Source organism: Bradyrhizobium sp. UFLA01-814, assembly GCF_046718885.1.
Lineage (GTDB): Bacteria > Pseudomonadota > Alphaproteobacteria > Rhizobiales > Xanthobacteraceae > Bradyrhizobium > Bradyrhizobium elkanii.
The window spans coordinates 1-54415 of sequence record NZ_JAQOSR010000043.1; the positions used below are offsets into that span (position 1 = coordinate 1).

53 protein-coding genes, 1 tRNA gene and 9 pseudogenes are annotated in these 54415 nt (G+C 61.6%); 32 read left to right on the forward strand and 31 right to left on the reverse strand.

Annotated features, from left to right (window positions below; all coding sequences use genetic code 11):
- Positions 1-256: 256 nt before the first annotated feature.
- A complete protein-coding gene (locus PMN64_RS15385) occupies positions 257-412 on the forward strand; it encodes a hypothetical protein (protein ID WP_304497121.1) in 156 nt (51 codons plus the stop codon).
- A gap of 577 nt (positions 413-989) precedes the next feature.
- On the opposite strand, the gene PMN64_RS15390 is transcribed toward PMN64_RS15385, so the two are convergent.
- The 10 genes from PMN64_RS15390 to PMN64_RS15435 form a co-directional block, all read right to left on the reverse strand.
- Complete coding sequence (locus tag PMN64_RS15390; protein WP_304497120.1) at positions 990-1166, reverse strand: hypothetical protein; 177 nt, start codon at positions 1164-1166, stop codon at positions 990-992.
- A gap of 33 nt (positions 1167-1199) precedes the next feature.
- Positions 1200-1781, reverse strand: coding sequence for a hypothetical protein (locus PMN64_RS15395; RefSeq protein WP_411781234.1), 582 nt, complete (start codon positions 1779-1781; stop codon positions 1200-1202).
- Positions 1782-1885: 104 nt separating this feature from the next.
- Entirely contained in the window at positions 1886-2125 is a 240-nt protein-coding gene (locus PMN64_RS15400) for a cupin domain-containing protein (RefSeq protein ID WP_304497119.1), read from the reverse strand.
- A gap of 54 nt (positions 2126-2179) precedes the next feature.
- The gene (locus tag PMN64_RS15405; protein WP_411781235.1) at positions 2180-3565 is read right to left on the reverse strand and encodes a sigma-54 interaction domain-containing protein; all 1386 of its coding nucleotides are present in this window, start codon (positions 3563-3565) and stop codon (positions 2180-2182) included.
- Between the two features lie 54 nt (positions 3566-3619).
- Positions 3620-3970, reverse strand: a complete 351-nt coding sequence (gene fliN / locus PMN64_RS15410; protein ID WP_016844340.1) for a flagellar motor switch protein FliN — start codon at positions 3968-3970, stop codon at positions 3620-3622.
- A 20-nt stretch (positions 3971-3990) separates the two neighbouring features.
- Positions 3991-4614 (reverse strand): FliH/SctL family protein, encoded by a 624-nt coding sequence (locus PMN64_RS15415; RefSeq protein ID WP_018273553.1) that lies wholly within the window; start codon positions 4612-4614, stop codon positions 3991-3993.
- A complete protein-coding gene (gene fliG, locus PMN64_RS15420) occupies positions 4614-5699 on the reverse strand; it encodes a flagellar motor switch protein FliG (protein WP_018273552.1) in 1086 nt (361 codons plus the stop codon). Before fliG ends, PMN64_RS15415 begins: the two co-directional genes overlap by 1 nt.
- 1 nt (position 5700) lies before the next feature.
- On the reverse strand, positions 5701-7329 hold the full coding sequence (gene fliF, locus PMN64_RS15425) for a flagellar basal-body MS-ring/collar protein FliF (protein ID WP_411781237.1): 1629 nt from the start codon (positions 7327-7329) through the stop codon (positions 5701-5703).
- Positions 7330-7503: 174 nt separating this feature from the next.
- Complete coding sequence (locus PMN64_RS15430) at positions 7504-7779, reverse strand: DUF1153 domain-containing protein (RefSeq protein WP_002714638.1); 276 nt, start codon at positions 7777-7779, stop codon at positions 7504-7506.
- Between the two features lie 174 nt (positions 7780-7953).
- A complete protein-coding gene (locus tag PMN64_RS15435; RefSeq protein WP_411781238.1) occupies positions 7954-8814 on the reverse strand; it encodes a LysR substrate-binding domain-containing protein in 861 nt (286 codons plus the stop codon).
- An 80-nt stretch (positions 8815-8894) separates the two neighbouring features.
- Between PMN64_RS15435 and mdcA the strand changes: the two genes are divergently transcribed.
- The 3 genes from mdcA to PMN64_RS15450 are packed head-to-tail and all read left to right on the forward strand — an operon-like array spanning position 8895 to position 12637.
- Complete coding sequence (gene mdcA, locus PMN64_RS15440; protein ID WP_411781239.1) at positions 8895-10550, forward strand: malonate decarboxylase subunit alpha; 1656 nt, start codon at positions 8895-8897, stop codon at positions 10548-10550.
- 12 nt (positions 10551-10562) lie between these two features.
- Positions 10563-11822, forward strand: a complete 1260-nt coding sequence (locus PMN64_RS15445) for a malonyl-CoA decarboxylase (protein ID WP_411781240.1) — start codon at positions 10563-10565, stop codon at positions 11820-11822.
- Positions 11823-11857: 35 nt separating this feature from the next.
- Entirely contained in the window at positions 11858-12637 is a 780-nt protein-coding gene (locus PMN64_RS15450; RefSeq protein WP_411781241.1) for an alpha/beta fold hydrolase, read from the forward strand.
- 118 nt (positions 12638-12755) lie between these two features.
- Here the strand turns inward: PMN64_RS15450 and PMN64_RS15455 are convergent, their stop codons facing one another.
- Positions 12756-13976 (reverse strand): OpgC domain-containing protein, encoded by a 1221-nt coding sequence (locus PMN64_RS15455; RefSeq protein ID WP_411781242.1) that lies wholly within the window; start codon positions 13974-13976, stop codon positions 12756-12758.
- Positions 13977-14100: 124 nt separating this feature from the next.
- Entirely contained in the window at positions 14101-14280 is a 180-nt protein-coding gene (locus PMN64_RS15460; RefSeq protein WP_100213586.1) for a hypothetical protein, read from the reverse strand.
- Between the two features lie 513 nt (positions 14281-14793).
- Between PMN64_RS15460 and PMN64_RS15465 the strand changes: the two genes are divergently transcribed.
- Positions 14794-15771 (forward strand): helix-turn-helix domain-containing protein, encoded by a 978-nt coding sequence (locus PMN64_RS15465; RefSeq protein ID WP_411781243.1) that lies wholly within the window; start codon positions 14794-14796, stop codon positions 15769-15771.
- Positions 15772-15975: 204 nt separating this feature from the next.
- Here PMN64_RS15465 and PMN64_RS15470 read toward each other — a convergent pair whose 3' ends face one another.
- Genes PMN64_RS15470 through PMN64_RS15480 form a run of 3 tightly spaced genes read right to left on the reverse strand, consistent with a single transcriptional unit; the run spans position 15976 to position 16703 of the window.
- Complete coding sequence (locus PMN64_RS15470; RefSeq protein ID WP_369525541.1) at positions 15976-16320, reverse strand: hypothetical protein; 345 nt, start codon at positions 16318-16320, stop codon at positions 15976-15978.
- Between the two features lie 2 nt (positions 16321-16322).
- Entirely contained in the window at positions 16323-16544 is a 222-nt protein-coding gene (locus tag PMN64_RS15475; RefSeq protein ID WP_411781244.1) for a DUF6894 family protein, read from the reverse strand.
- On the reverse strand, positions 16545-16703 hold the full coding sequence (locus tag PMN64_RS15480) for a hypothetical protein (protein WP_196238219.1): 159 nt from the start codon (positions 16701-16703) through the stop codon (positions 16545-16547).
- Positions 16704-16867: 164 nt separating this feature from the next.
- Here PMN64_RS15480 and PMN64_RS15485 point away from each other — a divergent pair, with 164 nt between their 5' ends.
- The 3 genes from PMN64_RS15485 (at position 16868) to PMN64_RS15495 (ending at position 17690) form a co-directional block, all read left to right on the forward strand.
- A complete protein-coding gene (locus tag PMN64_RS15485; protein ID WP_028343468.1) occupies positions 16868-17053 on the forward strand; it encodes a DUF3606 domain-containing protein in 186 nt (61 codons plus the stop codon).
- A gap of 1 nt (position 17054) precedes the next feature.
- Positions 17055-17231, forward strand: a complete 177-nt coding sequence (locus PMN64_RS15490; RefSeq protein WP_155258709.1) for a DUF2934 domain-containing protein — start codon at positions 17055-17057, stop codon at positions 17229-17231.
- 114 nt (positions 17232-17345) lie between these two features.
- Positions 17346-17690 (forward strand): DUF1236 domain-containing protein, encoded by a 345-nt coding sequence (locus PMN64_RS15495; protein ID WP_028333446.1) that lies wholly within the window; start codon positions 17346-17348, stop codon positions 17688-17690.
- 113 nt (positions 17691-17803) lie between these two features.
- On the opposite strand, the gene PMN64_RS15500 is transcribed toward PMN64_RS15495, so the two are convergent.
- The 3 genes from PMN64_RS15500 to PMN64_RS15510 form a co-directional block, all read right to left on the reverse strand.
- Positions 17804-18022: a hypothetical protein gene (locus tag PMN64_RS15500; protein ID WP_137483592.1), complete on the reverse strand. Its 219-nt coding sequence runs from the start codon at positions 18020-18022 to the stop codon at positions 17804-17806.
- Between the two features lie 363 nt (positions 18023-18385).
- Positions 18386-19099, reverse strand: coding sequence for a flagellar hook assembly protein FlgD (locus PMN64_RS15505; RefSeq protein WP_069276532.1), 714 nt, complete (start codon positions 19097-19099; stop codon positions 18386-18388).
- Between the two features lie 10 nt (positions 19100-19109).
- The gene (locus PMN64_RS15510) at positions 19110-20693 is read right to left on the reverse strand and encodes a flagellar hook-length control protein FliK (protein WP_411781245.1); all 1584 of its coding nucleotides are present in this window, start codon (positions 20691-20693) and stop codon (positions 19110-19112) included.
- A 358-nt stretch (positions 20694-21051) separates the two neighbouring features.
- On the opposite strand from PMN64_RS15510, the gene mnmA reads away from it, so the two are divergent.
- The 4 genes from mnmA to PMN64_RS15530 all read left to right on the forward strand — a co-directional run bounded on the left by mnmA (position 21052) and on the right by PMN64_RS15530 (position 23574).
- Positions 21052-22248 (forward strand): tRNA 2-thiouridine(34) synthase MnmA, encoded by a 1197-nt coding sequence (gene mnmA / locus PMN64_RS15515; RefSeq protein WP_304497105.1) that lies wholly within the window; start codon positions 21052-21054, stop codon positions 22246-22248.
- 75 nt (positions 22249-22323) lie between these two features.
- Positions 22324-22962, forward strand: a complete 639-nt coding sequence (locus tag PMN64_RS15520; RefSeq protein WP_028333443.1) for a class I SAM-dependent methyltransferase — start codon at positions 22324-22326, stop codon at positions 22960-22962.
- Positions 22963-23015: 53 nt separating this feature from the next.
- Positions 23016-23381 carry a hypothetical protein gene (locus tag PMN64_RS15525; protein WP_038382296.1) on the forward strand — a complete coding sequence of 122 codons (366 nt, stop codon included), beginning with the start codon at positions 23016-23018 and terminating at the stop codon, positions 23379-23381.
- 116 nt (positions 23382-23497) lie between these two features.
- Positions 23498-23574 (forward strand) — tRNA-Met (locus PMN64_RS15530).
- On the opposite strand, the gene PMN64_RS15535 is transcribed toward PMN64_RS15530, so the two are convergent.
- Positions 23531-25162 (reverse strand): recombinase family protein, encoded by a 1632-nt coding sequence (locus tag PMN64_RS15535; RefSeq protein WP_411781267.1) that lies wholly within the window; start codon positions 25160-25162, stop codon positions 23531-23533. The two genes, PMN64_RS15530 and PMN64_RS15535, sit on opposite strands and share 44 nt — an antisense overlap.
- A 1-nt stretch (position 25163) precedes the next feature.
- Here PMN64_RS15535 and PMN64_RS15540 point away from each other — a divergent pair, with 1 nt between their 5' ends.
- From PMN64_RS15540 to PMN64_RS15550, 3 genes and pseudogenes are all read left to right on the forward strand, one after another.
- The gene (locus PMN64_RS15540) at positions 25164-25310 is read left to right on the forward strand and encodes a hypothetical protein (protein WP_411781246.1); all 147 of its coding nucleotides are present in this window, start codon (positions 25164-25166) and stop codon (positions 25308-25310) included.
- Positions 25311-27262: 1952 nt separating this feature from the next.
- Positions 27263-29505: pseudogene (locus PMN64_RS15545) on the forward strand (hypothetical protein).
- A 666-nt stretch (positions 29506-30171) separates the two neighbouring features.
- Positions 30172-30333, forward strand: coding sequence for an EscU/YscU/HrcU family type III secretion system export apparatus switch protein (locus PMN64_RS15550; RefSeq protein WP_411781268.1), 162 nt, complete (start codon positions 30172-30174; stop codon positions 30331-30333).
- A gap of 285 nt (positions 30334-30618) precedes the next feature.
- On the opposite strand, the gene PMN64_RS15555 is transcribed toward PMN64_RS15550, so the two are convergent.
- The 4 genes and pseudogenes from PMN64_RS15555 to PMN64_RS15570 all read right to left on the reverse strand — a co-directional run.
- Positions 30619-31281, reverse strand: a complete 663-nt coding sequence (locus PMN64_RS15555) for a CpaD family pilus assembly lipoprotein (protein ID WP_411781247.1) — start codon at positions 31279-31281, stop codon at positions 30619-30621.
- 9 nt (positions 31282-31290) lie between these two features.
- Complete coding sequence (locus PMN64_RS15560) at positions 31291-32781, reverse strand: type II and III secretion system protein family protein (protein ID WP_411781248.1); 1491 nt, start codon at positions 32779-32781, stop codon at positions 31291-31293.
- A gap of 4 nt (positions 32782-32785) precedes the next feature.
- On the reverse strand, positions 32786-33475 hold the full coding sequence (locus PMN64_RS15565) for a response regulator (RefSeq protein ID WP_411781249.1): 690 nt from the start codon (positions 33473-33475) through the stop codon (positions 32786-32788).
- Positions 33476-34868: 1393 nt separating this feature from the next.
- Positions 34869-35078, reverse strand: a pseudogene (locus PMN64_RS15570) (Ku protein); the annotation flags it as partial.
- A 757-nt stretch (positions 35079-35835) separates the two neighbouring features.
- Between PMN64_RS15570 and PMN64_RS15575 the strand changes: the two are divergent.
- From PMN64_RS15575 to PMN64_RS15585, 3 genes are read left to right on the forward strand one after another with little or no spacing between them, the layout of a single operon-like run.
- Complete coding sequence (locus PMN64_RS15575; protein ID WP_411781250.1) at positions 35836-36276, forward strand: hypothetical protein; 441 nt, start codon at positions 35836-35838, stop codon at positions 36274-36276.
- A 17-nt stretch (positions 36277-36293) separates the two neighbouring features.
- The gene (locus PMN64_RS15580) at positions 36294-36740 is read left to right on the forward strand and encodes a helix-turn-helix domain-containing protein (RefSeq protein ID WP_411781251.1); all 447 of its coding nucleotides are present in this window, start codon (positions 36294-36296) and stop codon (positions 36738-36740) included.
- A gap of 1 nt (position 36741) precedes the next feature.
- Positions 36742-37248, forward strand: a complete 507-nt coding sequence (locus PMN64_RS15585; RefSeq protein WP_411781252.1) for a hypothetical protein — start codon at positions 36742-36744, stop codon at positions 37246-37248.
- Between the two features lie 240 nt (positions 37249-37488).
- Here PMN64_RS15585 and PMN64_RS15590 read toward each other — a convergent pair.
- Positions 37489-38675, reverse strand: a protein-coding gene (locus PMN64_RS15590; protein ID WP_411781253.1) for an IS3 family transposase whose coding sequence is annotated in 2 segments (ribosomal slippage) — positions 37489-38423 and positions 38423-38675 — 1188 coding nt in all. Because the reading frame shifts where the segments join, the coding sequence is not laid out codon by codon here.
- Between the two features lie 428 nt (positions 38676-39103).
- Positions 39104-39982, reverse strand: coding sequence for a WYL domain-containing protein (locus PMN64_RS15595; RefSeq protein ID WP_411781254.1), 879 nt, complete (start codon positions 39980-39982; stop codon positions 39104-39106).
- 130 nt (positions 39983-40112) lie between these two features.
- On the opposite strand from PMN64_RS15595, the gene PMN64_RS15600 reads away from it, so the two are divergent.
- From PMN64_RS15600 to PMN64_RS15625, 6 genes and pseudogenes are all read left to right on the forward strand, one after another.
- Positions 40113-41372 carry a nucleotidyltransferase gene (locus PMN64_RS15600; protein ID WP_411781255.1) on the forward strand — a complete coding sequence of 420 codons (1260 nt, stop codon included), beginning with the start codon at positions 40113-40115 and terminating at the stop codon, positions 41370-41372.
- Positions 41356-41832: a hypothetical protein gene (locus PMN64_RS15605; RefSeq protein ID WP_411781256.1), complete on the forward strand. Its 477-nt coding sequence runs from the start codon at positions 41356-41358 to the stop codon at positions 41830-41832. The genes PMN64_RS15600 and PMN64_RS15605 overlap by 17 nt, the downstream gene beginning before the upstream one ends.
- 7 nt (positions 41833-41839) lie before the next feature.
- On the forward strand, positions 41840-42877 hold the full coding sequence (locus PMN64_RS15610) for a CBASS cGAMP-activated phospholipase (protein WP_411781257.1): 1038 nt from the start codon (positions 41840-41842) through the stop codon (positions 42875-42877).
- Between the two features lie 234 nt (positions 42878-43111).
- Positions 43112-43660, forward strand: a complete 549-nt coding sequence (locus PMN64_RS15615; protein ID WP_411781258.1) for an HAD hydrolase-like protein — start codon at positions 43112-43114, stop codon at positions 43658-43660.
- Between the two features lie 202 nt (positions 43661-43862).
- Positions 43863-44365 (forward strand): annotated as a pseudogene (locus PMN64_RS15620) (NUDIX domain-containing protein).
- Positions 44362-44804, forward strand: a pseudogene (locus PMN64_RS15625) (metallophosphoesterase family protein). Before PMN64_RS15620 ends, PMN64_RS15625 begins: the two co-directional pseudogenes overlap by 4 nt.
- An 82-nt stretch (positions 44805-44886) precedes the next feature.
- Here PMN64_RS15625 and ligD (PMN64_RS15630) read toward each other — a convergent pair.
- Positions 44887-45833, reverse strand: a pseudogene (ligD, locus tag PMN64_RS15630) (non-homologous end-joining DNA ligase).
- Between the two features lie 151 nt (positions 45834-45984).
- Between ligD (PMN64_RS15630) and PMN64_RS15635 the strand changes: the two are divergent.
- A pseudogene (locus PMN64_RS15635) lies at positions 45985-46601 on the forward strand (cell envelope biogenesis protein TolA).
- A 221-nt stretch (positions 46602-46822) separates the two neighbouring features.
- Here PMN64_RS15635 and PMN64_RS15640 read toward each other — a convergent pair.
- From PMN64_RS15640 to ligD (PMN64_RS15650), 3 genes are all read right to left on the reverse strand, one after another.
- Entirely contained in the window at positions 46823-48241 is a 1419-nt protein-coding gene (locus PMN64_RS15640) for an FAD-binding oxidoreductase (RefSeq protein ID WP_411781259.1), read from the reverse strand.
- A 262-nt stretch (positions 48242-48503) separates the two neighbouring features.
- Positions 48504-48743, reverse strand: coding sequence for a hypothetical protein (locus tag PMN64_RS15645; protein ID WP_411781260.1), 240 nt, complete (start codon positions 48741-48743; stop codon positions 48504-48506).
- Entirely contained in the window at positions 48743-49663 is a 921-nt protein-coding gene (ligD, locus tag PMN64_RS15650) for a non-homologous end-joining DNA ligase (protein ID WP_411781261.1), read from the reverse strand. Before ligD (PMN64_RS15650) ends, PMN64_RS15645 begins: the two co-directional genes overlap by 1 nt.
- 99 nt (positions 49664-49762) lie before the next feature.
- On the opposite strand from ligD (PMN64_RS15650), the gene PMN64_RS15655 reads away from it, so the two are divergent.
- Entirely contained in the window at positions 49763-49975 is a 213-nt protein-coding gene (locus PMN64_RS15655) for a DUF3606 domain-containing protein (RefSeq protein ID WP_411781262.1), read from the forward strand.
- Positions 49976-49993: 18 nt separating this feature from the next.
- On the opposite strand, the gene PMN64_RS15660 is transcribed toward PMN64_RS15655, so the two are convergent.
- Together PMN64_RS15660 and PMN64_RS15665 are read right to left on the reverse strand one after the other, a co-directional pair.
- Positions 49994-50257 carry a hypothetical protein gene (locus tag PMN64_RS15660; protein WP_411781263.1) on the reverse strand — a complete coding sequence of 88 codons (264 nt, stop codon included), beginning with the start codon at positions 50255-50257 and terminating at the stop codon, positions 49994-49996.
- Between the two features lie 1216 nt (positions 50258-51473).
- Positions 51474-51773: a hypothetical protein gene (locus PMN64_RS15665; protein ID WP_411781264.1), complete on the reverse strand. Its 300-nt coding sequence runs from the start codon at positions 51771-51773 to the stop codon at positions 51474-51476.
- Between the two features lie 137 nt (positions 51774-51910).
- Here PMN64_RS15665 and PMN64_RS15670 point away from each other — a divergent pair, with 137 nt between their 5' ends.
- From PMN64_RS15670 to PMN64_RS15695, 6 genes and pseudogenes are all read left to right on the forward strand, one after another.
- Positions 51911-52099, forward strand: a complete 189-nt coding sequence (locus PMN64_RS15670; RefSeq protein ID WP_411781265.1) for a hypothetical protein — start codon at positions 51911-51913, stop codon at positions 52097-52099.
- Between the two features lie 128 nt (positions 52100-52227).
- Positions 52228-52872 carry a thermonuclease family protein gene (locus PMN64_RS15675; protein WP_411781269.1) on the forward strand — a complete coding sequence of 215 codons (645 nt, stop codon included), beginning with the start codon at positions 52228-52230 and terminating at the stop codon, positions 52870-52872.
- A complete protein-coding gene (locus PMN64_RS15680; RefSeq protein ID WP_411781266.1) occupies positions 52809-53000 on the forward strand; it encodes a hypothetical protein in 192 nt (63 codons plus the stop codon). Before PMN64_RS15675 ends, PMN64_RS15680 begins: the two co-directional genes overlap by 64 nt.
- 565 nt (positions 53001-53565) lie before the next feature.
- Positions 53566-53751, forward strand: a pseudogene (locus tag PMN64_RS15685) (ArdC-like ssDNA-binding domain-containing protein); the annotation flags it as partial.
- Positions 53751-54188: pseudogene (locus PMN64_RS15690) on the forward strand (TrbI/VirB10 family protein); the annotation flags it as partial. The pseudogenes PMN64_RS15685 and PMN64_RS15690, both read left to right, overlap by 1 nt.
- A 4-nt stretch (positions 54189-54192) precedes the next feature.
- Positions 54193-54339: pseudogene (locus tag PMN64_RS15695) on the forward strand (DUF2274 domain-containing protein); the annotation flags it as partial.
- Positions 54340-54415: the final 76 nt, after the last annotated feature.

Sequence of the window (54415 nt, forward strand, 5' to 3'; positions counted from 1 at the left end):
CGGAATCGTCAGGCTGAGGCCTTGCATCGGCGTTAAAGTCGCGGAAGTCGTGGACAGGGTGCCGCTGGTCTGCGCGTAAAGGGCCATATCACTCTCCAGTTGTCTAACAATGTAAACGCAATAAGAGATTGAATAAGGCAACCTGCCGCAAGATTCAAGGGATGAACGGCGCCGAGGCCGGCGCGGCATGTTGGCCGTGGCGCTTTCCCAATCGGCGCATTAAATGGCGCGGATGTTTCGGAGAGGTGACCGTTCGATGAAGCGCGTGGGAACCTGGTTGTTCTATCTCGTCGGTGCGATCGCCGTCGCCTATCTCGCGCTCTATGCCTATGTGACGTTCACCGGTCGCGACGTCACGCCCGGCGATCCGATCCGGATCTTCCGCAAGCCCGACGCCCCAAGCTATTCGTGAGGCGCGGCAGGCCATGTACTCATAAATCGGTAGGGTAAGGGGACGACTGATGTCCGCTTGCCCGCCCATAGCAGCGGAATAGCGGACGTCGCCGGAGGTCGCAGACATGGCTCTAGCACATGGCCGGGCTAGATAACGGGCATCGCCTGAGACATTCGTCCAACTCAGACGGCAGCTCCTGCTAGCAAGAAAGCGCCGCCAAGCGCGACCATCACAAGTCCAGGCCAATTCGATTTGATGCCGAAACCGCTACCCGGTCTTTCAGGTTCCAGCGTGTCACGCCCCGAGCGAAGCCACCTTCCACCGCTGAATCGGCCTCGCCAGATTGGCTGATACGCCATCTGGAGCACGCCGCCGAAAACAAGGAGCACACCAAGCCATATGAGGGTCATGCTCTCCTCCTGCACCAGTGAACGCCAACAGGTTGCTCCGCCGGGAACCGCGGTCCGTTCAACGTCTGCCCGCTGCTCTCGGAATTAGAACGACCTTGAAAGCCGCCGGACGCGCCAGCGCGCTGCACGTAGGCTGGGGATCACGTTCTCCGAAGCTCAGGCTACGACAATCATAAGCATCCTGCTCAGTCTTCGTCCGGCTCGCGCACGACCGGCGGTTCGTCGGTTCGGTTCTCTTCGTCGTCTTGCTCTTCGCCCTCTTCGTCGTCATCAGGATCTCGGGGTGGCATCGTGTTGCCCATGATCGCGAAGACACGCCGGTCGAACCTGGTGGGAATTACCTCGGCGATTTGTAGGGTCATGTTGTTGCTCCTCGGATGTGACCCTGGGGCACTTTACCCCTTTTTCGGAGGGGCAGACACGGAATTGGCGGCCGGCGCGGTCGAGGTCCGGTTTATCCCTGTCAGACGACCCTGAGATAAGTCTTCGAGTTCGTCGGATTCGGGCCAAAACCGGACTAAGCCGTCCTCGACCGTCGACCATAGGCCGGCCTCACTTACCGCAGACCTTCGCAGTCCCCACAGCACCGTGACTGAAGCCAATACAATGGTCAGCCCGACAGAGATGAACCCAAGCGTCACAAGCGCTTCTCGCCATGGCCGACCGCTGTGACCGGCAGCGGTAATCGGCGAAAGCGCGGCCGTCCCAAAGATCGCCGCCAGGGTCGTGAAGGCCCGATTGCCATACGTGCCGTACAGCACTGTCCAATAAGTTATCGCTTTCTGGCGCGTCTGCAATTTCACTTCGGACCATATGGCGCCCAGCGCAATAACAAACGTGCCGTTCATGACACTTTCAAGATGTGCCGCAAGTCCCATGCGTTGGTTTTGAAAGCTCGCTTCAACGAAGCCGGTCAGCAAGCCAAGCAGAAAAAGGAACATCCCGCGCCAAAGCAGACGCCGCTTGCCATCTTCCATAAGGGGATCTCGCCGAAATTGAGAATACGCAGCAAAACTCGGTCAGCTGCGCAAGCACGGAGCATCGCGATCAAGAACGGAAGCTTCTAACTGTTTGCGGCGCCCTATTTGGATGGCTCCGCCTTGACGATGTCGGCGGTGACAAGGACGATGTCGTCCTTTCCATCATTCTTATGCCAATGCAACGTGGTCCCGGGCTCACCGGTCGTGTCCCCCGGGTGGAAGGTCTGCGAACTGCCATCATCGCGGGTAACTGTGTCCGCGCCCTGCAGGAAATAAACAACCGATGGTCGGTCCTTGTGGCTGTGCATGCCGATATGCCTGCCGGGCTCAATGGTGAGCACTCGCAGGCGCAATTGCCTTTAGTCGCGGCAGGAGCACCCTGCCGCTCGCGGTCCTCAGCCGGCGTTCGCGATCCGTTGATAGTCGGGCGCGCCATTGCCGGCCGGGGTAATCGGGATGCCGCCGTCGGCATATTCGTTCAGCTTGTTGCGCAGCGTGCGGATCGAGATGCCGAGGATGTTGGCCGCATGGGTGCGGTTGCCGAGGCAGTGCTTCAGCGTCTCCAGGATCAGGTCGCGCTCGACATCGGCGACGGTGCGGCCGACCAGCGCGCGGGTGACCTGCTCGGCGGCAAGCGTCGCGTGCGCGACCGCGGGGGCGGTCTTGGCGAGGTCAAGCCGGTCGCCGTCGGGGGTCAGGATCGCGTCCGCACCAATCTCGTCGCCCTGCGCCATCAGGACCGAGCGATGGATGGTGTTCTCGAGCTCGCGGACGTTGCCCTGCCAACGGTTCGCGGTCAGGACGCGGCGGGCATCAGTCGAGATCGGACGGACCGGCATGCCGTTGGCCTCGGCATATTTCCTGGCGAAATGCTGCGCCAGCTCGAGGATGTCGGCCGGGCGGTCGCGCAGCGGCGGAATCTTCAGGTTGACGACGTTGAGGCGGAACAGCAGGTCCTCGCGGAAGGTGCCTTCGCGCACCGCCTCCGAGAGGTTGCGGTTCGAGGTCGCGATGATGCGGATGTCGACCGGGACCGGCCTGGTGCCGCCGACGCGATCGATCACGCGCTCCTGGATTGCGCGCAGCAGCTTGGACTGCAGCCGAACGTCCATCTCGGAGATTTCGTCGAGCAGCAGCGTGCCGCCGGTCGCTTCCTCGAACTTGCCGATGCGGCGCGCCACCGCGCCGGTGAAGGCGCCCTTCTCATGGCCGAACAGCTCGGATTCCAGGAGGTGCTCGGGGATCGCGGCGCAGTTGATCGAGATGAACGGCCGCTTGGCGCGGGCCGAGCGGGAATGGACGTAGCGCGCCAGCACTTCCTTGCCGGTGCCGGACTCGCCGGTGATCATGACGGAGGCGTCCGAACCTGCGATCTGCTGCGCCAGCTTGATCACCCGGCCCATCGCCTCGTCGCGGTAGATCAAATCGCGCGCGTCGTTGGCGACCGCGGCCAGCACCGCTGCGATCAGCTCGGGATCCGGCGGCAGCGGGATGTATTCCTTGGCGCCGGCATGGATCGCGGCGACCGCGGCGCGGGCGTCGTTGGAGATGCCGCAGGCGACGATCGGCACGTGGATGTGCTCGGCGTCGAGCCGCATCACGAGGTCGCGGATGTCGAGACCGACGTCGACCAGCAGGAGGTCGGCGCCCTTGCCGCCGCGTAGCACGTTCATCGCCTGTTCGGCGGCCTCGGCGTGGGTCACGGAGGCGCCGTTGTCCATCGCGATCTTGGTCGCGGTCGTGAGCTGGCCCTTCAGGGTGCCAACGATGAGAAGCCGCATGATGATCTCCTGTTCGTCTGGTCGCGCAGGTCCCGCGCGCTACCGCCTGAGTTATTAAGAGCGTTCCGCCTTGATGATTTCGGTCATGGTCACGCCGAGCTTGTCTTCCACCAGCACCACTTCGCCACGCGCCACCAGGCGGTTGTTGACGTAGATGTCGATCGCCTCGCCGACGCGGCGGTCGAGTTCGAGCACGGTGCCCGGTCCGAGTTTCAAGAGGTCGCCAACGTCCATCTTGGAGCGGCCGAGCACCGCCGAGACCTGCACCGGCACGTCGAACACGGCCTCGAGATCGGCCGCGATGCGCGCGGCATGCTCATCCTCGTTGTAGCCGATGTCGTCGATCCCGGGCGCCTCGGCGGAGTTGAGATCGGGAAGCGGGACTTGGGTGTCGGTGTCGCTCATGGTTCAGCCCTCAATCGCCTTCAGCCGGCCTGGCCGCGGGACGCCAGATAGCGCCCGACGAGTTCGTTGATCTTGCCTTCGATCGCGGCGCGTTCCAGCACGACGCCGCCATCGGCCCATTCGATCCGGCAGTCGCCGGTCGCAATCGTCGGCTCGGCCAGGATCACCAGCCGGCCCTGAAAGCCGGAATGCGCCGCCATCCGCTCGATATTGTCATGCGCCGCCTCGTAGAGCGCGTCATTGATGCGGACCACGAGATGCGGCGTCGCCACCAGATGCGAGAAGCAGTCGGAGACCAGCGCGGTGATCTCGCCGAGCGGCTCGCGCGCGATCAGCTCGGAACAAAGCTTGCGGGCGACCGCCACCGCGACGTCCACGGCCTCGGTCTCCATCCGCGTCTCGATGCCGGCGAAGCGCGCCGCGATGCCCTTGATCGCGGTGCCGATCTCCTCCAGCGCCTGCGCGGCGCGGCGGTCGCTCTCGACCTTGGCCTCGCGCAGCGCGGCCTCGTAGCCGGCGCGATAGGCCCGCGCCTCGGCGTCGGCGACCTTCTGCGCGACCTCGGCCGGCGTCGGCGCGCGTTCGCGCGCGCGGTCCGGCGCCGAGAAATCCGTGTCGAACAGAAATTTTGCGGGTGCGGCCATCAATACACCAGCTCGTCGTCGGCGCGGTTCTTGGTCAGCGTGATCTCGCCGCGGGCGGCGAGGTCCTTGGCGAGGTTGACCAGAAGCGCCTGCGCCTCGTCGACATCGCGCAGCCGCACTGGGCCCATCGCGGCCATGTCGTCCATCAGCATCTTGCCGGCACGCGAGGACATGTTGCCGAGGAAGAAGCTGCGCACCTCCTCGTTGGCGCTCTTCAGCGCGACGCCGAGCTTGTCCTTGTCGATGTTGCGCATCAGCGTCTGGGCCGAGGCGGTATCGAGCTTGATCAGATCGTCGAAGGTGAACATCAGCGCCTTGATGCGCTCGGCGGATTCGCGGTTTTCCTCTTCCAGCGAGGTGATGAAGCGGGTCTCGGTCTGGCGGTCGAAATTGTTGAAGATCTCGGCCATCACCTCATGGGCGTCGCGGCGGCGGGTCTGCGACAGGTTCGACATGAATTCGGTGCGCAGCGTCTGCTCGACGCGCTCGATGACTTCCTTCTGCACCGCCTCCATCCGCAGCATGCGGCCGACCACGTCGAGCGCGATGTCCTCGGGCAGGATCGCGAGCACGCGCGCGGCGTGCTCCGGCTTCAGCTTCGACAGCACCACGGCGATGGTCTGCGGGTATTCGTTCTTGAGGTAGTTGGCGAGCACCTCTTCCTGCACGTTGGAGAGCTTCTCCCACATGTTGCGGCCGGCGGGGCCGCGGATCTCGTCCATGATGCCGGAGACGCGCTCGGCGGGCAGGTATTGCTGCAACAGCCGCTCGGTGGCGTCGAAATTGCCCATCAGCGCGCCGGAGGCCGACATCCGCGAGACGAATTCCAGCATCAGGTCCTCGACCACGTCGGCCTCGACGGTGCCGAGGGTCGACATGTGGACCGACAGCTCGCGGACTTCTTCGTCGTCGAGCATCGACCAGATCTTGCCGCCATACTGCTCGCCGAGCGCGAGCATCAGGATCGCCGCGCGCTTTGGGCCGGGCAGCGGCTTGCCCTTGGGCCGGGCGCTTTGCCGGTTTGCCAGCGTCGAGAGGACGGTGGCGATGTCGTTGGCGTTGGTGGTCTGGGGTACGGCGGCCATGTCAGTTCTCTACCGGCTCGCTCAGCCATTGACGGACGATGGAGACGGTTTCGTTCGGATTGCGTTCGGCGAGCTCGCCGACCCGGTGCACGGCCTGGGCGTGGACCTGGCCCTGGATCTGGGCGACGTCGATCAATTGCGCCGCGCCGCCGCCGCTCGGGATCAGCGCCTGACCGGGCGTTGCGGCGCTCTCGGCATGGGCTTCCGCCAGCGCGGGCATGCCCGCGCCGGTCAGCGCCGGAATGACGTCGGCCGCGACGATGCGCTTGACCAGCGGACGGACCACCATGAACAGCACGACCAGGCCGAGCATCATCATGACGCCGAGCTCGATGACGTACATCACGTCATCCTTGGTGAATTGCAGCATGCCGAGCAGGCCGGTCGGCTCGGCGATCGGCTGCGCGGCGGGCGGCTCGGCGAAGCGCAGGTTGACGACCTCGACCTGGTCGCCGCGCTTCTGGTCGAAGCCGATCGCGGAGCGGACAAGCGCAGCGATGCGGTCGAGCTGCTCCTTGGTGCGGTCCTGATAGATCAGCTCGCCTTTTTCGTTCTTGGAGTAGCTGCCGTCGACCAGCACCGCGACCGAGATGCGGTTGACGCGGCCGGCCTCGGTCACCTCGGTCTTGGTGGTGCGGGAAATCTCGTAATTGTTGGTCTCTTCGCTCTTCTTGCTCTGGTCGCGGGTGCGGGCGGCATTGTCCTGGTTCTGGCTGCCCGGCAGCTCGTTGGCGACGGTCACCTGGCCGGAATTGTCGGCGGTGAGGCTCGATTCCTCGCGGGTCTGGGTCGAGCGCAGCACGCGACCCTCGGGGTCGAACTTGTCTGAGGTCTGGGTGATCTTGTTGTAGTCGAAGTCGGCGGAGAGCTGGACGCGGGCGCGGCCGGCGCCGACCACCGAGGAGACGATGTCCTCGACCTGCTTGCGCATCCGCTTCTCGAAGGCGGCGCGGCGCTCGTCGCCGACCGCGGCGTCGGCATCGGACTGGGCACCGTCGGCCAGCAGCTGGCCGGCCTCGTCAACGATCGAGACCCGCTGCGGCTTCAGCCCGTTGACCGCGGAGGCGACGACGTGGCGGATCGCCCGGATCTGCTGCGGCTCCAGCGCGCCGCGCACCCTGAGCACGATCGAGGCGGATGGCTCCGGCGTCTCGCGCGAGAACAGCGGCTTCTCCGGCAGCACGAGGTGGACGCGCGCGGCCTGGACGCGGTCGATGGCACGGATGGTGCGGGCGAGCTCGCCCTCCAGCGCCCGCAGATGATTGATGTTCTGGACGAAGCTCGTGGTGCCCAAGGCATCCGACTTGTCGAAGATCTCGTAGCCGACGCCGCCGCCCTTGGGCATGCCGCCCTCGGCGAGCTTCATCCTGAGCCGCGTCACCTTGTCCTTCGGCACCATGATCGCGGCGCCGTCATTGCGCAGCTCGAACGGGATCGCCTGGCGCTCCAGCTCCTTGATGATTCCAGAGGAATCCTCGGTCGACAGGTCGGTGAAGAGGGTGGTCATCTGTGGCGTCGTGACGCGCATGATGACGAAAGCGAAGAAGCCGATCAGGGCCGCGGTGACCGCAACCATGGCCGCGAGGCGGGCCGCACCAAGACCTCTCAGGAAAGCAACCAGACTTTGCACCAACGGCCCCCAGGGATTCGGCCCGCGCGGGTCCGACTGGGCAAATATTGCCTAGGGTATGGTTTCCATATGGTTAACGAAGGTTAAGGACCGCGGCAAAATCGCGGACATGAAAAAAACCGGCTTCGCAGGGCGAGGCCGGTTTTCGTCAAATGCCACAGGATCGGCGCCGAATTACTGCCGATATTGCTGAATGCGGGTGGTGCGCAGCCCGGCCAGACCGTGCTGGTCGATCGAGAACTGCCAGGAAAGGAATTCATCGACGGTCAATGTGTAGCGGCTGCAGGCCTCCTCGAGGGAGAGCAGGCCGCCGCGGACCGCAGCGACGACTTCGGCCTTGCGGCGGATGACCCACCGTTTGGTACCGGGGGCCGGCAAATCCGCAATCGTTAACGGGCTGCCGTCAGGCCCGATGACGTATTTCACCCTCGGGCGATGGGGTTCTGTCATGGCGTACTCACAAACTCTCAACCACTGAACTCGCAAGGGGTAAGCTACGCCTCCCGGTTTAAAATTTGCCTAAGCCCAAGCGTTCAATACGAATCTCGTTGGAACGGCCGGGAACAGGGGGGCTGCCCGCCGGCAGGCAGACCGGCGCGCGGCGCAGTTCGCGGTTCGGCGCGCTCAGATCGTGGGGCGCAGGGGACCGCGCGCCAGCGTCAGCAAGGCATCGGCGAGAGCTTCCGCGGCCTTGTCAGGCCGTCTTTTCTCATAGATGGCGAATTCCAGATCGGGAAGCGGCGGCAGACCGTCGCCAATTCCGAGAATGCGCAGGCCGGTGGTGACCGCGCTGAGCGGCAGCGGGGTGACGGCAAGTCCCGCGACGGCGGCGGCGCGGACGCCGGTCAGGCTCGGGCTGGTATAGACGATCTCCCAGCCGAGCTCACCGTCGCGCAGCGCGGAGAGCGCGGCGTCGCGCGACACTGATCGTTCGCGGTACAGCGCCAGCGGCAGCGGCGCGCCGGGAACGAGATCGAACGTTTCCGCCGCGGTCCACACCAGCGGCTCGCGCCACACCAGGCGGCCTTTCGACGTTCCGAGCGGCCGCTTGGCGAACACCAGATCGAGCCGGCCCGCATCGAGTTGCTCGATCAATTCGGCGCTGACGCCGATCTGCACCTCGAGCTTGACCCCGCGATGCAGCGCGGCGAAGCGGCCCAGCGCCGACGGCAATGAGCCACCGGCGACTTCCTCGACCACGCCGAGACAGACCGAGCCGGACAGCCGCGGCGCCACCAGCCGCTGCCGCGCCGCCTCCTCGAGCTGCAGCAAACGCCGCGCATCCCCGAGCAGCATCTCGCCTTCGTCGGTCAATGCGACACTGCGCGTCGTGCGCCGGAACAGCGGCCGCCGGGTCTCGAGCTCGAGCCGCTTGATCTGCTGGCTGATGGTCGACTGGGTCAGATGCAGTTGCTCGGCGGCGCGGTGGAAGCCGCCGCAATCGGCGACCGCGACGAAGGCCCGCAAAAGTTCGAGGTCGAGCATCGATTAATCCATATTCGTAATCAATCATATTATAGAATATCGTTTCTGTTATCAATGCCGGCCGCCTAGCTTCGCTTCAGATGATCAAGCAAGGAGAGGCCATCATGTCGGAGACGACACAACGAACCGATCGCACGGCGCGCCTGGCGCGCGCGCGAGCTGTCTGCGGCACGAGTGGAAAGGTCTGTCCGCCCGACTGCGCGATCGAGCTGCTGGAGGCGGTCATCGCATCCGGCGACCGGGTGGCGCTCGAGGGCGACAACCAGAAGCAGGCGGATTTCCTCGCCGCGTGCCTCGCCGGGGTGGACCCGGCGCGGGTGCATGATCTGCACATGGTGCAGTCGGTGCTCGCGCTTCCCGATCATCTCGCGGTGTTCGAACGCGGCATCGCCAACCGCCTGGACTTCGCCTTTGCCGGCCCGCAGAGCCGCCGCCTCGCCGAACTCGTCGCCGCCAAGGCGCTGCGGATCGGCGCGATCCATACCTATCTCGAGCTTTACGCGCGGATGCTGGTGGACCTGACGCCGCAGGTTGCGCTCATCGTTGCCGACAAGGCCGATCGCGACGGCAATCTGTACACCGGTCCGAACACCGAGGACACGCCGACCATCGCCGAGGCCGCGGCGTTCCGCGGTGGCGTCGTCGTGGCGCAGGTCAACGAGATCGTCGATCGTCTGCCGCGCGTCGATATCCCCGGCGACTGGGTCGATGTCGTGGTGCCCGGTCCGAAGCCGTATGCGATCGATCCGCTGTTCACGCGCGATCCCGCCAAGGTCAGGGACGAGAACGTCCTGATGGCGATGATGGCGATCGCAGCGGTGTATGAACCTTATCAGGTGACACGGCTCAATCACGGCATCGGCTATGCCACCGCGGCGATCGAGCTGATCCTGCCGACCTTTGCCGCCGGGCGCGGGCTGAAGGGCAAGGTCGCACGGAATTTCGTGCTCAACCCGCATCCGACGCTGATCCCCGCGATCGAAGCAGGCTTCGTCGACAACGTCTATTGCTTCGGCTCGGAGCTCGGCATGGAGCGCTATGTCGCCAGCCGTCCCGATGTGTTTCCGGTCGGCGCCGACGGCAATCTGCGCTCCAACCGCGCGCTGGCGCAGGTCGCCGGACAATATGCCTGCGATCTGTTCGTCGGCGGCACCTTGCAGATCGATCCGGAGGGCAACAGCTCGACCGCCACCAAGGACCGCATCACCGGCTTCGGCGGCGCGCCGAACATGGGCGCCGATCCGCGCGGCCGGCGCCACGACAGCGTTGCCTGGCTGCGCGCCGGCGAGGAAGCAGGCGAGCGCCTGCGCGGCCGCAAGCTGGTGGTGCAGATGGTCCAGACCCGTCAGCCGAACGGCGCGCCGAGCTTCGTCGAGCGCCTTGACGCGTTCGACCTCGCGGCCTCGGCCGGCTTCGCGCTGCCGCCCGTCATGATCCATGGCGACGACGTCACCCACGTGATCACCGAGCGCGGCGTCTGCAACCTGTTGCGTTGCCGCTCGCCGCAGGAGCGCGAGGCCGCCCTGCGCGCGGTCGCCGGCGACACCGAGTTCGGCCGGCGGCAGGACGCCGGGACGACCGACGGCCTGCGCCGCCGCGGCATCGTGATGCTGCCGTCCGATCTCGGCCTCGACGTCGCGACGGCGACGCGCGACTGGCTCGCCGCGAAATCGATCGACGACCTCGTCGCCGCATCGGGCGGCCTCTACGCGCCGCCCGCCAAATTCCGCCGCTAGAAGGAGGCTTCCATGACCCACGCCGAGCACATCCCGAGCAGCCCACCGGCCTCGCTCGACCAAGCGAGGCAGCTCGCCGCGGCGCTGTTGTCCGAGCGCGGCGAAGCGTCGGGCGCCCTGATCGCGCGCCAATTGCAGCAGACCATGCGCGCGCTCGATGCCGACGGCCGGCACGGCTTTCAACGCTATCTGGCGAGCGCGTTTCAGCCCGACGCGGCGGCGCTGCGGGATGCGGCGAAGCGTTATCTTGCCGACGGCACGGCGGCGGCCGCGGCCGCTTTGGCCGACGCCGCCGATCCGCCGCGGCAGGAGGTGTTGCGGCGGATGAACATGGCGCCCGGCGGCACGGCGAGCCTGATCGCGATGCGCAGCGAGATCGCCAGCCGTCTCGGCTCCGAACCGGAGCTGAAGCTGCTCGATGCCGATCTCAAGCATCTGTTCGTCTCATGGTTCAATCGCGGCTTCCTCGAGCTTCGCCGCATCGACTGGCAGTCGCCGGCCGCCGTGCTCGAGAAGCTGATCGCCTATGAGGCGGTGCACGAGATCGAGGGCTGGGACGATCTGCGTCGCCGCCTTGCGCCCGACCGCCGCTGCTTTGCCTTCTTCCATCCCGCGCTGCCCGGCGAGCCGCTGATCTTCGTCGAGGTCGCGCTGGTACAGGGATTGGCCACCGCCGTCCCGCCGCTGCTGGTGCAGGACGCGGATCAAGACAGCGCAGGCCTCAGGGCCACGCATGCCGACACCGCGATCTTCTATTCGATCTCCAATTGCCAGGACGGACTGCGCGGCGTGTCGTTCGGCAATTTCCTGATCAAGCAGGTGGTCGAGGAGCTGCAAACGGAATTCCCGCAGCTGAAGCGCTTCTCCACGCTGTCACCGATCCCGGGCTTCCGGCGCTGGCTCGGCCAGCAGCCGCAATCCGGTGGCAATGACGTCGCGATGCTGCGCGAGCTGGACCGCGAAGGCTGGTGGCACGACGCGGCGACCTGCGAGACCTGGCGTCCGGTCCTGATGAGGCTGTGCGCGCAATATCTCACGCGCTCGCCGGCGTCCGGGAATCGCATCGATCCGGTGGCGCGCTTCCATCTTGGCAACGGTGCCCGATTGGAGCGGATCAACTGGCTCGGCAACACGGCCGATCGTGCGATGGCGGAATCTTTCGGCATCATGGTCAACTATCTTTACGATCACGACAGCATCGAGCGTAACCACGAGGCCTTTGCGCGCGTAGGAGAAATTGTCCGTTCACCGCAGGTGGACGCGCTTCTCTGATTTTCAACTCACCATACAGACAACGGAGCAGTAACATGATGATGAACAGACGCGCCTTCTCGACCGCCTTGCTCGCTGGAGCCGCGGCTTCACTGGTGTCCACGCGCGGCATGGCCGCCACCACGCCGCCGGTCAAGGCGCGCAACGTCGTGCTGGTGCACGGCCTGTTCGCCGACGGCTCCTGCTGGTCCGAGGTCATTCCGCGCTTGCAGGCGGCCGGGCTCAACGTGACGTCGGTGCAAAATCCGCTGACCACGCTGTCCGAAGCGGTTGCCTCCGCGCAGCGGGTGCTCGATCGCCAGGATGGTCCGACCGTGCTGGTCGGCCATTCCTTCTCCGGCATGATCGTCACCGAGGCCGGCGTGCATCCGAATGTCTCGGCGCTGGTCTATGTCGCGGCGCGCGCACCCGATGCGGACGAGGATTACACCGCGCTGGCCAAGACCTATCCGACGCCGCCCGCGAGCGCCGGCATCGTGTTCGACGGCGATGAGGGCCGGCTGAGCGAACAAGCGTTCCTGCGCGATTTCGCCGGCGACCTGCCGGAGGCGAAGGCGAAGGTGCTCTATGCCGTGCAGCAGCCGTTCCACAAGCAGCTGCTGGCCGGCAAGACCAGCCATGCGGCCTGGCGCAGCAAGCCGAGCTACTACGCCGTCTCGACCGAGGACCGCACCATCAATCCGGATCTCGAGCGCTTCATGGCCAAGCGGATGGGCGCCACCACGATCGAGGTGAAGGCCAGCCATCTCGCGCTGATCTCGCAGCCCGACGCGATCGCGCGGCTGATCCTCGACGCCGCGCAGCAGTCGAGCTGAGTGTCGGCGTTGACCGGCCGTGGGAGAGTATCGGCTTGTCCCGCACACGATGATGAATGGCCCCGGGGCACCGCAATACGCTCCCGGGGCCGCTTGGCGCCAGGCCATTCGACGCGGCCTAGTGGATATGCGCGCCACGACCGTCGAGAATGCCCCGATCGCCCACGCTCGGGATCAATTCCTGCATGACGGCATCGACGTTGGGCTGCCGCGCGCGCTTGGTGCTGAGCGTGTTCAGTAGCGTCGCGAACACGACCATTACAAGGACACCGGCAAGACTGAGTCCGATCTGCATCGAGAGCCGGTTCGAGATGTCGAACAGGTCACATTGGCTGGCGAGCGCCAACAGGACGCCGAGACAATAGATCGGCAGCGAGTTCTCGCCGCAACGCCTCGCGCTACGCAGCATCGGCGTCGACAGCCCTCGCCAGCCCGCGGGAACCAGCCATGACGCCAGGATTGCAAGCGCCAGAAAATGCAGCAGCCGCAACAGACTCAGATTTGACTTGTCCATTGGAAACAGCAGATCGGTCAGAGCCTGCGGCAGCAGCGGCGGCTTGATGCCGTGGCCGAGCGCAACGACCAGGCCGAACACAAGATAGAGCGCGGACAGAACAAGTGCGGGGCGCGACGTCACCCATCCCTGGATGGTCCTTCCCTCGATGACGTACCATGCGCCCAGCACGACCGGAAGCTGCCAGGCCAGCGGGTTGAAGAACCAGACGCCTTCGGGCCAGGCAGGAATGTTCCAGCCGAAGACGTGCACCAGCGCATAAAGCAACAGCGAAAGGCCAAGCGCCAGGTTGGGCGCTCGCAGCAGCAGCCACAGCAGCGGTGCGAACAACACGTGACAGATCACAAAGACCGGCAGGACGTCGGTATTGACGGGGTGGAATTGCAGCACTGCGGCGTGCGCAAGCGCTGCGCCCGGACGTTCGAACAGAACCCGCGTATTGCTGTCGTCGGCGAGACGATCGCTGCCCGCGAGGTAGACGAGGATCGCGCAGGCGAGCGTCAGCAGCAGAAACGCGGCATAGATATCCCATCCCCGTCGCAGCGAACGGCCGATCATGCCGCGCCAGCCGTCGCGCTGACGCGCCCTGCCGTAGGCCAGTGCGCAGGTGACGCCCGAGATGAACATGAATATTTCGGCGGCATCGCAGAAGCCGTAGTTGCGCAGGGTTAGCCAGCTTCCGACGTTGTCTGGAATGTGATCGAGAAAGATCCACCATAACGCGATCCCGCGACAGACATCGATGCGCGGGTCGCGACCGGTCGATCTGAACTCCGGCGGAATCTCGCCGAGCAATCGCTTCGAGCTGCGGGTTCGATCGTGCATCTGTCGATCTGTCCGGCGTGCCCGCGCGGCCTCATCGGACATGGGTCGATGAGAGGCTCGGATGCTCCGAGGCGTGCGCGTGCCGGACTAGCCTCCGGCCAACCTGTATGACGGTGCGCTCCAGCTACCCGAGGGTTGGCGGCGCTTCCGCCGGCCAACCGCAATCACGGGGGCCGGGAGGATCGCTTTCCTCCGACGGAGCCTGCACGATTTCGCCGATGGCCGGCAACAAATGCTGCTTTCGCATTTCGGCGAGGCGGGCACGACAGTACTCATGATAAAGCATGTCGAATATGGTGGACATGATCGAACGCCTTCTTGATCACTTAGGTTGACTTTCCCACGTGACAGATTTCGACCATTTCAACCGGCGGCGATAACCGACAGTGCCGCAGGCAGTCCGACGCAACCAAAATCGATGTCAGTCGTTCTACTGAATGGCCTGCGCGTGGCGTCTTAGCCAGGAAACCGCGTACAGGGGCATGACACTGATTTGCGCTTGCACGCTGCCCGGAATGTTTGAAACGAATCCGATGGCAGCAATTATAAATAGAGCGATCGCGACCGCGTCTTCTTAAAGGAGAAATTTCGCCGCGATTTTCATAAGCATTATACACCTAATATTCTAATCACCAAGTGAACCAGTTCACATCACTATCAATCACAGGCGAACGAGACTATCAGACCGATAGCGTGGCTTCTTGGACTGATGCGCACCGGTCATACGAACGCCGGTGCGTGAATCGCAAAATGCAGATACCGACTGTGGTGTGCCGCAGCATTTCATTCGGGTGTTTTGTGAAGGCTGGAGGTCCCCATGCCGACGGACGCAGCCAATTTCGCATCGTATCGATTTTCGACGCGCGACCTTCCGGAACGCATTCGTATCCCGCTATGGCGCGAGCACTTTGGCCGCTGCATTGTGCACGCCGATATCGAGCCGCTATCGGACATTGCCTTCCAGGCCGATGCGTCGCTGCGGGCGGTCCAGGGTTTGCGCATGCTGGCGCTGAAAGGCACGTCGATGCGCTTCAAGCGTTTGCAAGCGAACCTTGCCGATGGCGATGACTCCATCGGCGTGATTTTCTGCTCTCCGGGCAAAAGTCAGCTATCGCAGCGTGGCCGGGAAGCCGACCTTCGCGCCGGCGATGCGATCGCAATTCTGCACTCCGAGCCCGTCAGCGTCACCTATATCGACGGGTCGCAATTCGGTCTGGCCGTGCCGCGCGAGGCGCTTGCGCAGCGCGTGACCGACGTCGAAGGCCTGGCCATGCGGCCGATTTTGCACCGGACAGAAGCATTCCGATTATTCACCTCATATCTGAAATCGGTGCTTAGAACGCGAGCGCTGAGCGCACCGAAGCTTCGCGATACGGTCGTGACCCATATCCACGATCTCGTCGCGCTCGCAATCGGCGAGTGTCCTGCACTGGGCGAGAGCAGCGCGAGCGCCGTCGTCGCCGCGCGGCACAGTGCAGTGCTCGACTACATTGCCACTCACTTTCAGGAGCCCGGGCTCAGCGTTCAGGCGGTTGCACGTCGCCAGGGCATCTCGTCGCGCTATCTGCAGCGCCTGATGGCGTCATCGGGACCATCATTCACCGAGCGCATGAATGAATTGCGGCTCCAGCGGGCGCTCAAATTGCTCACCGAGTCCGATGCCGGCCGTCGGCGAATTTCCGATATCGCGCTCGAGGTCGGCTTCTCGGATGTTTCGTATTTCAACCGTCTGTTCCGAACCCGTTTCGGCGATTCGCCGCGCGGTGTTCGGCTCGCACGAAAGGGCTCCCACTGAGCCACGCCGTCCTGATCGGGATGGGCGCGAGATGCTGCCTTGGGGGTGACCGCTCCGGAGCGGAGGGCAGGGTGGGTTGGAGCCGGCTGCAAGTCTGGTTAGGTCAGAACCCGACGGTGGGTCGAGACTCCAGCCTCGATCGCCTCTCGGGGCAATGCGCGCATTAGCTTATGTGAATCGAACCAACTTATGTGAATCGAAGCGCTACGGCGGCGGCTCCGCTCCCGGAGTGGCGAGCCATTCTTCGATCTGGACGGCGCGCTCGGCCTCGCGGGCCTTCTTGAGAAGTCGTTCCCGCTCGGTGCCGGGAGGCAGGTGCGAGGCCCTCATGCGGGCCGCCTCTTCCAGCTGAATGAGGCGGTATGCGAGCGTCGTGGTTTGCTTGAAGCGATTGCGGCGTTTCATTTGTGCAAATGGTGTTTTCAAACCCTGGTGCAGGTCCGAACCACGCTCGGCGGCGTTTGTTCCTATTGAACGGCGCGGCGTGTCTGTCCTGGCCGCGTCCTTGAGAGCGCCATGCGGCGGGCCGAGCTGAGAACGACCGTTCACCGTCAGACGTTCGTCGAAGCCAGGGGGATGCGGAAGAGTTCGCTGTCGCCCTCATCGCGAACCGAAATGAAGTTGCCGTCGCGAACCATCTCCGGCTTTTCAGTCCCGATCCGGTGCGCGATGAAGCTGCCGTGATCCCTGGCGTCCTTGTCGTCGGCACAGTCGTGACCGAGGACGTCATGTGCGGGGATGTCGCCCGCGAGATGGAAGAAATATCTGGGCATCTAGGTCAGCTTGTCCAAATTGCCGAACGGCTTCGCCGGCGGCGCGTTCTCGGCCTTCTTGATCTGCTGCGCGCCTTCCTCGGCAAGCCTGCCATCGTTGATGATCTCGGCGATGAGCTGCTTGACCCGTCCGCCGATCCTGTCTGCAATGCTTGTCATGGCTCACCTTTGTTCATCTCTCACGACTGAAGTATCGCTCGCGAATAATGTTCCTCCGAGAGGTGACAGCCCACTCATCCGGGAAAGGAACAAATAACTGTCCGGAAGATTGGATCGCCAGCAACGGCCGAAGCTCGGGCCGAACGGCTGACGCGAGAAGTCCGGTGACGAAACGCCTGACCAGGAAAGAGCAGTTCGATCGATCGAAGATCAACGTGCACGATCTGCGTCAGGTGAGATGCTGGACGCATGCCCTCGGCGTGTCGCGCGAACAGCTGCGTAAAGCCGTCGAGAAGGTCGGTGACTCCGCCGTGACGGTTCGCAAGGAGCTCGGAATTCCCGAGGAATGAGATGGCCACCGAACAGCAAATCCGCAATTACGCGCGACAGCTTTGGGAGAAGGCCGGAAAGCCCGACGGCAGGGACAAGGAGTTCTGGCACGCGGCCGAGGTCGAGCTGAATGCGGAGAGCGAAAGTCCGGACGCGCCAACACCGGACCAGCCGAACAAGACGACCATTCCCGGATGAACGCCTTGGCGCGAGGGGCGTGCCGGCGGCGCGATTGATCGGGCTCCTCCATTAGGAACATTGCCATTCTGTCGCGGTTCTCGAAACGCCGCATGGAGCGGTGAGGAGGACGTTATGAAAAAGCTGGTTCTGATTTCTGTTGCCGCCGTATTGGCGTCGACCGGCGCTTTCGCCCAGAGCACGATTGTCGGCACGACCGGCGCCGGACATGCCGCCACCGTGCAGATCGAGCCGCAGTACCGTACGCGAATCCACAGCTATGTGACCGAACACAAGATCCGTCCCGTCGAGACGCGGGAGAGGATCGTCGTCGGCTCGCCTGTGCCGCGCGAGGTCGAGCTTGAAGCGGTGCCTGCCGATTGGGGCCCGTCGCTCACCAGATATCGCTATGTCTATACCGGCCAGCGCGTGATGCTGGTCGATCCCGACACCCGTACGGTCGTGCAGGAAGTCGAGTGAGGCCACTCTGACGGCGGGCCGCCAGGAACGGCGGCGGCCCGCGCTCAGCCGGAACGCCTGATCCGCAGGGCAAGCGCCGTTCGGTCAGCGGCCATCGACCGCGTCGGCCGCGATCAGAGACCGATGCTGGCCACAGCCGCTTGCGCGATCCCCTTCGCGTCGAGGGCGCCGGTCTTACCGATCTCGATGACCTTGCGGGCCACGATCTCGCAAAGCGGATCGTTGCGATCGACCAGACCCATCGAATGCAGCGCCAGGCTGAACGCCCTGTTGAAGAGATCGATTTGCTCCGGCGTGTATTCGCCCGTCTTCAGCAAGCGATTGATCGGCATTGTCGAGCCCCACAGCAAGCAGCCAATTGACATGATCATAGCATGGAACCCTCGCGATCGGCACCCGGCTTTCCCTGCGCCCTCTACAACAGAGAAGGCGGAACGAACAGCAAAGCTCGGGCAAATCATGTCGCGAGAATGCGGATGTTTGACTCACCGGCCGAACCACATATTCGGTGTCGTCCCTGCGAAAGCAGGGACCCATAACCACAAATGCTGATTGTTGAACGATGCTGGGACGACGAGTCCCCTTCTCAACACCCGCTGCGGCGTATGGGTCCCTGCTTTCGCAGGGACGACATTGGTGATTGTGGTGAGCGCGGTCGCCCGCTCAACGCGCAGCTACGGATCGTGGTAATGTGCTCAGCTCGAGCCAGTCGCCCCGCGCACCACGCGCTTGATCTTGTCGGTGGTGTAGGTCTGCCCGCCGATCGAGAGCAGCGGCGGGGAGGCGGTCAGGTCGACGGAATCGACGACGCCCTGCACCTCGGTCGAGATGGCGATCGGGTTGCCCTTGGAATCCTTGCCGGTGGCGGTCAGCGTGTAGGTGCCGGCCGGCCATTGCGTGCCGTCGTTGCCCTTGCCGTCCCAGACGAAGCTGGCATTGCCCTGCTTCAGGCTGAAATTGCCGGAATAGGCGGTCTGGCCGGTCGAGCTCGTGATCGTGATGGTGGCGCTGGTGGCTTGCGGGGACACCAGATTCCAGGTTGCGGATTTGTCGAACTGCGTCTTGCTGCCGTCGACCGCGACCGTGTTGCCGACATAGACCAGCGCCTGGGTCGACTGCGCGCTCTTCTCGATCTCGATCAGCGACTTCAGCTGATCGTTGGATTTCAGCTGCTGCTCGACGCCGGCGAACTGCACCAGCTGCTGGGTGAACTGGTTGGTGTCGAGCGGGTCGAGCGGGTTCTGGTTCTGCAACTGCGTGGTCAGCAGTGTCAGGAAGGTCTGGAAATTGTCGGCGATGCCCTGCGAGGAGGTCGTCAGGCCGCTGCCGCTGCTGCTTCCAGAGTTCGTTCCGTTGCTGGTGCCCGGTGCTGAGACGACGGGCGTCGGCATGGTTGCATCGACTGCCATGGTGAACTCCTTACACTCTGATATCGACGCCGCCGAGGGCGCCGGTTGCACGGCCGTAGGAGCGGCCCGCCGCTGCGGCGGGAACGCTGTCCTCCTCGGTGACGATCAAACGATGGGCGTTCGGATTGGACTGGCCATTGTTGTTCTGGCCCGACTGCGACTGGTCGCGCAGGCTGAACTGCAATCCGCCATTGCCGGTCGAGAGGCCGGCATTGTCGAGCGCGCGCTGCAGCTGGTTGGCGTCCTGGCGCAGCATCGACAGCGTTTCCGGGCGTTCGACGGTGAGATGCGAGGTGACCTGGCCGTTGCGATCGACATCGATGCGGACGTCGATGCGGCCGAGCTCGGCGGGGTCGAGCCTGATCTCGAAGCGACTCTTGCCGCTCTTGGCGGAGGCGGCGATCTGCATCGCAAGCCCGCTGAGCGGCACGGCGGCGCTTTGCGCGGCGTTGGTCACGGTCAATTGCGCGGTCGCAGACGGTGTCGTCTGGGTAGTCGCCAATTGAGCCTGGAATGTATTGGCCGCCTGCGCGCTGGAATCGGGCGTCGCGAGCGCGGACTGCGCAGCCGCCTGGCCGCCGACTGTCGGCGCGGCGTTGCCGTCGCCCTTGGCATCCGACTTGATGGCATCGGCCGCGCCGTCCGCGGCGGCCTTCGCCTTGCCGGCGACGGCGGTCGGTTGCGCGACTGCGGGGACGATGTTGGTCGGCGCGCCCTGCGCGGTGCCCTGGGCTGCGCCGTCCTGATCGGCAGGGGCCGTCGCGGCTGCGTCCGCCGTGGCAACCTGCGCCTTGGCCTGCGTCGTCGTCTTCGTGGTGGGCGTTCCGGCGGCAACCGTGGCGGCGAGCGCCGCATCGCCGGTCGCCGTCGCGGCGCCCGGAACCGTCGTCGCATCGGTGGTGGTGATGATTTGCGCGTCGGTCTTGACGCCGGCCGCCTTGGCGACCTTGTCGGCGTTCGCCGTGGTGGCCGCCGCCGTTGCGGTGTCGGCGCCGGCTGGCGCACCGGTGCCGGCGGCGGCACCCGCGCCGGCGATGGCCGAGCTTGCCGCGATGGCCGCAGCCGCGATCGCCAGTGGTGCTGTGGGCTGGTCCGACGGCGCGGCGGTTGTCGCGGTCGGAGCGGTCGCCGGTGTAGCGGCCGCGGCCGCGATCACGGCATTGACAGTCGTGGCCCCGGATGTGTCCGGCTGCACAGCGGCTTGGGTCGCAGACGTCTTGTCATCGGTGGACTGCGTATCGGTGCTCGACTTCGAGTCGTCCGATTTCGATTTCGACTTGGTCTTGGGCGGCGCGTCGCTGTCGCTGTCGACCTTGTTGTCATCGCGCGAGCTGGCGGCATCTCGCGACGTCCGGTCAGGGGCCGTGCTGTTGTCGCGGGAGCGTGCATCTGTCGTCGAGGCCGAATCGTCGGACCGCCGCGAGGGCGCCGGCTCGGAGTCGTAGCGACTGTCGTTTGTGGACGCAGTGTTGCTGTCGACCAGCGCGGCAAAGCCGTCGTTCCCCGCCTGCGAAGCGGAATCGGGCCGCGACGACCGCTGCGTCGCGCCCTGAAAAGACCGGCCTGCCAATGCTTCCGACGTGACGCTGACCACTGCCAACCCTCGCAAATGAGACTTCCGGCGTTTTGTCAGCAAGGAGTGGGCCAACCACGGATGGTAATAAATAATGAGTTATTTCATATGGTTGCTGGCTGTCGTGGCCGGCTGGAGCGGGTTCCCGGCGGGTCTCCTTTTTGCCCGGCGGCAAGATTTGCCGTCCACGCGCGGCACGGCACAGCTTCCGCCGGATTGCCTCACCGGAATACGGCCTATATTAAAGGTGGCCTCCGACGCGTCCGAACCGACCGAACCGGCTTGGACGTGTTCTAAGGCTCTCTGGACAAAAGGCTTTTTCCAATATCGTCGCGGAGCGCATAAGCTCGCCGCGACAGTGACCAATGACCGCTTAAAGATGCTCAACAGTCTGGATCTCGAAGGCCGCCCTGAAGACACACGGATCGTCGTTGCCATGTCCGGCGGCGTCGACTCGTCGGTGACGGCTGCGCTGTTGAAGTCGCAGGGCTATGACGTGGTCGGGATCACGCTGCAACTCTACGACCACGGCGCCGCGACCCATCGCAAGGGCGCCTGCTGCGCCGGCCGCGACATCCACGATGCGCGCAATGTCGCCGAGCGGATCGGCATCCCGCATTACGTGCTCGACTACGAAAGCCGCTTCAAGCAATCGGTGATCGACAATTTCGCCGACAGCTACGCGCTCGGCGAGACGCCGGTGCCGTGCATCGAGTGCAACCGTTCGGTCAAGTTTCGCGATCTGCTCGCGACCGCGCGCGAGCTCGGGGCGCAGGCGCTTGCCACCGGCCACTATGTCGCCTCGCGGCGGCTTGCCGACGGATCGCGCTCGCTCACTTGCGCCGCGGATGCCGATCGCGACCAGAGCTATTTCCTGTTCGCGACCACGCGCGAGCAGCTCGACTTCCTGCGCTTCCCGCTCGGCGACATGACCAAGCCGCAGACCCGCGAGCTGGCGCGGCGCTTCGATCTCGAGGTCGCCGACAAGCAGGACAGCCAGGACATCTGTTTCGTGCCGACCGGCCGCTACACCGACATCATCGGACGGCTGAAGCCGAACGCGATCGCGCCGGGCGACATCGTCGATCTCGACGGTCATGTGATCGGCCAGCACCAGGGCATCGTTCATTTCACCGTCGGCCAGCGCAAGGGGCTCGGCATTGCCTCCGGCAGCCCGCTCTATGTGGTCAAGCTCGATGCGGCGACGCGCCGTGTCGTGGTCGGGCCGCGCGAGGCGCTGCGGATGGATCGCATCGCGCTGCGCGACGTCAACTGGATCGGCGACGGCGCGCTGGATCGCGTGATCGGCGAGGGCATCGAGATCTATGTCCGCGTGCGCTCGACGCGCGCGCCGCAGCCGGCGTGGTTGCGCGCCGTCGATGGCGGCTATGAGGTCGAGCTCGTCGCCGGCGAGGAGGGCGTGTCGCCCGGCCAGGCCTGCGTGTTCTACGACGCAGCCTCCGGGCAGGCGCGTGTGCTCGGCGGCGGCTTCATTAGGAGTGCAAGCGCAAGCCGCGCAATACGGGCCGCGACGCAGGATGCGATGGCGCCGATTGCAGAAGCGGTTCGCGGATAGCGCATGATCCGGAAAAGTGGGGACCGGTTTTCCGCGACGATCATGCGCAAACAAGAGTAACTTCGGGGCAGGGGAATGGCTGGGGACATCGACCGCGAAGGGGTCGAAAAGGCGTATGGCCGCTGGGCGCCGATCTACGATCTGGTGTTCGGCAAGGTGTTCGATCAGGGCCGTCAGTCGACGATCGCGGAGGCCGACCGGATCGGCGGACGCGTGCTCGACGTCGGCGTCGGCACCGGGCTGTCGCTGTCGGAATACAAGCGCACCACGAAACTATGCGGCGTCGATATATCCGAGCCGATGCTGCGGCGGGCGCTCAAACGCGTGCGCACGCAGGGACTCAGCAATGTCGAGGCGCTGGCGGTGATGGACGCCAAGAATCTCGCGTTTCCGGATGCGTTCTTCGACGCGGTGGTCGCGCAATATGTCATCACCGCGGTGCCGGATCCCGAGGCGACGCTCGACGATTTCATCCGTGTGCTGAAGCCCGGCGGCGAATTGATCCTGGTCAATCACATCGGCGCCGAGAGCGGCCCGCGCCGCGTCTTCGAGCTTGCCTTCGCGCCGCTGGCGCGGCGGCTCGGCTGGCGTCCGGAATTTCCGTGGGAGCGGTTGACCAATTGGGCAGCGAAGCATGGCGGGGTCAGCCTTGCGGAGCGCCGGCCGATGCCGCCGATGGGGCATTTCTCGCTGATCCGCTTCCGCAAATCGTGAGATTGCGGCGATTTTGACGGGGAACATCGGCGCGCCGTCACGGTTTTCTCGTCATGAGGATCAATCGAACACTCGCTTTATCCTGTGTGCTGATGATGGCACCCGCGGTGGCCGTGGCGCAGGCGCCGCCGACATCAGCCACACCGCCGGCCCAGACCGCGCCACCGGCGCCGTCGCGCACCGCCGCGAATTGCGCGCCGCAGCAGCCTTCGCATCCCGGTGCTGTGGTTCCGGAAGGAACCACCACCGGGCAGAGCAGCCAGCCGCTGGGCGACAAGCTCGCCAAATCCGACGGGGTGTTGTGCCCGCCGGCCGGGGTCGATCCCGAAATGCGTGCGCCGACCCCGCAAGGCGGCAACACGCCGGTGATTCCACCGCCCGGCAGCCCCGGCGGCGACCAATCGGTGAGGCCGAAATAGCCTCTGTCTGCAATAAGTTGCTGCCCCGTCCGCCTTTGCTTGACAGGCGCGCATACCACTCTTTATATGCCGCGCGTTCGCACCCGCGGCTCACCAGCCGCCGATTGCGAACCCATGGCGGGGTAGCTCAGCTGGTTAGAGCACGGGAATCATAATCCTGGGGTCGGGGGTTCGAGTCCCTCCCCCGCTACCATGTATGACCCACTATTGCGGTGAGCCTGCGGAAAGGCGTCCCCGCCGATTAGCGCGGCGAGCTTACCTTTCACCTCGACCTCGAACCCTTCCCGTGGTCCCTTCGGGTGGACCGTGACGCTGTGCACAAGAGCCCGAAAGTCGTCGACCAGGGAACCTCGGTCGTCCTTCGCCTCGGTGTGGCCGGCCATTGTCTCCGCAAGTGCGTTCACCGTGATTATGTAGCGGTCCAGAGTCGCTGGATGGAGCGCGACGGGAACTGGAGCTTCTTCGAGTGCGGCTAGTTCGGCCTCGACGCGCAATCGCTCTTCCTTCAGCTCCCCGATTCTTTGCTTGGCGTCCTCCTCCGAAATTACGTAATTGATCACGAGATCAATGTTGCGCTGGCGCTCCCCTTCGATCCGATCACGTTTTGCTTCCAGTCGCGCGCGCACTGCGACTGCGTCCCCGGCAAGCCGTTCCCGTTCACTGTTGTAGTTGCGGACATAAGTCTCGATCAGCTGCGGGTCTTTCAGTTCTTCCGCCATGCCGCTGAGCACAAGTCTTTCGATGTCGCGCAGGTAGATGATCCTTCGATTCGAACAACTCCCGCTCTCGCGAACCGCCGAACAGCGAATCCTGGTCTTTCCAGTCTTGTCACGGTCATGAACCGACATCCCCGATCCGCAACAACCGCAGCGAAGGAGACCGGAGAGGAGGTGCGGTGCCCGTCGCTTCACGTGGCTGGCCAAGTGGCTCTTCTCGGTTTTCAGAGCGTGAGCCTGCTCCCAAACGGACTGTTCGACGATGCGCAGCTGAGGCGCCTCAATGCTCTGCCACTCATCACGAGGGTTCGGGCGAGACAGCCGCTTGCCGGTGTCAGGATCCTTGACCATCCGGACTTTGTTCCAAACGATCCGCCCGGCATAGAGTTCGTTGAAGATGAGCCCAGCACCACGTTCGGCGTTCCCATTGATCGTCGACGCGTTCCATAGCCGGCCTCGCGGCGGACGAACGTTTTCTCGGTTGAGATCGTGTGCGATGTCCCGCGGCGTTCGTCCCCTGGCATAGGCCGTGAAAATACGCCGGACGATCGCAGCTTCGTCTTCGACGATTTCGAGTTCGCCGGCTTTGCCGGGAATGGCTCGATATCCGTAGGCGCGTCCCCCGGCGTGTCGACCGTCGCGTATCACACCGGCCATGCCGCGACGGACCTTCTTCGCACCGTCTTCGCGCTGCATCTGTCCAACGAGGCCGCGAATTCCAATCAAGATCGAGTCCGCCGTGCCGTCATGAACGGCTTGGATTTCGATGCCTTGGAAAGATAACCTTTTGTGGATGCCGGCTAGGTCTTCCATGTCACGAGAAAGCCGATCCAACGCTTCCACAATGACAACGGTGAAACGTTGTTGGCGCGCCGCATCCATAAGCTGCATCAAGCCATCGCGGCCGAATACAGAGGCTCCAGAACGAGCCTTGTCCTCGAAGGTCGCAACGACGTTGAGTTGATGACGGGCCGCATAGGCCCTACACAGAGCAACCTGATCTTCAGTCGACTTTTCGTTTTGAAGCTCGGTCGAGAACCGAGCATAAACTGCTGCGGACTTCATCTTGAACACCACCGCTGATGCGTTTCTCGCTGGCGGCGTCAATGTGAGTTTTCATCAGCCGCTCATTCTCGAAGAGATGATCGCGCCTCGCATCGGCGATTGCAAGGGCTTCAACGAATTTGACCAAGGCGCGATCTATTCCAGGTGAGTTTACGCACCGTGGTGCATGATGAAGAACTTCCTTCGCTTTCGCACGCTTCATAACGCCAGGATGCTGGAAGCGGTTCAAGAAGGATAGGTTCCTTAGGCATCGATCGCAGAATTGGATATGATCGAAAGAAAAATCGATAGCTTCTCGGAAGCGTAGAGATCTGAGCAGGCGTTATTGCTCTCGCAGATAAGGCTCAGCAATCCCCGCAACCACACCGTCATGAGCAACGGGTAACGAGTAGCTTCGTTGATTTTGCTGCTTTGTCCTTTGAGTCCGATCGCATTCGTTGCATTTTGGCCGGTCGTTTCTTGTGCGGTCCGTGGTCATTTGTTGAAACCGTAGGCGTTGTGCACGCGCGCACCAGCCGAGTGGCCGGGTCTCCTTGAGCCTGACGCGATGTGCTCCGCCGGGCTCACGACCTGGCTATCGGTCTCCGAAGCTGTGAGCCTTAATGCGCGATGAACCGGTTGAACCGGTCGGGGTCAGGCGCGCGTACTAACGCGGCCTTTTCGCCAGCCATAGCCGAATCAGAGGAGTTTTGTGCGTGTCGTAGTTGTTCATGACGAGATGGATGTCGAGTTCGCGCGGCACGGCGGCCTAGTTTCGCCCAGGATAGGGAACTAAGCGGCTCGGTGCCGTCCGTAACACTTGCCGATGGCCCGCCCGGAGGTGCCGTGCCTTCTGTAGTCATGGCTCTTCGGGCCGACCGGGCCGCATCAGGAGGACCGCGATCAGCGCCAGAGATGGACTTCTCATCCATACACAGCACGATGCCGTGTCCCCTCGAACGGCCTGCACTCCAAGACTGACTTCAGGCTGATACCAACTAGTAGCTCTGCACAGTGATTATGACTCTTTGGAAGTGTCGAGATTGGCGAGGCCTAAATCGGTGCAGGACTAGTCTGTCATGAACATGCATTGGATGCGAGAGCTTGCTGCATTCGCTCTGGCTTCCAGAGCGGCGATTTCGTGGCACGGCTGCTTTGGGATTGTCGATCCTGCGATCGAGCCCCTGTCCCCGCAAGACTCGGCCGAGATCGGTTGACGCGCCTCGCCCATGTGTTGCACCGGGTATCTTCGAAGCACACCATCGGACCTTGCGATCGGACCTCGCCGTAGAGGCCGAGCAAGTCTTACATGAGGGCGACGTACTCACCATCCACCGGCGGGACTGATGCCTCGACCTGATGGTGGCTAGTTGGTTCAGACACGGGATCTCTTCGCCCACTGATCCCTGTACTCAGCGACATCAACCGCATTGTTATTGCCTGCCCGCTACGCGCACCCACTGGCGCCAACTAACTGGCGCCAACTGCTTGAAGCGCGCGCACACATTTTCGCCGATAACTGGTCTCAAAGGTTGAGCCAACGATGGGAGGCAATCAGCATTGGTTCAGACAGAAAGAAGCGTAGTCGAGCACATGCTCGCATCATTGACAATCAGCGCGCTGCGGAATCGGGTCGCCCCCACTCAGGAAGAGGTGATGCATCATTTGAAACTCGCTTACGAAAGAGCGGGCCTCGTCCCCACGCAGGCATCTACGATCCGAATATTGCAGCGTGCCTTACTTCAGATCAATGAGGCTGAGACGATGCTGGAGTTCATAGGCCGGGGCGAAGAGCTGCCGCACTGAGTTGACGAATGATGTTCCTTGACGCTCATCGCAATCACTCGATCTGAGTGACGGAAGGTGTCAACTGGTGGTGTGAGCTCGCGCGGTCTGACGAGCCGATCGCCATGCCAAGGAACGGTGAGTCTTTGCGCCTCGCACCGACCGCTGCGCTATCACTGGTGGTCGGAAGTCTACGGGGACCATTTGTCCATGCGGAGTTTCACTTCACCGGGACGTAGATTTTTTGTGCATCCGGTAGTTACTTTTCGTCAGCTAGTTGTCAGCCAGACAGCCTATCTCGAAAGGCCTCGCACTATCGCCTGTACGGAGGTGGAAATGACTGGCACTGGCCGACTTGGCAAATCGCAGGTTGGCGCTGCTAGAGCCGACAGCACATGGGGATCGAGCAGTTCGCGCTCGGATTCTGGTCTTGCCGCGGGGGAGGGCAGCCAATCATTCGATTCCGTCGTGGAGCGGATGCACGCTCGGAGTCACGATGGAGCCGTGCCGGTCACTAGCCAGCCGACAACTTCGGGTATGGCAGTCCCCACTGCCTCGACAGGCGACGAGATCGAAGCAGCAAAACAACAAATGGACGGCCTACTTGAGGAACTTGACACTTGCCGGAATGCGGCCACGCTGCCGAACTCGTCGGAGGCGCAAGAGCTGATCGACCGGCTCGTCGAGGCAGGCTCAAAAGTACTGAACTACTATGCAAGCCTGTCCAAGCATGTGGCGCGTCGCGTTCTGTCCGACGATCGGGCTCGCCGAATCCGCGATGAAGCACTCCATGCGGCGGAGCAATGCAACATATTGGCTACCCCGGCCATCTACGCCTTGGAGCAGAGCAGGAAGAGTGCGGCCACCGTGCTCGACCGGATGCGCCGATTCAACGCTACTTCCGATCAGCTGAGCCGAGCGAGTTCCAGTGTGGCGGACCGCCATGAGGCCTGCATGAAGTGGTGGGAAAAGAAGGCATTGCGCTCGGAACGAATGCAGTCCGTCTGCGCGGCTACTGCGAACCTACCAAGTACAACGGCCCAGATGCGGCAGACTGAGGAGGCCGCGCTGCGGCTGCACACAGGCTGGCACTGTATACGAAATGCATGCATCTGGGATCACGGATCGCTCTCGCCCAGGTCATTATCGAGCCGCAGGCGAGCACGGTCGAACCAGCCATGAGGGAAATCCTCATGGCTGAGGACGGTCACGTGCGGCTGCTGGGAACCTTCAAAGCGGACGTTATTCCGGCATTCCACTCGGCGGCCGACGCTGTTCTAAACGGCAAAGGACGCGCACTCGATGCAGAGCACTGCGGCGTTCTGGAAGGAGTCATGGAGCGGCTTTCGGAATTTGCGTCGGCGTTACACGACATCGGTGCCAAGCTAAGTGATGGCGGAACAGGTGCCTGCCTCCCATTGGAAATGTTGGGCCAGATCGTGGAAAGCGCGTGGGTTACCGCTCACGAGGTCATGCGCTTCCTTGCACTGCAGCCGAAGACGGCGGTCATCAGTGCACCGCCGACCGACGCTGGGGCTGCGACACCGGCCGACACCAGCGGCGAGGCTGCGCCTGAAAGCGCGACAGTGCGCAGGAAGGGGAAAGGCAAACGCACGCCGGCCGCTAGCGCCGGGATTTCGCGGGCCGAGCGGCCGCAGCCGCAAGTCGCTACGTCTCCGGCAGCCAAGGTTCTCGTGCTTTCGGATCTAGGTACGAAGAAGCTCGTAAGCGCAGAGGAGGCGCATGCGGCAGCCTCATCGTCGGCGACGGCACGTTTGGCGATCTGGCAAGCCCCGCCCTCGATAGAGGGACTAACGCGACTCCTCAAGCGATTGGACGAACTTTTGCAATTCGATCTGCCCGGTCAGCAAAGGACCGCCGCCCAAGTACGCCAGATGAAACCCGAGGACGCCGACCACGTCGTGGAAACCGTGGTCGCGCGCTTGCGGACGCAGGCTACGGAGATGGAGGCATGTGTGGGCGCGTTGGAGGCGCCTCGTCGGCGCGGCCTGCTCACGCCTGCCCAAGTGCGCGAAGTGCACGACAAAATAGTCCGGCTCAATGTGATGTGCTCCGAAGCGCAGGGGCTGGCCAAGTCTTTGAATGAGCGAAAGGCGACGACTCGGATTGATTGCATGAAGACCTACGCCTTCCCCTCACAGAAGTACCTTGAACACTTGCGGGCGATCGAGGAATTGGCGGTTGCCGATCTACCGCGCCCCTTAAAGGGTGAACCAGGGGCGCTGTTCGAGATCAAGCTGCAGCCCAGCGCGTTCCGCAATGGTGCAATGCCGAGTCCGATGTGGGTGCACATTCATGCGAAACGGCCGGTACATGCGTGGCAGTTGGCGGTGCTGGATGACGCAGACTTCGCCGCTTGCCACGTCAAGTCCAATGAACAGCGCGGCTACAATCGGCAGTGGCAGAGCGCCCGCGCAGCGACAGGTCACGAGAATGTCGTGATCCACCGGGGCAAGCTAACACCTGCGTTCTGTAAGTCTTTGTTGACCACAGTGCTCCCACGCTATCCCCTTGGTGAGGCGGAGCATCCAGTCGACCAAGCCCGACACTTGACGTAGCTGGGCTTCTCACGTGAGTGGCGATCGCGCTGAAATCATCATTCAGACGTTCGAATCTGGAGCCGGCGGTTTGTAATCCGGTTACGGGCGTTCAGCAGTGGCTTCCAATTTCATGGAACATGCCAGGAGTGTTCGGTCTTCCGCCTCCGCCGACGACCCTTCCTCTTATCAGCACATAGCGCAACATTACCCTGCCTGGAGAAGAGGGACTCTTTTAGCCCCGACCCGACCGGAAGTCCGGCGCATTGTTCTTCTATCTGACCTTGGCTCGGCCAGTTGATGATTTTAGCGGGGCGCCGTTCAGGAGGTTGCCAATTAGGACGCGACGCTGGCGCCAGACGACGGTTCTACAAGCCTCCGTCAACGATAGGTCGACTTGACGACCCAAACCGTCGCCACCATAGCCGCGCTCTGGTCACCTCGGGCCTATATCCGCGGCCAGGTTCCTGGCACGCGGGTGAAAGCGCGCCAGGAAGACTCCGCCGCCATCATCCAGACGCATCGCCCGCCAGCGCGTCCTAGGCGACGGCATCGAGATCGAATCCAACACCAAGCGGGCGACTCGGCCGAAACCATCGCCAGCCAAGCGGCGGTCCGACTTGGGCGACCATCGCCACGCTTCTGAAGACGGCAATAACGAGGGTCGGTTCGCACGCCCGCGCAATTCTGGCGGCGGTGCTGGCCAATGGTGGACTGGTGTTCTCCTCTGAGTCGATGACATCGAAACTCGAGAACATTGATCGCAAAGGCCTGAAGCGTATCGCTTCTTTGCGTTCTCTCGTCGAGCTCGGCAAGACCTTGGTCAAGGTCCTCTGCCTTGCTTGTTGATCGACGGGTGAAGGCAGGCTCATCCGCCGATGCGGTATGGCCCGCTTCATTTCCTCTTCATTGAAGTAAAATCGTTGATCGCAATTGCCAGTGATGTTTCTCATCGGCCGATTGACCGACATCCCCCGTCCAGTTCTGGTAGTTTTTGCGCGGCATGCCATCACTGAAAGTGAGATCAAAATCCAAGACGCGCTCGGCATTCGAATCTGTGGCAAAAACAATTCCTGCCGAGGTCCAAGTCTAGTTCCTAGTGTGGACTCGCACTGCGGGTGACGGATGTTGGCGCTATCGAGAGGGCTGCACGGCCTGGGCGCCGGCTGACGTGGGATCTGACGACACCTTGTTGTTAGCTGGGCTCAAGTTGCTGTTGTTGCCCGTCGAAAAGGTTTTGTATGTGGCAACTGGAATGGCCGCACGATTGCCATCACCGGCGACAACGGCTTGGTTGTCAAGCAAGTCGTGCGGATCGTTGACCATGACGGCCAGGTTGTTGCGGATCGAACAGCCGAGCGTCGGATCGAAAGAATTGTCGTTCACTGAAGGGCCGATGATCGAAATCGACGGACAGGCGGGAGGGTGCGCCTCATACGTAATCGCCTCGATTCGCGCGGCAAAACCATCGCGCCTGTCGACGAGTGGGCCGTATAGGCGGATATTGTAAGCGTCGACGCCCATTGCGCGAGCCTCATGGGCTATCTGCGCTCCGAGCCGGGGCGAGGCGGCGATGTCGAGATGGAGCGCGTCGCGCCGACCGCGACTGGTACGCGCGATGAAATCCCACAGGCGCCGCCGTTCGGACCCTCGAAGACTCTGTAGCAGTAAAACATTCCTCTCCTGTTGAATCTGGACTGCCTGCGCGGCCGGCTCTAGATAAGTCGGCGCCGTGCTCGTACAGCCACCTAGACTGGCCGTCAGAGCGATCAGGCAGCCCACGATTCGCGCTATCATTGTCGATCCTCATTCGATGATGTGGCCGGCACCCCGTGTCGCGCTTGGTACGCTGGTCGAGGGAGCACCGCGGCCAGGCGGGCGAGTTGCCAATGTGTTCGTCAGACTGCGTCCCAGGTCTGAGGGAGGCGCGATGCGGTCGGTAGGAGCACTCATCTGTCTCGTGTTCGATCCGGGCCGCACGACATAGGGGGTGACGATAATTACGAGTTCCGTCTCCTCCTTTTGAAAAGAGGATGAGCGAAACAGCGCACCAAGAATCGGCACGTCACCCAGCCAAGGGAAAGTCGTGATATCCGTGTTGAAGTTACGGCGGATTAGCCCGCCGATTGCAAAGCTTTGGCCGCTAGCGAGCTCGACGACCGTGTTGGCACGCCGAGTGGAGAGTGCCGGCACGGAGATGCCGTTGATGGTAACAGCGCCTTGCGCCGATAGTTCGCTGACTTCAGGCTTTACGCGGATATTAATCTGATTGTTACTGAGAACGGTCGGCACAAACTCCAGGCTGACGCCGAAGTGGCGGAATTCGACGGAGACCTGGCGATTATCCTGCAAGACCGGGATAGGAAATTCGCCGCCGGCCAGGAAGCTGGCGGATTCACCGGACATGGCGGTGAGGTTCGGTTCAGCGAGGACTGAGGCGAGGCGCTCATGGGCCAGTGCATCGAGTACAGCGCTGACGTTGACACCCCCGGAGTTGAATCCGATCTTTGCCGTACCGCCGCCCTGGGCCGCGCCATTGCCACCGCCACTGCCACTGATCAAGCCGAGCGTGAAAGGGCCAGCTTGACCGGAAGCGGAGAGGTTGACGCCGAGCTCTTTCATGGCGCTACGGGAGACCTCCGCCACGCGCACGCTGAGATTAACCTGCAATGACCCAGCCACCTGGATCTTGTTGACGACGAGGGCGCCTGTACCGAGAAATTGCTCAGTTACTTTCATGGCGCTATCGACGATCTCCGCATTGGGCGCCGTACCGCTCAGGATGGCTCCGCGCGGGGTGTAGCTGACTTGGATCGGATAGTCGCCGACCTGGGCTTTCAGCGTGGCACGCAGGTCCTCGATCGGCTGCGTGACGACAACACGCAATTCAGCTAGCGCTTCCCCGCTTTCGTTCAGTGCGAACAAGCTGGTTCGTCCGGATTTTTTGCCAAAAACGAAAATGGTCTTGTTCGAAGGCGCCTGATAGTCCGCGATCGTAGGATCAGCGACAAAGATGCTCGCAGCTGGCGCGGGCAGATGAATTGTCTTACCGAGCGACGAGGAAAGGGTCAGCGTACCGTTGATGCCCTCAGGAGCCGCACGCCGCGGTCCCCCTCCATCATCCCGTTTGATCTGAGCTATGGCCGCAGGCGGGGATAGCAGAACGACCACGCACAGGAGCTGCGAAAGACAAGCAAGCAAGCCGGACGAAAGGGCGTTGGTGGCGATCGGTCCTCGATTGACACCAGCATGCTTATCAAGAACGAGTTTCAAGATGGTCGTTTCTTTCAAGTTCAATCGACTACGCGGCCGACGCCGCACATTTCAATTCGAGGACGTAGCCGATCCCGCGCGCGGTTTTGATCCACAACGTCGCGCCCGACCGGCTCAAATGACCGCGTAAACGATAGATTCCGACCTCAAGCGCATTGGTTGAGACTTCGTTGTCAAATGCATAGAGGCTGTCCTCCAACGAAGAGCGCGCTACGGTGCGCCCTGCGCGGCTGAGCAGATGTTCAAGAATGCACACCTCGCGGCGCGCGATCCTCAGCGGCCGACCATTAACGTAGGCCTGCCGACCGATCGGATCGAATCTTAGATTGCCGAAAGCAACGACGGGCGCCGTCATTTGCGTTGATCGGCGCAATGTGGCCCGCATCCGCGCGATGAGTTCATCGGTAGATACGGGTTTAGGCAGGAAGTCGTCCGCGCCGCCATTGAAGATCGCGATACGCCTGCCGAGCTCGTTACAGCTGCTCATTATCAGGGCAGGCATCGAATGTCCGTCGCGTCTCAACTGTTTCAGCCAATCCAATCCGTTTCCATCCGGGAGAACCAACTCGAGCAGGAGAATGTCATAGCTGGCGCAACCAAAAGCGGCGGCTGCCTCATCGAGAGTGCACGCTACGTCAACGGCAAAACCGCAATCCGAGAGCGCTTCGTGTACAATGCGCACTGGGTCCGTTTCGTGATCAACCAGTAGCGTTCGCATTCATCACCTCTTCTCAAGTCGTGCCAAGAACGCTGAGAAAATCACCCTGGAACTTGACCCGCGAGCGAAATTGAGCGGTCCCCGCTTGCGCGTAAATGTTGGCAGCCGGAATGAACTAAGCAGAGCCGTACTGGCCAATCGAACACCTGATCCGGCCCATTGCTAGCTCGAGTCCTATTCCCGACGGCCTGTGGCTCGCATGCAGCATGATGGCGTCCAATCTGGATTGGCTGCAGGGGCACAGGCCGCGATCAATCAAATGTAGCGACAAGCTTGGCGGCACCTCGTCCATCGCCACGACAATTTGGGAAGTTGTTGTCGACATTGTGAGTTATGATTGCGAGAAACACATGAGTTGGTGAAATCGATTGTTTGGATGAAATGCATTCACATGGCGGATCGATAACACGGCGATTCTGTGGTCTGGACCAGATCGATCGATGTTCTGAACACCGACCGCTGTTGCATGGCATCGGCGTTGAATGGCGACAGAGCATAATGGGCATATGCGTCGCCGACTTGCCGGGCCTCACGCAGCCGGTAGATGTTCCGTAGCCGAGCGACCAGGCCGTGGCATCCCTGATGGATGCGGTCATGGCCGATCTGAGCAGCAGCACCTCGGCAAGTGCCGCCGCGCACGCGTGTCCATCGCCCGATGCGATGACCGGCGCGGTGCGAGAAATGTAGCGGAAGATCGAACGTTTCGAGCCAGAAAGCCGATCGCTGACCTCTCAGTTTCGAGAGATCTCGACAATTGCATTCGGCGCGTAGAGGCTGCGTTGGGCCTAGATGAATAGCTCCGATAAGTTGACGCTTAAGGACTTTCAGCATCAAGGCTCGCGCGTTAAACTTGATGTCGCACCGCAAGTTTAAATCTCGAACTCAGCGATTTCCTGAAATCCTGTCCGTTTCGGGACGGTGCGGTGGCTGTGTATCTTGTCGCGGGGCCTGCTGCTTTCGCAAATCCGCCGTCGCTTCACACTACCGGTTCGAATAGAACACCAGGATGTGGTGATGACGAATAGAGACTTGAGGCTTGGGCTCAATCGCGAGTTTCATGCTATGGCATTCAGCCTGCGTTTCGACCGTACATGGACGTATACAGATGTCCGCAAGATTCGCACCGTATCGTCGCGGAGCGTGGCATCGCATTTCGCGTCGTGCTTTCTGACTGCGAGCTGGCCAGTGTTCGGTTGCGCACTGAAACCGGATTTTAGCGGATCTCGACAATCGCGCTCCCGCTCTCAACGACGTTCGCCTACGTGGTGGCTTTCGATAGCGGCGAGATGCACAAGCGTCGACGACTATCACATGAGCTTGCTGCGGATTGAATTGGGCAACCTTAATCAGCCTGATGATAGGTGACTCAACGCTGCGCGCGCCCCTGGCCGGCAATCTTGACGTCGTGGATATCGTCGAAATGTTCTTCCGCGGACCGGACTTCGTAGGGATAGCGCAGCAACGTTCCAATCAAGCCTTTGTCCATGTGCTCGCGATTGGTCAGCACCACGCGTCCAATCGCGACCTTGTTGATTTCCCGGATCGTTTCGGGGATGACGACGAACGCGTCGTGCCCAACTTTGCCATCAGGACACAGGTAATAGACCTTGTACCCTTGACGATGTCCTCGTTGGCGGCCTCCTCGCGCGTCGCGCTATGCCTGCCCACCGACACCTTCATCGAGGTGACTAAGGAGTAGCTCGAGAACGTAGCGATCTCGATGGTTCGTGTCAGAGGTTATAGTGAGGGCGAGCAGGGGCCGCCAACCAAGGCGGCCTTTTTCGTGCAGACACCTGCACGGCCAAACCATCAAAACCACCCTATTCAAGTGGCCAGGTACGCTGGGTAACTTGCGGGTTCCTGCAAACGACGTTGGAACCGCAGTTGGTAGTACATACGTACAACGGCTCATTAGTGCCATTTCGATGGTCACCTAATTCCATCCCATCTTCTTGCCTTCATTGCACCGATCGCCCTAATCATTTCGTCAGCCTGATCCTGACTGTTGAAGTCGAACGATCTCCACAGGCGCCCCGGGGGTTCACGCAGGCGGCTGCGTCGAGAACCATATCGCGGCCGCCCTGCACGCGTCGCCTGTGAAGGCGCTGGGCGTTACCGAGAAGACTTGGACACAGCGCTCTCCGTGGTCCCCGTGCTGCCCACTGAAGCGCCTTCGGATCGGCGCAGGAAGTTCACGGTAATTCAGAGCGGGAAAAAATAGGTTGCCACACCAAAAGGTGGCAACTTCGTGTTGCGCAAAAGCATCAATCATGGTCCCAATAAGTTGACAGGTGGGCGAACACAACCTTATTCGATTGCCTGAAGTTAAGTTATATATTAACCTAAGAAAGAATTTTGGAATGAACCGCAGGTTCACTGCGCTCAACTACACTGTAGTGTGCCAAGGAGCCGCAGGCGACATCCGGATGTCGCCTGAAGCGCATACGGAATACACTCAAGCCATTGAAGGGACAGATGATATTTCTGTCAAACGCCGTGTTCAGCTTGAACGATATTTCCGAGAATTCTGTGATCACCAGCACTTTTTTCGGCGCCTCAGCGAGCTTAAATTTAAGAACGAAGGAAACTTTCCTGTTGGAAACGGTTCTGGATTGACGGCAACCGTGTGGACCTTCAAAGCATGGAAGTGGCGGTTGTACGGCTCGATCATCCAAGTCGAGAGAAAGCGCTGTTTCGTCGGCGTGAACGTCGATCCGAACAAGAAGCAGGACAAGGCTGATCAGCAGATGCTGAGAAATACGGCGCAGAAGATTGGCCTGATTGTTGAATTTGGGGCTTGAGAGTTAAGGAGCGAGACATGGCGAAAGAATTGATCCCTACCGACCCGAAGGTTATCGAGGCGGAGGAAAATCTGCTGATCGATTTTCAGATCGCTATCCAGGAAATGATGTTCGAAAAGAACGTCAATCGCTCTCAGTTGGCGGAAAGGGCTGGAATTTCCAAAGCGCGGCTCAGCCAAATCCTGGGTAACGAAGCAAACCCCACCGTGAAAAGCATGGCGCGTTTGTTTCATGCGTTGAACGAGCGTGCCGTGGTGAGCCGTGCGCCCACTCAGGCTAGTTTCGAAAGCGCCTCGAAGGCGAAATCCGCCAGCGGTCAAGACTGGAAGTGGAGCGAGTCGACCGGTGAAGTGCGAATTGATGCTCAATTTGTCGCGGTCATCAAAGATACTGGCGCATCAAACGACAACTACCACGATAGATTTTTGCTGATTGATTCCGAGCTGACGCTGGAAGTTGCCTAGAATGAACGACGAGAGCGCGACCAATGCGATTGTGAGGGCGGGTGAAGCGCCTCCCCCCTCCCTTACTCCGGAGCAGATGCAGCAACGACGCGCTGACTACAATCGGTTGGTTCGCACTACGCGACTGGCAAATCTGGTGCTGGAAAAAGTCGATTTCAAAATCTCGCCGGAAGCGCTTGGCATCAAAGAGTCGCTTCTTAACCGTAATATCGGCGCCACTACCAAGGTCATGTCGTATGGCTATGACGACGGTACCTGCATGGCAAATGTGATTTGGGAAGTGGTTTTGAAGTTCAAAACCAAGACGGTCGTTAAATGCCACGCTTCTTACATCGTCAGTTACGACGGGGTGAAGAACTGTTCAGATGAGGTTGTCGAACTGTTTCTCGAGCACGTTGGGAAAGTCGCAACGTATGCCTATTTCCGCGCGCTCTACGCCAACCTTGATTGGGCGGCAACGCTGAATTCTCAGCCGCTGCCTGTTCTTCAGTTGCAGCCGAAAATTTGAGTGGCCTATTTCGCATCTGCGAGTGGCCTATTTCAGCCAGTACCCAGATATCACTGATCGACCCGCGAGCTGGCGCATGCCGCCCCCGAAGAGTTGCACAACGATTGCTCGACAAGACCTGCCAACAACGCACCGGCAGGTATGAAGAAGACGGCTGGCTGGCCGGCGTTCGAGACGCCGTAACCAAAACCAGCTCCAGGGCTCTGATCTCTTTGCGCCGGGTGACCTGCCACTGAACTTTCATCCAGCGACAGTTAGAGTCTCGGTGGTTTGTACGCCAAGTGGCGCGGGTGGAGCAACGGACGATCGGCGGAGCTGGTCGGGGTTGCGCAGCCGAGCGTCCGTTGCGGAGAGAGTGGCGGCGTAGGCCGCGGGCGTGAGGTATTGCAGCGAGGAATGAGGGCGCTCGCCGTTGTAGTCGGCGACCCATGCCGCGAGTTTGGTCCTGGTGTCGTTGAGATCGAAGAACAGCGTCTCATTCAGGAGCTCGTCGCGCATCCGGCCGTTAAAGCTCTCGACGAAGCCGTTCTGCATCGGTTTTCCCGGTGCGATGAAGTGCCAGTCGATGCCGGTTTCCTTGCACCAGGCGAGCATGGCGTTGCAGGTGAGCTCGGTGCCGTTGTCGGAGACGATCAGGCCGGGTTTGCCGCGGCGGGCGACAATCGTCGTCAGTTCCCGCGCCACACGCCGGCCCGAGATCGATGTGTCAGGAATGGCGCCCAGACATTCCTTGGTGACATCGTCGACGATGTTGAGGATGCGGAAGCGCCGTCCATTGGCGAACTGGTCGTGGACGAAGTCCAGCGACCAGCGCGCATTCGGCTTTGCTTCCACCAGAATCGGTGCCCGGCACCCCATGGCCTTGCGGCGAGCCCGCCGCTTGCGGACCGTCAGCCCTTCCTCCCGATAGATCCGGTGAATGCGGTTGATCCCTGATGGCTCGCCCTCCCGCCGCAGCAGGACGAACAGTCGACGGTAGCCGAACCGTCGGCGCTCGTGAGCAAGGTCGCGCAGCCGGGCACGAAGATCCGTATCCGGAGGGCGGCAAGATCGGTAACGGACCATCCTCCGATCCGCGTCGACGATCGTGCAGGCCCGTCGCTCCGACAGGCCCATCACGGCCTTCAGGTGCGCCACAGCGGCGCGTTTGGCGGCGGGCCCTACCATTTTTTTGACAGAAGCTCGCGAAGGGCGGCCGCGTCGAGCATCTGCTCGGCCAAAAGCTTCTTCAGCTTCGCGTTCTCATCCTCGAGCGACTTCAGCCGCTTGGCTTCGGAAGCTTCCATGCCGCCGAATTCGGCCTTCCAATTGTAGATCGTCGCTTCGGAGACTCCGTGTTTGCGAGCCAGGTCAGCTGTCGTCGCCCCAGCCCCATGCTCCTTCAACACTGCGATAATCTGCTCTGCCGTGAACCTTGCTCGCTTCATCTGTCCGTCCTTGCTCAGGCCGGACTCTAACTCCATCTGGAGGAAATACTCAGGGGCAGGTCACGGGATGTCTGGATAGCCCCGAAATATCACCCCACGCCTTTGATCCGTCTCCGACGATCGACCAAGCGACCAAGCCATAAACGGAGGCTTCTGTTGGCTCGAGCTCATGTGCTCGCGTTGCAAGACGCCGAGTGACGTCGACCTCTTGGCCTTGAAGCATCGCCGCCGCGAGGTCAGGCGCAGCATCTGCATCACCGGGGCAGCAATATTTGGCCAGTCTGTCGGCCGGGACAAGGAGCTATAACAGTTGGTGAAGATCCATTCTCCGACCTGCTCCAATGCGTCCGAGACCGCCGGTGCCGCTCATCCCTGCTAGCCCAACAAGAATTATGCAAAGTATGTTGGCTGCATGTCTGCTCCCGGTATCAGTACTTTACGTCTTTTAAAACGGCGTCGTATTCCTTGCGATTGGCAACGATGATCGGCGTTTCTTTTGGACGATCCTTTTCCCGACCGACGTCAAGCCGCAATCTTTTATCGAGGTAATAAAGCATCGCGCGTCGCACATCTAATTCGCTGCGCCCGTCTTTCATTCCGTAGTCGCGCTCAATAGCTGCACACTGCGGCTTGGATAGCTTTGGGTTTGGAATGAGGACAACCGTAAAGTGTTCCCGCCAATTCCGATCGTCCTGCGGGTCGGCTTCTGGATTGGCCATATCTCCAATCGTGAGGCAGCGCGAAATGAGGAAGTCCTTCCACACGCGCTGAAGGTGACAAAACGCCCGCATATGCCAGCGTAACCCGTCGGTTGCAAAAGCGTGCGGGGTGATGCCGCGCCATATTGGTTCTGGTCGCTCGTCACTGAGCGATTGATATTCGATCATAATCGAACGGCGCTCGCGTACAGCTCTGAGGAGCGGCTTGAGCGTGACGGGCTCGACACGTCTTTCCGGTACCGGCACGATACCAACGTCGGGTAGGGTGCCGAACCACGTGTCGCCCCAAGCGATTACGTTTTCCGAGATGGCGCGCATCTGAGCGAGATAGCGCTCAGCGTTGGGCTTCATCAAACGCGGTCGGAACGTGCTGGAGGGCACAAACCTCTTGGCACTCGGGTCGTACTCCATGTTGCCCGGAGCACGTTCGCGATATTGCGCAAGATCGTTGGAGGCTTGGGGAGCGGAAACGCCAAACCGCTCGGCGATGTCGTTCCGCTTTATGCTGCCGTCCCAAAAGAGCCGGAACTCAATAAATTCAAGACGTTGCTCGGTGCCCCATCTGAGCTTTCCACCTGGAATATCCACATGCGCCTCGCAGAAGAGTAAGTTTATTGACAGGTCAGATATTTGACGTGTAATAAAGCTAACGAAGAGAGAGACTCAGGTCAAGATTCGCGTCCTGTGGCTCCATCCCCTTTGGCGAGGTCGTTTTGCAATGAATAAGCTTTGGACTGATCCCCTCGGACCGACCGCCCCGGTCGGCGAGATCCTGCTGGCTGAAACGGCGGTTCGGATCGAACTGCCCCTAAGCTTGCACAAACTTGCCGTCGACCGCTTTGGCGCTGTCAGCAAGCATGCCGAGCGGCCCGACAGCCCTCTTCATAATAAGGTGACGTGGTTCTACCCTCAGGGGTCGATGGCCATCCGGGCGACGATCAAATCTCACCGGCGGGACGGTGGCTTCGATATCGACATCGTCGCCGAGTTGCTGTTGCCCCGCAATTTGCCGCCCGCCCAGGCTCTCGACCTCCTATTTGAGGCGATCAACGGCCTGCCGGGCTCGTTTTATCGCGGCATGGTCGAGCGCCAGACCCGGTGCGTCACGGTGCGGTACGCCGACGGCATGCACCTCGACATCACGCCTTCGGAACTTCTCAACGAGCATGACCCGCGCCAAAGCCACATCTTTCATGCCAAGCCCGACGAGCCCGCCACGCGCCATCGTCGTCTGGTCATGAACAGCTGGGCGTTTTGCGACTGGTTCAACGCCAACACCCCAGCCGACCTTCTGTTCAGGGAAGCCTACGGCAAACGCGCTATGACGTTTGACCGGCAGCGCCTCGTCGCCGACGCCGACGTGAAGCCGGTCCCTGGTCACTCCAGCACGGAAGCCGGGAAGTCGGCGAGTGTTGTCGGCCTTCAGTTGCTCAAGCGCAACCGCAACATTCGTTACGGTGCGCGCAAGGGGCAGCGCATGCCTCCCTCGGTAATGATGGCATCTTTCGCAGGCCACACGGCAGTACCGTCCTCCAGCATCTCCGGTTCGCTTGATGCGATTTCGGGAGCCATGCTCGAGGCGCTTGAGTATGCGGATCGCAACGGGGTTCTCGTCGACGTGCGCAATCCGACTTGTGAGGAGGACCGCTTCACCGATCGTTGGCCCGAGAATGCGCCGGCCCAACGCATGTACATCGAAGACTTGAAGCTCTTTCGCCGGCAACTCGCGGCAATCATGTCGGATCAACTCGCGCTCGACCAAAAACGCGACCTGCTCGTCGCGATGTTCGGGGAAGGCCCGGCACAGTCTGCAGTGAATGAGTATGCTGCGACCATGGGAAGAGCCGTGGCCACGGGAAATCGGACGGTCGCCGCTTCGGGCAAGGTAATCCCGATCGTCGCCGTCGCCGCGCCCGCGATTTCGAGACCGGCGGCGGCGCAGCCGCGCGGACATACGTTCTATGGCAACCGCTGGTGACGTGTTGAGAAGCATCGAGGAGCAGGTTCGCGCGATGCGGCGCCGTTGGCGCCAATTCGATTTGGCCGACCGCACGCCCGATAGCGCCGTGTGGTTTGGCAGTCTCGTTGGCATCGAGCGACCGTACAGGGTGGCCCTTGAATACGGGCTGCCCTGCGTCGGAAGGGAACGCTGGCGTATGTTCCCGCTTGTCCGCGTGCTTTCGCCGCGTCTCGAGCCGCGGTTCGATGCCGTCGAAGAAGCCCCGCTCCCGCACGTCTACTTCGATGACAAGGACATCACGCTCTCACCGTTGTGCCTGTTCGATCCGGACGCAAACGAATGGTCGCATGACGACTTGATCGCCGAGACCACTGTGCCATGGGCGGCAGACTGGCTGACTTGTTACGAAGGCTGGCTGGCTAGCGGCCGATGGCACGGTGGCGGAAGACACGGTCGCCCTCAGCATCCTACGCCATGAGCTCTGCATGATTTATGTTCCACCGCGCCGATCGGACGGCACCATCCAGACGCGACGCCTGCCGCAGTCCTGGCCGGCGGAGACGTCACTTCGCATTCTTTCCATCGATGGCGGGGGGATTTGCGGTATCCTGCCTGCGGCTGTCCTGGCAGAACTTGAGTCCCGATTTCTTGGAGGGAAATCCATCGCCGACCACTTCGATATGATCGCCGGAACGTCTACCGGCGGCATCATCGCGCTTGGTCTTGCGAACGGCCTTACCGCTGCGCAAATTCGCGACGTTTATCTTGAACGAGGTAATCTTATCTTCCCGCCGGTAGGCAAGATAGGCAGCCTCCTTCGGCTCGTCCAACGCGGGCATCGGACAATCTACGAGCGTGGGCCGCTCGAAAGCGAACTTCTGCGAATGTTCGGCGGCAAGACGCTTGGTCAAGCCCGCACGCGTCTGTGTATCCCTGCGTTTGAAGGGAGACACGGCGAGCCGTGGATTTTCAAGACACCGCATCATCCCGACTATAAGCTTGATCGCCATGAGCGAATGGTGCGCGTCGCCATGTCGACTGCGGCAGCGCCCACCTTCTTTGAAGCGCTCCCAAACAACGGATATCTCATGCTCGATGGTGGCATTTGGGCCAACAACCCGGTCATGAATGCGCTTGTCGACGCCCTTGCGTGTTACGACATCCGCCGTACCCAGATTGAGATCCTGAGCCTGGGTTGTGGCGAGACGACCTTCAAGGTCGACGACAAACGAGCGCGCGGCGGGCTGCTTCACTGGTGGAACGTCATCAACGCGGCAATGCGTGCGCAGTCCTTGAATGCGCTTGGTCAAGCATATTTGTTAGTCGGCAAAGACCACGTTATGCGCGTTGACGCGCCTGAAAGTCCAAACGCGATTGCGCTCGATGACTATGAAAGGGCGCGCAACGAACTGCCTTCCATGGCGCGCTCGCTGGTCGAGGGTGCTGGAAGGGAAATCAATCGCGTATTTCTGACGACACCTGTCACACCATACGCTCCTTGCCCATTGCCCAACGCGGCTTAGGTCAAACACAGCTTGGCGAAAACCTGCTTCTTTGCGAAGATGCAGAGCCTTAGGTAGTACTAAGGCTTGCGAAGCCGGCAACGTCGGACAATGTTCTAAGTTTCGCATATTGGACGCCAGTGCCGAATTGCAGGCGGGACGATGCTTACCCAATGAACGACGACAACCAAACCGACAATCATTCAGCCGGGAATCTGCCCACAGCGACGCCTCCGTTCTTCTTGCGACGATCTGATGACAGTTGACTTTGAAGCTCCCGTCGCCGGCTCGGCTGGCGCCGACAGCAACGAGGTAGGCGACCTGTACAGGGCGGCGTCACGCGCTGGCATAGCAGGAGCCATGCTCCGGTTTGGCCACGATGTGAGTTTCGAACAGGCACGAAGCCAAATTGGAAAAGGGGGAGACAAGCTCATTCCCGCTTTCCTGTCGGCCGACGAACAACGCGACCATGGCAAGGAACTGGAGGAGTGGTGCGGCAAGCGTTTCAAGACCGACTATCTGCCGCTTGTGCGTCCCTTCTCGGCAGTCCCTAACCTGCTGCGACGCGTTCGCGACGCCGGACTTCGGATCGCGATTGCTTCCTCAGCCAAGAAGGAGGAAGTCGATGAGTATATCGACGTCACTCGCGTCGTCGATCTCGTGGATCTCACAACTTCCTCCGACGACGTGGATGAATCAAAACCGGCGCTCGACATATTCAATGTCGTTCTTAAGACGCTTAGATCGATGGCGCCGACGCCGTCTCGATCGGTGATACACCGTACAATGCAGAGCGGCTGGTAAGGCGGGAGTTCGCGCCGTCGGCGTGCTCAGCGGAGGCTTCACGGAACACGAATTGAGGAATGCCGGATGTGCCGAGGTGTATGCGGGTCCCGCTGCGCTACTGGCCTGTTTCGAACGATTTTTGCTGTGCAATTAGCCAGCCGTCGAGTCTCAGTGCTCCTTACCTGCTCTACTCTCGATTGCTCTGCAAAATAGGCGCGATATGGCTGCGGTGAAAAAGACTTCCAGGAGATCGACCTCGAGCGCGGGCATTCTGGCATACCGCACGGCGCTCGTGGGCTCGAGGTTCTGCTCGTTCACCCCGGCGGTCCGTTCTGGCGTAAGAAGGACAATGACGCCTGGTCCATTCCTAAGGACGAAATCGATGCCAATGATGCTCCGGAAAACGTCGCACGACGCGAGTTTGCCGAAGAACTCGGCCCGAGCGCTTCGATTGGTCCACTCCAGGCGCTTGGGGAGGTCCGACAGCGAGGAGGGAAGCGCGTCATCGCATTCGCCAGCGCGGGCCACTTTGACCCAGCGGCGCTGACCAGCAATACCTTCGATATCGAATGGCCGCCTCGAAGCGGTCGACGGCAGAGCTTTCCCGAAGTCGACCGCGCCGAATGGTTTGATATCGAGCTTGCGCGGACCAAGATGTTGTCCGCTCAAGTTGAGTTTCTTGATCGTCTTTTGGCGATCGCGGTTGAGAGCGCTGGCAAATGATGTTCAGGATTGGAGTCATTTCGGACACGCACGGTCTGTTGAGGCCCGAGGCGGAACGGGGCCTGACGGGCGTCGATCACATCATCCATGCCGGCGACATCGGGCGTCCGGGCGCTTCGCCGCATCGCGCCCGTCACCGCCATTCGCGGAAACGTGGACAGTGGCGAGTGGGTCCGCGACTACCCCGACACGAACCTGGTGCGCCTGGCGGTACGTTCTGCATGACTTGAAGACGCTGAAGGCCGATCCCGGCGCCGGTATCGACGTCATCGTCTCCGGGCATTCTCACGTGCCGAAGATCGACACGATCGGTGGCGTTCTCTATCTGAATCCCGGCAGCGCGGGACCCCGGCGCTTCAAGCTGCCGATCACGCTTGCGACGCTCGAAGTCACGCCTGCGGGCGTGCGAACGGAGATCCTCGACCTTGGGGGCGACTGAGTACCACCGCGGAGGGAATTCACAGCGGAGGAGGCGAATGCGTTAATTCGTTCCGTTTGCCGGTTACGCCCGAAGGGAAGCCTTATTTGCGCGGACGTTCTCGCTCGCGCACGACGTCCTTCGCCCGCTTGTCGGACCTGAGCCCAAGGTAGACGGGCTGGCGCAGTTCGCCCTTACTCGTCCACTCCGCGAATTTGACCTCGGCAACTAACGAGGGCTTGACCCAGGTGTGGCGGCCTCGTCCTTCACTTTGGCAGGGAAGGGTGATTTAGGAGTCATCAGCTTCACGAGCTTGGAATGGAGGTCTCCCAGGACCTTGTGGCTGAAGCCAGTGCCGACATGTCCGATGTAGCGCCATGCGTCGTCTTCCCGCACGGCGAGGACCAGGGCGCCGAAGAACGGCCTGGTGCGCCTGGGCGCGGTGAAGCCGGCGATCACCACTTCCTGCCGCTTTGCCGTCTTGATCTTCAGCCAATCCGCCGTTCGGCCTCCGGACGCATACGCGCTGTCGGCGTGCTTCGCCATGATGCCTTCCAGACCCTTCCGCTCGGCCTCGGCGAAGAATTTCGTACCGTTCGCTTTGCGGTGACGGCTGAAGGCGATCAGCCGGTGGCGCGGCAGGATCGCTTTCAGCCGCTCCTTGCGCTCGAGAAGAGGCTGTTCGCGCAAATCAACTGAGTTCTGAAACATGAGATCGAAGGCGCAATACAGGAGCTTCGCTTCATGACGCAGCGCGTTTTGCAGCAACTGGAAATGCGAGACGCCGTCCTTTCCGAGCGCGACGAGCTCACCGTCGATTACGGCGTCGCCCTTCACGCCCTCCAGCGCCTTGGCGACCTCGATATAGCTGCGGCTGATAATCTTGCCGTTGCGGCTGTAGAGTGAAACCTTGCCCCGCCGGATTTCCGCGATCATCCGGAAGCCATCGTACTTGTCCTCGAAAACCCAGCCGGGGTCGTCGAACGGCGCGTCGGTGAGCGTCGCCAGCATCGGCTGCAAGCGCTTGGGCAGGGTCGACGCCCGGCTCATTTAAGGGCCAATCCTTCAGAGTGTGTTGCGTAATGCACGGACGTCCATAAAGAATGAGGAACGCTTAGAGCCATGGCATGTTCCGTCGGACGCCGCGGCAAGTCCCAGGGTACGCTACGTTGACTATCGACCAGAAGGTCTGCTCAGAACCATGGCCAGAAAGCTGAAAACCTACCAGACTTCGCTCGGCTTCTTCGATCTGGCGATAGCCGCTCCCTCCATGAAAGCGGCGCTGGAAGCGTGGGGCGCGGACAGCAATCTCTTTCATCAGGGTGCGGCGAAGGAAAGCGATGACCTGGACTCATCGCCGCGACCGTGGCAAAGCCTGGCGTCGTGCTCAGGCGCCCGGTCGGATCTGACGGATCATTCAAAGAACATGCCGAGCTGCCCACCGATCTTGGCGATGGCAGACCAACGAAAACTGCCCGCAAGTCGAAAGGCTCAACGGCGAAGAAGCCTACCTCTCGCCCCGTTTACAAGGCTGCCGAGCGAAAGGCCGCTCTTGGCTACGAACGGGAGGAACGGCGCCGCGAGCTGGAACGAGCGAGAGAGGAGGCCGCCCGGCAGAAGGAGCGTGAACGCCGTCAGCAGGCGGTCGACAAGGCGCAAGCTGCGTTGGACAAGGCCGAGCAGGAGCACGCGAAACGAGCCGCGGCCATCAAGGCGGACGTCGCGGCTATTGAGAAGAGATCGCAGGCCGAAGAAACACGCTGGGACAAGGAGAAGGCGCGATTGGAAGCTGCGATGCGGCGCGCGCGGGCTAGTTAGCGGTTCTTGGTCGGCGGCACGAGCGATCAGCGCCATGAACTCGCAGTGGCTTATGACGGGGCGGCTTATACTTTCCGCTTTCGGCGGTATAGCTGACGCGGCCGGACTTACTACTCCGTCGCTCATGTAGCGATTGCCCCCAAGCCGACATCCGCGCAATTAAGTCCGGCTGACTCGACCACCTAAGCGGGATGGTTGCCCTCCACCGTGTCTACGTGTGCCTATCGTGGCGGGATGTTCTGTGCGCCGTGGAATAGATTTCCTGGATCGAATTTGGCCTTGATCTCGGCGAGCTGCTCGTAGAGCCGATTGCCATAGGCGTCGCGCACGCGGGCGTCGCCCTCGTCCTCGGTCATGAAATTGATGTAAGCGGCGCCGGTCGAAAACGGATGGATAGCCGCCCAGTATTCGCGCGCCCATTCGATATGACGGCGATCCTCCTGCGGATTTTCCCAAGCCGCCTGCACGTTCAGCACGTATTGGGCCGTCCTGAAGCCTACGGCGTTGAGCCCGCGATCGAGTCGGGCGGGAGCGCCGCCCATGTGCATGAAGAGAGCGGCGGAATGCGGAGAGGTAATACGTTCGGCATGCTCGACCATCGCATCGATCAAGCGCTCGCTCATATCGGCGAAAAAATCCGACTTCCAGTAATAGCGGCGGCCGAACGGCTGGCCGGAATCGAGCATGGTCTGATGCGCAACGAACGGCTTCACGGTGATCGTATCGGCAGCCGGCTTGCCAAAGCTCTTGAGCGCACGCATCGCATCCTGTCCGGCGATGGGATCGCCGGTCCAGCACGCTGCAATCGCCGCGATTGGCGTGCCGTGCAGCGCCTCGGGCAGGAACGGCGCAGGGGGAGCGATGCGCAAGATGAGCAAGCAGCACAGTTCGTCCGGCGCCGTGGCGGCGATCCGACAAAATTGGTGCGCAACGTCGCGCGCTTGTGTCATCGGGTACACCACCATCCCGCATAGAGCCTGCGGTCCGTGTGGATGTGCCCGGAACTCGAAGGACGTGACCGCGCCAAAATTGCCGCTGCCACCCGCCAACGCCCAGAACAGATCGGCGTTCTCGGTCTTGCTGGCGTGCCGACGCTCGCCGTCCGCAGTGACGATGTCAACCGAGACAAGATTGTCGGCGGCGTAGCAGCACTTGCGCGACGTCCAACCGAAGCCGCCGCCCAGAGTGAACCCGGCAACCCCGGTATTCGACACGATGCCGCCCGGGACAACCAGCCCGAGGGGTTGCGCTTCGTGATCGACATCGCCCCAGGTGGTGCCAGCCTCGGCCCGAATTATCCGACGGTCAGGGTTGACGCGCACGCCGCGCCGCAAGCTCATGTCGATCATCAGCCCGCGGTCGCAGAGCGCCGTGCCAGCTATGTTGTGCCCGCCGCCGCGAATCGACAGCGGCAGTCCGTTCTCGCGGGCGAAATTCACGCAGGCGACAATGTCCGACGCGCCGCTTACCCGGGCGATGAGCGCAGGCTCTTTGATGATCATGCCGTTCCAGATCGAGCGCGCTTCGCGGTATCCGGCATCGGCGGGCTGCAGCAGGGCGCCACGAAGCGCTTTACGAAGGTCCGCAACTGCCGCTTGACTCACTCTGTAGTCGGGCTGTTGGGCGGGAGCATGGGCCATGGCAACTCTCCATTTCCACGCGATTGCGGAGGGAACACCTTGAGTTGTAGTTTCTCATGCTCCTCGTCGTCTTATCCGGTCCAAAATCTATGCTCATCGGACCGGCCGGCAGTGACGAACCCTGTTGTCGCTGCCGTTCGCAGAACGAACAGCAAATCTCCGCCTAGACGTTAGTTCGATCGGCAACAAAATGGTTCAGTCAACGAAGTCTCATTTTCAACAATTTGCCCGCCTGGAACCTTCAGCTTTTGGGCCCTCAGCTTCAGATTTTTGCGAAGAGAATTTGCTCGTCTATGGGGCCATACCGGACTTTAGGAACGAGCCGTCCGCTTGATAGACCACAGGTTCGCGGCCTACGCGCGGCGGCTTGGTTCACTGAGGCGCGGTCCCGCCGATCCTCCGGAGCGAGCTCCACAACGGCCCGATGCAACTCGGCCGGAATCGTCAGCGGACTTTCCAGAGGTTTGTCCGCCCATTGCCAGAAGCGATCGAATGCATCCATCACAGGTCCTCCCGCAAGCCCCGGAAGAACGGGTGCCTGACCTTTCCCTCGGCCGACTTCGTGCGATACTCGATCTCGGCCAGAAGCTTGGGTTCGACCCTGATGCCCTTGTGGTTGACACGCTTGGCATAGGGCTGGGTCTTTCGGATGAGAGGTTTAAGCCGCTTCTGCAGATCGGCGGCCGAGACCTTGTCGAAGCCGTGATCGACTTTGCCGGCGTAGACCAGATCGTCGCCCTTGCGCCGGCCGACATAGAGCCCGTCCCACTTCGTGCCATCGAGTGCGAAACCGGCAATAGTCAGCGTCTCTCGCTGCACGCAGGTCTTCTTGACCCAGTCGTTCGTGCGTCCCCTGGGATAGGCACTGTCCCGCACCTTCGAGACGACGCCTTCGAGGCCGAGCTTGCAGGCGTGCGCGAACAGCTCGCACCCCTCTATCTCGAAACTTTCGCTGAATTGGATATCGGTGCCATTGAGGATCTTCTTGAGCTCAGCCTTGCGCTGAACGAGCGGTAGCTTCCGGATATCGCGGCCGTTCAGATAGAGCAAATCGAGCGCCACCAGCACGATACTCTTCGACTTGCCCTTGAGCTCGTTCTGCAGGACCGAGAAATCGGTCGTGCCGTCGGCGGCCGGTACCACGATCTCGCCGTCCACCACGGCCGAGTTCGCCTTGATCCGCCAGGCGTCATGGGCGACCTTCTTGAAGCGATGCGTCCAATCGTGACCGCGGCGGGTGAAGATCGTCGCCGTCTCGTTGGCCAGATGGACCTGAACACGGTAGCCGTCGAATTTGATTTCGTGAATCCAGCGGGTCCCTGACGGCACCTTGTCGATGAACGATGCCAGGGCCGGCTCGACGAAGTCGGGCAGGGGCGCCTTGAGGCCGATCGCCTCGCTTTTTCGACGCTGAAACGCCACTGAGAACTCCACGCTACAGCCAATTCAAATTGGCACAGTTCGAATCGTTCCGGAACCCGCGAATCCTGTCGCGTTGCTTCGATGTCACAACAGGCACCGATGGCGGTAGCGAAGAAGACGAAAACGGCGCGCGGCCGAAAACAGGACCGGGCGCGGGTGGCCGGCGGGCAGGATCATGAAGTGCAGTACGAGGCAAAGAAGACCAGAAAGTCGGCGCCGGCGGTGAAAAAGGCCGTCAAGAAGGTCGGCAATGTGCGCAAGCGCGTGGAGAAAAAGCTGGCCGCTGAAATTAGAAAGCCGGGCTGGCGCTGAGTCCCGGCACCAGCTCTTCTATTCTGCGGGGCATTCCGGACAGTGGTCACCGATCGAGTTCAGCACGTCGAGCACCTCGGCCGCCGCCGCATCAGGGGAGACGCCTGCTGGCGGGTCTCCATGGGCGATTTCAAAGGCCCGCTCCCGGGCGTGCGGGTCGGCGCGATCTTGCATCCAGCCGTGGTACTCACACTCGTGGATGGCACCCGCCTCCTGCAGCACCGCTCGCGCCCATCCGCGCAGCGTCCGTATCGCTGGCCGCTTCTCCCTGGTCATCAGCATCGAAATCGCTCCTCCACGAGGGGCGAATCCTTGCAGCCCTCGAGTCGTTCCGGCTGCTAACACAGGTCAGGGATTCCAAATCGTCGGGGCAGGTTGCTTTTCCACGTGTTTCCGCCGCCCTGTGCAAAAAGCCGCCCTTCGCAGCGTCCATGCCACTTCCAACCACGTAGCCGAAATATGTACTCAAGAGTTCGTCTGGGAATCGCTTGGCCCAAGCAGCGAGTTCATGCCGCAGACGCGATCAAGCATTTCTTGAAGTGCTTCACGGTCGCGAGAAGCCTTAGAACCGGTATCCCGAGGAGCCGTGCTCCACACCATTCGTGTGACGAACTCAAAGATGCTGCGAGTTTGCGGCGAGGTAGCCATTTCCCGCACTTAGGCATGGCAGTGGTGGTGTCATGAGAAACGGCCCCAGCACCCTTGGAGGGTAATGCTGAGGCCGTTCTCATTCCCATGCTTGCCGAACCGCCGATGCCGATAATAGGGCGGCCCTCTGGGCCTTGAAAAATTGTCCTTAATGAAACAGCCCTGCCCAGTCCCAGATCATCGAATTAAAGTCTGAGCCAGTCAACTAATGTATGTGAATCAAAGGTAAACATGTTGCCACTTTTTCCCACATGCTTAACGGGTGTCCTGATTCCCCGGATCGGGTGTCCTAGCTAGGACAGCACCGGGGTTTTGCGGGTCACAAGCTTCTTGCAACCGCCTCAGGACGGGATCATTGTTCCAATATCACCGGCCAAGGGTTGCCTGTAGGCGTCGGTGGCTGAGAGACCAATAGTGCTCCCGCCTGCATAACAGGGAGGGGAGCGCATGACCGGGCTCCATCTTTCCAAGCGAATTGATGCTCTCGATAAGACTGCCTGTTTGGAAGCGGAACGCTTGCGCAAAGAGGCCCGTGGCACCCCACCAGGAATTGAGCGCGACCGGCTTATTCGCCGCGCACGGCAGGCTGAGGCAGCCTGCCGGATGACGCAGTGGATGGCCTCACGGGAACTAGGGCCGCCAAGATAACGAATGTTCTAATCGGGCCTCGGTTTGAAATTTGAAAAGAATCGAGGCGTATGCTCGTGGGATGCCTCACTTAGACGCTTGCTTAGGAATTCTTCGTCGGTTGATCGCCAAGGGTGACGCGAACGGCATTCCACTGGCTGAGCGTGCTATAAACGAATATCTGGAAGCAACGCCGGTAGCCGCCCGCAGGAGCGGGCTTCGCCTACTTCAGGACGACGTTCTGAAACAGCGCGATGCCGTGATTGGAGATCGGCGCGACTTCGCCGAAACCGTCAACGCGTACATCGAAAAGATGCTGGCTCCGCCCTAGTCCGCGTCTGGCGGGTTTTGCATCACCAGCAACTCGGCCGCCGATGCAATTGACGCGAGAAACGACCTGTATAGCGAACAGCATATCTTCGTCTTGACGGAAGCGGACACCCAAACCCGTGTCAGTGAAGAGCGTCGTGATCGCGAAGATGATGAGGGTGCCGATCAGCACCCAGAAGAACATTTCCTTCACGTTTGCGCCCGAGCTGGACTGATATCCGACTCATTGGGAACTGAGGGGAAGCAGCATGCGCCCGCAATCCGTTCTCGCAATAGCCGTCTTGGTTGCCATGATCGGACTCGGGGCGCTTGTCGTCTACGAAACCGGCCATGGCCAAGATAATTAAGTCGCTCCGCAAGCAGGCTGACAAGGCAGACCGGGCAGCACTCTCCGTTCTCGACCGGGACTTAGCGGAGGAATTGCAGGCACTGGCACGGGCCTACCGGGCGCAAGCAGATGTCATCAAATCCAAAAAGAAGAAGACACGGAAGGGCCAAGCAACGCGACCTTCAACCTAATGTACCCACGCGAATTGGCGTCTTGGAATCGCTCCTGTGCAGAATGGCTCAATGATGCCGCAGTAGTTGCAAGGTCACTAGTCATGCGTCGAATCCCCTTGGCACTGCTGCTCGCCCATCTGTCGAGCATGGCATTGGCCGATCAGTTTGTCGGGCAGACCAGCGTTATTGACGGCGACACCCTGGAAATCCATGGAACGCGCATCCGGCTTTGGGGCGTCGATGCACCGGAGAGCAGCCAGCTGTGCCGCGGCGACGACAGCTTACAATATCGTTGTGGTGCGCAGGCTGCGAACGACCTCGACGGCTTCATTGCCCGGCGTCCCGTCAATTGTGTCCCACTCAGCCTCGATCAATATGGCCGCACGGTCACGACCTGTTCGGTCGGTCGCGCTGATCTCGGTGAATGGCTTGTGCTTCACGGACTTGCGCTGGATTGGCCCCAATACTCGAAAGGCAGATATGGCGTGGCTCAACACAATGCCGAGCGCGCTGGTCGAGGGATCTGGAAGGCAGTTATGTCGAACCGTGGCTCTACCGCGCCTGTGTCCGTGCGAACGGCAAGCCGGCCGCCTGCTCGGATGATGCAAGCTCCCATCCGTGATCAGTTGAGGACGGCGAGTCGAAGCTTGCAGGTCACGCTGGCCTGGTTTGGGCGACTCACGCTAACCAATCGTCATCGATTGCCTCACTGCATGATAGGGACGACATGGTTGCAGCCACCCGTGAACTGCCATCTTCTGGTTACGCGCTCGAAGTGGATGGCCGACTGAAGACCGAATTTGCCACCCGGGACGGCGCCAGGGCAGGTGGAGAAGAGCTGAAGAAGCGTTTCCCAAGGCTTCAGATCAAGATCTATGACGCAGAAACAAAAGTGCGGGAGGAGATTCAGCTTCGCTGAATTTCTGTCTTCGCGCTGAATTTTTGATTGGGCGCGCGCGGCTGGCGCCGCACCGGGCTCGCGTGAACCGAGCCGCGTAGCCGCTCGGCCTTCCGGCTTTGATCCCTCGCGCAGAGACTGCGGAGCGCCTCGCCGGGGGCACTCGGGAAAGGGTCCCGCCGTCATGAAGTATGCCGGCGTCGCTATCACTGCCCCGTTCCCGGGTGCCCTCTTAACCGGTCTCGTCGCTGCACTCGGCCCCGCGTGCCGCCTTCGGCGTCGCTATGCTCACGCTCTCCGGGTGCCATTTCAGTGGGGCGATGCGCAATTGGCGCACGCCTGATCAGGACCTGCGGCCCTAAGCAGTCAATGCGAAGTCCCATGAAGAAATGGGACGTAAGGTGGGCCGCCTGGCAGATTCCTCGTCCTCACCGTTGTGCGTGCGGGTGAGGGCCAACGGGCTCGTTAGTCACACGGCGACGTTTCCTCGCGAACAGGGCCCGAGAGTAAGAGTGCCGGCCGGGTTTTGCCGTGACGGGTCACAGGCTGCGAGAGAGGCTCGCGGCGCCCGTCGCGGAGACCCGCGATGTCCAGACACTATTCTCGGGCGCGTACCGGTGAGGACCGGGCAAACCTTTATGACGAAATCACCAACAAGATCATCGGCGAACTTGAGGCCGGCCGAGTGCCATGGGTGCAGCCTTGGGGCACCACCGCGAAGGCGTCCTTGGCCATGCCGAAAAGCGCCGCGACCGGCCGCCGATATAGCGGCCCCAGGGGGCCCGCTTGATCGGCATCTATGACAGCCAGGTCACCTTCGGCCAGTCCCGCGTGCTACTGGTTTGGACCCGTCTGATCATGCCCAACGGTCGCTCGACCGTACTAGAGCGACAGCCTGGTGCGGACAACGCGGGTTATGCAGGTCTAGAAGACCAAGTCGACAATCATTGGGGCAAGTTGTTTAAGGCAGCCGCCCTATCGACCTTTCTTGCTGTCGGAACAGAGCTTGGCTCCGGCTCCGACACGAACAGCAACGACAGCGCAATTATCCAGGCGCTGCGGCACGGTGCAGGGGATTCGTTGAACCAAACTGGCCAGCAAGTCGTGCGGCGCAGTCTCAACATCCAGCCGACATTGACCATCCGTCCAGGTTTTCCGGTTCGGGTGATTGTCAACCGCGATCTTCAGCTCGAACCATACAAAGGATGATGCCGTGCCAAAGCTTAGAATCTCGGGAGTTCCCAGTGACAGGGCAGTCAGAGTAACTGCCGAACTGCCGGCGGCGGTTCATCGCGATCTTCTCGCGTACGCGGAAGCGCTTGCGCATGAGACCGGTCAGGCGATTGATCCACTTAAACTGGGTCGTGTCCCCGGTGATGGTGTAGCTCGGTAGAGCAAAGCCGTCCGCACGCGCGCCCTCCCATGGCGCCGTAGCG

Bases quoted from the DNA above. Each gene is read 5' to 3' on its own strand.
- PMN64_RS15670 (WP_411781265.1), top strand. From the start codon at position 51,911: ATGGCCAAGATAATTAAGTCGCTCCGCAAGCAGGCTGACAAGGCAGAC.
- fliG (WP_018273552.1), bottom strand. From the start codon at position 5,699: ATGGCCGCCGTACCCCAGACCACCAACGCCAACGACATCGCCACCGTC.
- PMN64_RS15610 (WP_411781257.1), top strand. From the start codon at position 41,840: ATGATTTATGTTCCACCGCGCCGATCGGACGGCACCATCCAGACGCGA.
- PMN64_RS15575 (WP_411781250.1), top strand. From the start codon at position 35,836: ATGAACCGCAGGTTCACTGCGCTCAACTACACTGTAGTGTGCCAAGGA.
- PMN64_RS15445 (WP_411781240.1), top strand. From the start codon at position 10,563: ATGACCCACGCCGAGCACATCCCGAGCAGCCCACCGGCCTCGCTCGAC.
- PMN64_RS15465 (WP_411781243.1), top strand. From the start codon at position 14,794: ATGCCGACGGACGCAGCCAATTTCGCATCGTATCGATTTTCGACGCGC.
- PMN64_RS15600 (WP_411781255.1), top strand. From the start codon at position 40,113: ATGAATAAGCTTTGGACTGATCCCCTCGGACCGACCGCCCCGGTCGGC.
- PMN64_RS15395 (WP_411781234.1), bottom strand. From the start codon at position 1,781: ATGGAAGATGGCAAGCGGCGTCTGCTTTGGCGCGGGATGTTCCTTTTT.
- PMN64_RS15405 (WP_411781235.1), bottom strand. From the start codon at position 3,565: ATGCGGCTTCTCATCGTTGGCACCCTGAAGGGCCAGCTCACGACCGCG.
- PMN64_RS15680 (WP_411781266.1), top strand. From the start codon at position 52,809: ATGGTTGCAGCCACCCGTGAACTGCCATCTTCTGGTTACGCGCTCGAA.
- PMN64_RS15585 (WP_411781252.1), top strand. From the start codon at position 36,742: ATGAACGACGAGAGCGCGACCAATGCGATTGTGAGGGCGGGTGAAGCG.
- PMN64_RS15525 (WP_038382296.1), top strand. From the start codon at position 23,016: ATGAGGATCAATCGAACACTCGCTTTATCCTGTGTGCTGATGATGGCA.
- PMN64_RS15640 (WP_411781259.1), bottom strand. From the start codon at position 48,241: ATGGCCCATGCTCCCGCCCAACAGCCCGACTACAGAGTGAGTCAAGCG.
- PMN64_RS15490 (WP_155258709.1), top strand. From the start codon at position 17,055: ATGGCCACCGAACAGCAAATCCGCAATTACGCGCGACAGCTTTGGGAG.
- PMN64_RS15555 (WP_411781247.1), bottom strand. From the start codon at position 31,281: ATGATAGCGCGAATCGTGGGCTGCCTGATCGCTCTGACGGCCAGTCTA.
- PMN64_RS15615 (WP_411781258.1), top strand. From the start codon at position 43,112: ATGACAGTTGACTTTGAAGCTCCCGTCGCCGGCTCGGCTGGCGCCGAC.
- PMN64_RS15535 (WP_411781267.1), bottom strand. From the start codon at position 25,162: ATGAAGTCCGCAGCAGTTTATGCTCGGTTCTCGACCGAGCTTCAAAAC.
- PMN64_RS15455 (WP_411781242.1), bottom strand. From the start codon at position 13,976: ATGCACGATCGAACCCGCAGCTCGAAGCGATTGCTCGGCGAGATTCCG.
- PMN64_RS15460 (WP_100213586.1), bottom strand. From the start codon at position 14,280: ATGTCCACCATATTCGACATGCTTTATCATGAGTACTGTCGTGCCCGC.
- PMN64_RS15415 (WP_018273553.1), bottom strand. From the start codon at position 4,614: ATGGCCGCACCCGCAAAATTTCTGTTCGACACGGATTTCTCGGCGCCG.
- PMN64_RS15385 (WP_304497121.1), top strand. From the start codon at position 257: ATGAAGCGCGTGGGAACCTGGTTGTTCTATCTCGTCGGTGCGATCGCC.
- PMN64_RS15450 (WP_411781241.1), top strand. From the start codon at position 11,858: ATGATGATGAACAGACGCGCCTTCTCGACCGCCTTGCTCGCTGGAGCC.
- PMN64_RS15495 (WP_028333446.1), top strand. From the start codon at position 17,346: ATGAAAAAGCTGGTTCTGATTTCTGTTGCCGCCGTATTGGCGTCGACC.
- PMN64_RS15675 (WP_411781269.1), top strand. From the start codon at position 52,228: ATGGCATTGGCCGATCAGTTTGTCGGGCAGACCAGCGTTATTGACGGC.
- PMN64_RS15430 (WP_002714638.1), bottom strand. From the start codon at position 7,779: ATGACAGAACCCCATCGCCCGAGGGTGAAATACGTCATCGGGCCTGAC.
- PMN64_RS15505 (WP_069276532.1), bottom strand. From the start codon at position 19,099: ATGGCAGTCGATGCAACCATGCCGACGCCCGTCGTCTCAGCACCGGGC.
- PMN64_RS15520 (WP_028333443.1), top strand. From the start codon at position 22,324: ATGGCTGGGGACATCGACCGCGAAGGGGTCGAAAAGGCGTATGGCCGC.
- PMN64_RS15475 (WP_411781244.1), bottom strand. From the start codon at position 16,544: ATGCCCAGATATTTCTTCCATCTCGCGGGCGACATCCCCGCACATGAC.
- PMN64_RS15655 (WP_411781262.1), top strand. From the start codon at position 49,763: ATGGCGGTAGCGAAGAAGACGAAAACGGCGCGCGGCCGAAAACAGGAC.
- PMN64_RS15645 (WP_411781260.1), bottom strand. From the start codon at position 48,743: ATGGATGCATTCGATCGCTTCTGGCAATGGGCGGACAAACCTCTGGAA.
- mnmA (WP_304497105.1), top strand. From the start codon at position 21,052: ATGCTCAACAGTCTGGATCTCGAAGGCCGCCCTGAAGACACACGGATC.
- PMN64_RS15660 (WP_411781263.1), bottom strand. From the start codon at position 50,257: ATGCTGATGACCAGGGAGAAGCGGCCAGCGATACGGACGCTGCGCGGA.
- PMN64_RS15580 (WP_411781251.1), top strand. From the start codon at position 36,294: ATGGCGAAAGAATTGATCCCTACCGACCCGAAGGTTATCGAGGCGGAG.
- fliN (WP_016844340.1), bottom strand. From the start codon at position 3,970: ATGAGCGACACCGACACCCAAGTCCCGCTTCCCGATCTCAACTCCGCC.
- PMN64_RS15500 (WP_137483592.1), bottom strand. From the start codon at position 18,022: ATGCCGATCAATCGCTTGCTGAAGACGGGCGAATACACGCCGGAGCAA.
- PMN64_RS15565 (WP_411781249.1), bottom strand. From the start codon at position 33,475: ATGCGAACGCTACTGGTTGATCACGAAACGGACCCAGTGCGCATTGTA.
- PMN64_RS15390 (WP_304497120.1), bottom strand. From the start codon at position 1,166: ATGACCCTACAAATCGCCGAGGTAATTCCCACCAGGTTCGACCGGCGT.
- PMN64_RS15435 (WP_411781238.1), bottom strand. From the start codon at position 8,814: ATGCTCGACCTCGAACTTTTGCGGGCCTTCGTCGCGGTCGCCGATTGC.
- PMN64_RS15605 (WP_411781256.1), top strand. From the start codon at position 41,356: ATGGCAACCGCTGGTGACGTGTTGAGAAGCATCGAGGAGCAGGTTCGC.
- mdcA (WP_411781239.1), top strand. From the start codon at position 8,895: ATGATCAAGCAAGGAGAGGCCATCATGTCGGAGACGACACAACGAACC.
- PMN64_RS15480 (WP_196238219.1), bottom strand. From the start codon at position 16,703: ATGACAAGCATTGCAGACAGGATCGGCGGACGGGTCAAGCAGCTCATC.